The organism is Streptomyces sp. NPDC048507 (assembly GCF_043199995.1).
GTDB lineage: Bacteria > Actinomycetota > Actinomycetes > Streptomycetales > Streptomycetaceae > Streptomyces.
The window spans coordinates 52699-110369 of record NZ_JBICWZ010000009.1 but is presented as its reverse complement, the minus strand read 5'-3'; the positions used below and the strand labels follow the sequence as shown (position 1 = coordinate 110369).

General features: G+C 70.2%; 45 protein-coding genes and 1 pseudogene (2 of these 46 only partly in view). 23 read left to right on the top strand and 23 right to left on the bottom strand.

The annotated features are described in order from the left end of the window. The 3 genes in view from ACGFXC_RS24540 to ACGFXC_RS24530 are tightly spaced (at most 41 nt apart) and all read left to right on the top strand, a layout consistent with a single transcriptional unit that may run on beyond the window. Nucleotides 1-49 carry the 3' portion of an LLM class flavin-dependent oxidoreductase gene (locus ACGFXC_RS24540; RefSeq protein ID WP_393716115.1) on the top strand. Its footprint begins 1109 nt before the window's first position, so the window shows 49 of its 1158 coding nt (coding positions 1110-1158); its start codon lies off the left edge, out of view; its stop codon occupies nucleotides 47-49. Continuing rightward, complete coding sequence (locus ACGFXC_RS24535) at nucleotides 46-1002, top strand: ABC transporter substrate-binding protein (RefSeq protein ID WP_393716113.1); 957 nt, start codon at nucleotides 46-48, stop codon at nucleotides 1000-1002. Before ACGFXC_RS24540 ends, ACGFXC_RS24535 begins: the two co-directional genes overlap by 4 nt. A gap of 41 nt (nucleotides 1003-1043) precedes the next feature. Then, nucleotides 1044-1796, top strand: coding sequence for an amino acid ABC transporter ATP-binding protein (locus ACGFXC_RS24530; protein WP_393716378.1), 753 nt, complete (start codon nucleotides 1044-1046; stop codon nucleotides 1794-1796). Nucleotides 1797-1818: 22 nt separating this feature from the next. On the opposite strand, the gene ACGFXC_RS24525 is transcribed toward ACGFXC_RS24530, so the two are convergent. From ACGFXC_RS24525 to ACGFXC_RS24505, 5 genes are all read right to left on the bottom strand, one after another. Then, nucleotides 1819-2112: a DUF1330 domain-containing protein gene (locus ACGFXC_RS24525; protein WP_393716111.1), complete on the bottom strand. Its 294-nt coding sequence runs from the start codon at nucleotides 2110-2112 to the stop codon at nucleotides 1819-1821. Between the two features lie 66 nt (nucleotides 2113-2178). Beyond that, on the bottom strand, nucleotides 2179-3609 hold the full coding sequence (locus ACGFXC_RS24520; protein WP_393716109.1) for an MFS transporter: 1431 nt from the start codon (nucleotides 3607-3609) through the stop codon (nucleotides 2179-2181). Next, complete coding sequence (locus ACGFXC_RS24515; RefSeq protein ID WP_393716107.1) at nucleotides 3606-4064, bottom strand: MarR family winged helix-turn-helix transcriptional regulator; 459 nt, start codon at nucleotides 4062-4064, stop codon at nucleotides 3606-3608. Before ACGFXC_RS24515 ends, ACGFXC_RS24520 begins: the two co-directional genes overlap by 4 nt. 158 nt (nucleotides 4065-4222) lie before the next feature. Then, the gene (locus ACGFXC_RS24510) at nucleotides 4223-5731 is read right to left on the bottom strand and encodes a DUF4246 domain-containing protein (RefSeq protein WP_393716105.1); all 1509 of its coding nucleotides are present in this window, start codon (nucleotides 5729-5731) and stop codon (nucleotides 4223-4225) included. 201 nt (nucleotides 5732-5932) lie between these two features. After that, the gene (locus tag ACGFXC_RS24505) at nucleotides 5933-6880 is read right to left on the bottom strand and encodes a methionyl-tRNA formyltransferase (RefSeq protein WP_393716103.1); all 948 of its coding nucleotides are present in this window, start codon (nucleotides 6878-6880) and stop codon (nucleotides 5933-5935) included. 259 nt (nucleotides 6881-7139) lie between these two features. Here ACGFXC_RS24505 and ACGFXC_RS24500 point away from each other — a divergent pair, with 259 nt between their 5' ends. The 8 genes from ACGFXC_RS24500 (at nucleotide 7140) to ACGFXC_RS24465 (ending at nucleotide 27200) form a co-directional block, all read left to right on the top strand. After that, nucleotides 7140-8489: a lysine N(6)-hydroxylase/L-ornithine N(5)-oxygenase family protein gene (locus ACGFXC_RS24500; RefSeq protein ID WP_393716101.1), complete on the top strand. Its 1350-nt coding sequence runs from the start codon at nucleotides 7140-7142 to the stop codon at nucleotides 8487-8489. Nucleotides 8490-8574: 85 nt separating this feature from the next. Then, the gene (locus ACGFXC_RS24495; RefSeq protein WP_393716099.1) at nucleotides 8575-9633 is read left to right on the top strand and encodes a FecCD family ABC transporter permease; all 1059 of its coding nucleotides are present in this window, start codon (nucleotides 8575-8577) and stop codon (nucleotides 9631-9633) included. Further along, entirely contained in the window at nucleotides 9630-10691 is a 1062-nt protein-coding gene (locus tag ACGFXC_RS24490) for a FecCD family ABC transporter permease (protein ID WP_393716097.1), read from the top strand. The genes ACGFXC_RS24495 and ACGFXC_RS24490 overlap by 4 nt, the downstream gene beginning before the upstream one ends. 40 nt (nucleotides 10692-10731) lie before the next feature. Beyond that, the gene (locus ACGFXC_RS24485; RefSeq protein WP_393716096.1) at nucleotides 10732-11589 is read left to right on the top strand and encodes an ABC transporter ATP-binding protein; all 858 of its coding nucleotides are present in this window, start codon (nucleotides 10732-10734) and stop codon (nucleotides 11587-11589) included. A 101-nt stretch (nucleotides 11590-11690) separates the two neighbouring features. Next, nucleotides 11691-12746 carry an iron-siderophore ABC transporter substrate-binding protein gene (locus ACGFXC_RS24480; protein WP_393716094.1) on the top strand — a complete coding sequence of 352 codons (1056 nt, stop codon included), beginning with the start codon at nucleotides 11691-11693 and terminating at the stop codon, nucleotides 12744-12746. A 2-nt stretch (nucleotides 12747-12748) separates the two neighbouring features. Continuing rightward, on the top strand, nucleotides 12749-14536 hold the full coding sequence (locus ACGFXC_RS24475) for an ABC transporter ATP-binding protein (RefSeq protein WP_393716092.1): 1788 nt from the start codon (nucleotides 12749-12751) through the stop codon (nucleotides 14534-14536). Nucleotides 14537-14593: 57 nt separating this feature from the next. Beyond that, nucleotides 14594-25510: an amino acid adenylation domain-containing protein gene (locus ACGFXC_RS24470; RefSeq protein ID WP_393716090.1), complete on the top strand. Its 10917-nt coding sequence runs from the start codon at nucleotides 14594-14596 to the stop codon at nucleotides 25508-25510. After that, a complete protein-coding gene (locus ACGFXC_RS24465) occupies nucleotides 25497-27200 on the top strand; it encodes an ABC transporter ATP-binding protein (protein WP_393716088.1) in 1704 nt (567 codons plus the stop codon). The genes ACGFXC_RS24470 and ACGFXC_RS24465 overlap by 14 nt, the downstream gene beginning before the upstream one ends. Before the next feature lie 81 nt (nucleotides 27201-27281). Here the strand turns inward: ACGFXC_RS24465 and ACGFXC_RS24460 are convergent, their stop codons facing one another. Then, on the bottom strand, nucleotides 27282-28382 hold the full coding sequence (locus tag ACGFXC_RS24460) for an alpha/beta fold hydrolase (RefSeq protein ID WP_393716086.1): 1101 nt from the start codon (nucleotides 28380-28382) through the stop codon (nucleotides 27282-27284). Nucleotides 28383-28488: 106 nt separating this feature from the next. Here ACGFXC_RS24460 and ACGFXC_RS24455 point away from each other — a divergent pair, with 106 nt between their 5' ends. From ACGFXC_RS24455 to ACGFXC_RS24435, 5 genes are all read left to right on the top strand, one after another. Next, complete coding sequence (locus ACGFXC_RS24455) at nucleotides 28489-28701, top strand: MbtH family protein (RefSeq protein ID WP_393716084.1); 213 nt, start codon at nucleotides 28489-28491, stop codon at nucleotides 28699-28701. 11 nt (nucleotides 28702-28712) lie between these two features. Beyond that, nucleotides 28713-30293, top strand: a complete 1581-nt coding sequence (locus ACGFXC_RS24450) for an amidohydrolase (RefSeq protein WP_393716083.1) — start codon at nucleotides 28713-28715, stop codon at nucleotides 30291-30293. Continuing rightward, nucleotides 30290-30520, top strand: a complete 231-nt coding sequence (locus tag ACGFXC_RS24445) for a hypothetical protein (RefSeq protein WP_393716081.1) — start codon at nucleotides 30290-30292, stop codon at nucleotides 30518-30520. The genes ACGFXC_RS24450 and ACGFXC_RS24445 overlap by 4 nt, the downstream gene beginning before the upstream one ends. A 225-nt stretch (nucleotides 30521-30745) precedes the next feature. Next, complete coding sequence (locus ACGFXC_RS24440; RefSeq protein WP_393716079.1) at nucleotides 30746-31012, top strand: hypothetical protein; 267 nt, start codon at nucleotides 30746-30748, stop codon at nucleotides 31010-31012. 111 nt (nucleotides 31013-31123) lie between these two features. Next, nucleotides 31124-31648 (top strand): GNAT family N-acetyltransferase, encoded by a 525-nt coding sequence (locus ACGFXC_RS24435; RefSeq protein ID WP_393716077.1) that lies wholly within the window; start codon nucleotides 31124-31126, stop codon nucleotides 31646-31648. Nucleotides 31649-31721: 73 nt separating this feature from the next. Here ACGFXC_RS24435 and ACGFXC_RS24430 read toward each other — a convergent pair whose 3' ends face one another. The 6 genes from ACGFXC_RS24430 to ACGFXC_RS24405 form a co-directional block, all read right to left on the bottom strand. Further along, on the bottom strand, nucleotides 31722-32873 hold the full coding sequence (locus tag ACGFXC_RS24430) for an acetylornithine transaminase (protein ID WP_393716376.1): 1152 nt from the start codon (nucleotides 32871-32873) through the stop codon (nucleotides 31722-31724). A 44-nt stretch (nucleotides 32874-32917) separates the two neighbouring features. Then, entirely contained in the window at nucleotides 32918-33931 is a 1014-nt protein-coding gene (argB, locus tag ACGFXC_RS24425) for an acetylglutamate kinase (RefSeq protein ID WP_393716075.1), read from the bottom strand. A 29-nt stretch (nucleotides 33932-33960) separates the two neighbouring features. Continuing rightward, a complete protein-coding gene (argJ, locus tag ACGFXC_RS24420) occupies nucleotides 33961-35112 on the bottom strand; it encodes a bifunctional glutamate N-acetyltransferase/amino-acid acetyltransferase ArgJ (RefSeq protein WP_393716073.1) in 1152 nt (383 codons plus the stop codon). Beyond that, entirely contained in the window at nucleotides 35109-36152 is a 1044-nt protein-coding gene (gene argC, locus ACGFXC_RS24415) for an N-acetyl-gamma-glutamyl-phosphate reductase (protein WP_393716071.1), read from the bottom strand. Before argC ends, argJ begins: the two co-directional genes overlap by 4 nt. Nucleotides 36153-36243: 91 nt before the next feature. Further along, nucleotides 36244-36912, bottom strand: coding sequence for an isochorismatase family protein (locus ACGFXC_RS24410; protein WP_393716069.1), 669 nt, complete (start codon nucleotides 36910-36912; stop codon nucleotides 36244-36246). 665 nt (nucleotides 36913-37577) lie between these two features. Then, the gene (locus ACGFXC_RS24405) at nucleotides 37578-40418 is read right to left on the bottom strand and encodes a tetratricopeptide repeat protein (RefSeq protein WP_393716067.1); all 2841 of its coding nucleotides are present in this window, start codon (nucleotides 40416-40418) and stop codon (nucleotides 37578-37580) included. A gap of 124 nt (nucleotides 40419-40542) precedes the next feature. Between ACGFXC_RS24405 and ACGFXC_RS24400 the strand changes: the two genes are divergently transcribed. Then, nucleotides 40543-40734 carry a hypothetical protein gene (locus ACGFXC_RS24400; protein ID WP_393716065.1) on the top strand — a complete coding sequence of 64 codons (192 nt, stop codon included), beginning with the start codon at nucleotides 40543-40545 and terminating at the stop codon, nucleotides 40732-40734. A gap of 37 nt (nucleotides 40735-40771) precedes the next feature. On the opposite strand, the pseudogene ACGFXC_RS24395 reads toward ACGFXC_RS24400, so the two are convergent. Continuing rightward, nucleotides 40772-40915, bottom strand: a pseudogene (locus tag ACGFXC_RS24395) (aldehyde dehydrogenase family protein); the annotation flags it as partial. Nucleotides 40916-41135: 220 nt separating this feature from the next. Here ACGFXC_RS24395 and ACGFXC_RS24390 point away from each other — a divergent pair. From ACGFXC_RS24390 to ACGFXC_RS24365, 6 genes are read left to right on the top strand one after another with little or no spacing between them, the layout of a single operon-like run. Then, nucleotides 41136-42902, top strand: coding sequence for a DUF3987 domain-containing protein (locus ACGFXC_RS24390; RefSeq protein WP_393716063.1), 1767 nt, complete (start codon nucleotides 41136-41138; stop codon nucleotides 42900-42902). Further along, entirely contained in the window at nucleotides 42899-43141 is a 243-nt protein-coding gene (locus ACGFXC_RS24385; protein ID WP_393716061.1) for a hypothetical protein, read from the top strand. The genes ACGFXC_RS24390 and ACGFXC_RS24385 overlap by 4 nt, the downstream gene beginning before the upstream one ends. Then, nucleotides 43138-43374, top strand: a complete 237-nt coding sequence (locus ACGFXC_RS24380; RefSeq protein WP_393716059.1) for a hypothetical protein — start codon at nucleotides 43138-43140, stop codon at nucleotides 43372-43374. The genes ACGFXC_RS24385 and ACGFXC_RS24380 overlap by 4 nt, the downstream gene beginning before the upstream one ends. Next, nucleotides 43371-43688, top strand: a complete 318-nt coding sequence (locus tag ACGFXC_RS24375) for a hypothetical protein (protein ID WP_393716057.1) — start codon at nucleotides 43371-43373, stop codon at nucleotides 43686-43688. The genes ACGFXC_RS24380 and ACGFXC_RS24375 overlap by 4 nt, the downstream gene beginning before the upstream one ends. Next, entirely contained in the window at nucleotides 43681-44235 is a 555-nt protein-coding gene (locus tag ACGFXC_RS24370) for a hypothetical protein (RefSeq protein WP_393716055.1), read from the top strand. Before ACGFXC_RS24375 ends, ACGFXC_RS24370 begins: the two co-directional genes overlap by 8 nt. A gap of 10 nt (nucleotides 44236-44245) precedes the next feature. Further along, on the top strand, nucleotides 44246-44899 hold the full coding sequence (locus ACGFXC_RS24365) for a hypothetical protein (protein ID WP_393716053.1): 654 nt from the start codon (nucleotides 44246-44248) through the stop codon (nucleotides 44897-44899). A 76-nt stretch (nucleotides 44900-44975) separates the two neighbouring features. Here ACGFXC_RS24365 and ACGFXC_RS24360 read toward each other — a convergent pair whose 3' ends face one another. The 10 genes from ACGFXC_RS24360 to ACGFXC_RS24315 form a co-directional block, all read right to left on the bottom strand. Further along, on the bottom strand, nucleotides 44976-45320 hold the full coding sequence (locus ACGFXC_RS24360; protein ID WP_393716052.1) for a hypothetical protein: 345 nt from the start codon (nucleotides 45318-45320) through the stop codon (nucleotides 44976-44978). Between the two features lie 54 nt (nucleotides 45321-45374). Beyond that, nucleotides 45375-47453, bottom strand: a complete 2079-nt coding sequence (locus ACGFXC_RS24355) for a peptidoglycan DD-metalloendopeptidase family protein (RefSeq protein ID WP_393716050.1) — start codon at nucleotides 47451-47453, stop codon at nucleotides 45375-45377. Nucleotides 47454-47582: 129 nt separating this feature from the next. Further along, nucleotides 47583-47861: a hypothetical protein gene (locus ACGFXC_RS24350; RefSeq protein ID WP_393716048.1), complete on the bottom strand. Its 279-nt coding sequence runs from the start codon at nucleotides 47859-47861 to the stop codon at nucleotides 47583-47585. Between the two features lie 22 nt (nucleotides 47862-47883). Beyond that, a complete protein-coding gene (locus ACGFXC_RS24345) occupies nucleotides 47884-48225 on the bottom strand; it encodes a hypothetical protein (protein WP_393716046.1) in 342 nt (113 codons plus the stop codon). Between the two features lie 83 nt (nucleotides 48226-48308). Next, entirely contained in the window at nucleotides 48309-49586 is a 1278-nt protein-coding gene (locus tag ACGFXC_RS24340; protein ID WP_393716044.1) for a collagen-like protein, read from the bottom strand. A gap of 8 nt (nucleotides 49587-49594) precedes the next feature. After that, entirely contained in the window at nucleotides 49595-50527 is a 933-nt protein-coding gene (locus ACGFXC_RS24335; protein ID WP_393716042.1) for a hypothetical protein, read from the bottom strand. Then, entirely contained in the window at nucleotides 50527-51753 is a 1227-nt protein-coding gene (locus ACGFXC_RS24330) for a hypothetical protein (protein ID WP_393716040.1), read from the bottom strand. The genes ACGFXC_RS24335 and ACGFXC_RS24330 overlap by 1 nt, the downstream gene beginning before the upstream one ends. A gap of 110 nt (nucleotides 51754-51863) precedes the next feature. Then, nucleotides 51864-53591, bottom strand: a complete 1728-nt coding sequence (locus ACGFXC_RS24325) for a hypothetical protein (protein ID WP_393716038.1) — start codon at nucleotides 53589-53591, stop codon at nucleotides 51864-51866. Nucleotides 53592-53600: 9 nt separating this feature from the next. Then, entirely contained in the window at nucleotides 53601-54638 is a 1038-nt protein-coding gene (locus tag ACGFXC_RS24320) for a hypothetical protein (protein WP_393716036.1), read from the bottom strand. Nucleotides 54639-54768: 130 nt separating this feature from the next. After that, on the bottom strand, nucleotides 54769-57671 hold the 3' portion of the coding sequence (locus ACGFXC_RS24315; RefSeq protein ID WP_393716035.1) for a hypothetical protein. The gene runs 649 nt beyond the window's last position; the window shows 2903 of its 3552 coding nt (coding positions 650-3552); its start codon lies off the right edge, out of view — the gene reads right to left on this strand; its stop codon occupies nucleotides 54769-54771.

Below are 57671 nucleotides of genomic sequence, written 5' to 3'. Positions count from 1 at the left end.
ACGCGGCGGCGCGCGCGGCGGCGCACCCCTCTCGGCGGTGCGCGGATGACCGGCACGCGCACCACCCGCCCGCGCCTGCGTTCCCTCGCGGCCCTCGCCCTCCTGCCCCTGCTGGCCCTCACCGCCTGCGGCTCCGGCGGCGCGCCCGTGGAGCCGGCGGGCGCCGGGGTTTCCCCCGTACCGGCCGACGACCCGGTCGCCGGGGTACGCACCGTGGAGGCGGTCGCCGCGCTCCTGCCCGCCGAGGTGCGCCGGGCGGGCAGCCTGCGCGTCGGCAGCTCGGTCGGCGCGCCGCCCTCCGCGTACTACCCGAACGGCCAGGACAAGCCCCCCGCCGGCCAGGACATCGAGCTCGCCGACGCGGTGGCCAAGGTCCTCGGCCTGCGCCTGGAGCGGCAGGACGCCTCCTTCGAGACGATCCTCCCGGCCCTCGGCAGCGGCAAGTACGACATCGGCACCGGCAACTTCGGGGTCACCACCGAACGCCTGAAGACCATCGACTTCGTCACGTACGTCAACGACGGCCAGGGATTCGCGGTCAAGACGGGCAACACCCGGCTGACCGGGCAGGTGTCCGACCTCACCCAGCTGTGCGGACTGACCATCGGCACCGGCGCGGGCACCACCTTCGAGAAGACCCTCACCGCACAGCGGGGCGTGTGCGCGGCGGCCGGCAGGAAGCCGTACGAGGTCAAGGTCTTCGCCGAGACCGGAGCCGTCACCACCGCCCTCCAGCAGGGCCGGATCGACGTCGTCATGTCGACGATCAACGGCCTGCGCCACCAGGCCGCGCAACCCGCCGCAGGAACCACCTTCCTCGGCGAATACCACCGCCTCGACGTCGGCTTCGCCCTGAAGAAGGGCTCCCCGCTGGCCCCGGCCCTGCAGGGCGCCGTCAACGAGCTGATCGAGAACGGCACCTACGCGCGGATCCTGAAGAAGTGGGGCACCACCGCCTCCGCCATCGACAGCTCACGGATCAACCCGCCGGAGCACGCGTGAGCGCCGCACCCGCCGCCGCATCCGCGGCCGTCCGCGACGTCATGGTCGACGTCCACGGCGTCCACAAGAGCTTCGGTCCCCTGGAGGTGCTGCGCGGCGTCGACCTGTCGGTGCGCACGGGCGAGGTCACCGTGATCCTCGGCCCCTCCGGCTCGGGGAAGTCCACCCTCCTGCGCACCATCAACCACCTGGAGAAGGTCGACCGGGGGTGGGTCAGCGTCGACGGCGAGCTGATCGGCTACCGGGCCGCCCGCGGCAAGCTGTACGAGCTGAAGGAGAAGGAGGTGCTCAAGCAGCGCACGCGCATCGGGTTCGTCTTCCAGAACTTCAACCTCTTCCCGCACCTCACCGTCCTCGACAATCTCGTCGAGGCCCCGGTGTCCGCGCTGGGCCGCCCCCGGGCGCGGGCCGAGGAGGCGGCCCGGCGGCTCCTGGAACGGGTGGGTCTCGCCGACAAGGCGGAGGCCTACCCGCGCCGCCTGTCCGGCGGGCAGCAGCAGCGCGTCGCCATCGCCCGCGCGCTCGCCCTCGAACCGAAGGTGCTGCTCTTCGACGAGCCCACCTCGGCGCTCGACCCCGAACTGGTCGGCGAGGTCCTCGACGTGATCAAGGACCTCGCCCGCGCCGGGACCACCATGATCGTGGTGACCCACGAGATCGGCTTCGCCCGCGAAGTGGCCGACACGGTCGTGTTCATGGACGCCGGGGTCGTCGTCGAACAGGGGCCGCCCGCGGCCGTCCTGGACGATCCGGGGCACGCCCGTACCCGTGCCTTCCTCGCCAAGGTCCTCTGACGCGGGGGACCGGGGACCGCCGTCAGTCGAGGCCTTCGACGATGCGGAAGTCGCGCTCGACGGCGTCGCCGAGGGTGGCCAGCGCCTCCTGGTAGGCGGCGCTCGCACGTGCGGCGACCGCCTGCTCGAAGCTGTCGAACTCGATCAGGATGGTGCGCTCGGCGATTCCGGCGTCGTGCGCGACGACCCGGCCGTCGCGGGAGAGCAGCCGTCCGCCCGCGGCCCGGACGGCCGGACCGGCCAACTCGTCGTAGGCGGCCAGCTTCTCGGCGTCCTCGATGGCGCGGTAGACGCTGACCCAATAGCCCTTGGCCACGGTACCTCCAGTGTTCGGAATCGATCTTCAGAAGTATGCGCAGATCCGTGCCCGGCGCGCCGGGGTTCAGCGCGCCGGCGCAGACGGCGTCGACGTCGGGCCGAGTGGGCGCCGTCGGGCGAGGGCGAGGCAGGCCAGCGTCGTGACCGCCATCGCGGCGACGCCGGTCAGCGCCGCGGTGGTGTAGGCGCCGTCGTCCGGGAAGCGGCGGCCGGTGGCGGTGCCGGAGGCCAGGACCAGACCGCCGATGGCGCTGCCCAGGGCGTATCCGACGCTGCGGACGACGTAGTTGAAGCTCATGGCGCTGGACGTCTCGCTCTCGGGGGTGACGGCCAGGATGACGCCGGGCACCGCCGCCGAGAAGCTGCCGACGCCGAAGCCCAGGACGCCCATGGCCGCGAGCAGTTCGGCCAGGCCCGACCGGGCGGTGGCGAACAGGACGAACCCGCCGCCGACGACGGCGGCGCTGCCGGCCAGCAACAGGGGGCCGTCGATCCGGGCGCGGATCCGCGGCGTGAGCCTGCCGGCGACGAACCCCAGCACGGAGAAGGGGACGAGGACCAGACCCGCCACGGAGGTGGTCAGTCCGAAGCCGTAGCCGGCGCCGTGCGGGGTCTGTGCGTAGCGGGTGATGAGCGTGAGCAGGAGGTACATGCCGCTCCCGCCGACGAACATGGCGATGTTCGCCCCGGCGACCGCCGGGTGCCGTACCGCCCGGACGTCGACCAGGGGTGTCGTGCTCCGCAGTTCGGAGACGGTCCAGACGCAGAGCAGGAGCAGGGCGACGGCGGTCAGGGTCACCGCACCGGCGAGGTGCCGGGTCCACAGGCCGCGCTCGCCGGCCAGGAACAGCACGAGGAGCAGTCCGCCCGCCAGGAGGAGCGCACCGGTCACGTTCACGTGAGCGGAGCGGCCTTCGGGGGCCGCGGGCAGGGAGCGCCACGCCGTCACGAAGGCGAGGGCGGTGACGAGCAGGCCGAGGCCGTAGGCGGCCCGCAGTCCGCCGAACTCGGCGAGCAGCGCGGCCAGCGGGTAGCCGACGCCGGCTCCGATGACGGAGACCACCGAGATCAGGGCGATCGTGGCCGCTGCGCGCTCCTCGGGAAGGTGGTCACGGGCCACGCCCATCATCAGCGCCGTGAGACCGAGGCCGATGCCCTGGGCCGCTCTGCCCACGAGCAGCGCGGCGAACGGCAGCGGCAGCACGGTCAGCGCGCTGCCGGCGACGACGATCGCCAGCGTGGCGAGCACCGTGGCCCGCCGGTGCGGACCGGCACCGAGCCGGCCGAGGACGGGTGTGGCGACGGCGCCGCTGAGCAGGGCGATGGTCAGCGTCCACTGCGCGCTGTCGAGGGAGACGCGGAACGTGGCCGCCACGCTGGTGATGAGCGGAGTCCCGAGGCTGGCGACCGCCGCCACGACCAGGGCGACGAACACCAGGGCGGGGACCAGCGGACGCGCCCCGGAACGTACCGGGGGAGCCGGGTCCGGGGTCACCGGTCCGGCGCCTCTCGGGCACGGCTCTCCAGCTCCGCCAGGCGCAGCAGGGCCGGAAGGGCTGCCGCCAGGGCCCCGGCCTCGTCGCCGCTGAGCTCGTCGACCAACCGCGCGTACGCGTCGACGCCCGCCTGCCGTCGCGCCCGGACGTACGAGGCGCCGGCCTCGGTCAGGCACACCAGCGTGACCCGCTTGTCGGAGGGATCGCCCTTCCGCTCGACCAGCCCGGATTCCGCCAGCACCCGGACCAGGACGGTCATCGCGGGCTGGGTGACGCCCTCGGCCACCGCCAGATCGGTGATCCGCCGCGGGCCGGTCTTGTCCAGGGTGGCCAAGGTGGCGGCGGACGTCAGGCTCATGTCCCGCGGAAGCCGCCGCACGGCCCCGGTGGCCAGCCCGTAGAGGGCTGACCCGATGGCATCGGCGGCGCCGTGCGCGGCGTCTCGGCGACTCATGCCAGAACCATAGCGTCTTTATATGAACCCTGTATGTACTTTGCGCCCGGGTCGGCCTTATCCGCTCGTCCCGGCCGGTCCGCGGGGCGGCCGGCCCCGCGGAGGACGTCTGAGCCGGGCCCCGCCGTACACCCGGGCGGCGGGGCGGTGGCGGGGGGTCAGTGTTCGCAGAGGGAGAATTCTCGTTCGTAGAGCTGCTCGTTGTGTTCGTCGACGAAGAACTTGCGTTCCCGCATGAGCTGTTCGCGGTGGTCCTCGGCCTGTTCGCGCGTCATGGTCGAGGTGTCGGACCACGGTTGCTGCGGGGGGACGTCGGAGGTCGAGGTGATCCTCGCCGAGGGGTCGACCAGGAAGAACGCGAGGATCTTGCGGTGTCCCGGGCGGGTGCCGTCCAGGAGGCGGAACGGGCTGACGCGGTGTTGCAGGACGTTGGGGAACGCCAGGCAGCGGCCCGCAGGGGTCGATGCCGAGCCCAGCGTCTGGTTCAGCGCGTCCTCGTCCTCGAGGCCGTAGACCTCGCGCAGGCCGGCGTCGTCGTTCTGCTCGTAGTCCGGGTCGTCGAGGGCCGCCCGGAAGCCCAGCCGGCTCTCGGTGATGTTCTCGCTGTCCCAGTAGTAGATGCCGGTCGAGACGATCCGCTCGTTCAGCATCCCCTCGACGTGCCAGGAACCGCCGGGGTACTCGGGCCGGTCCGGGGTGAGCTGGACGTTGGCGAGCTTGACGATGACCTGGAGGCGGCGGCCGCGCAGGCCGACCCGGGCCGCGGCGCCGGGCACCTCGGGCGGGGTGAAGGCCGGGGCGTCCGGGACGACCGGGCTGCGGTCCTCCCACCAGCTGTCCTGGGCCTCGTCCCACGCCAGGCGGGCCTGCGCGTAGGCCGCGTCGTCGGCGTAGGCGGACCTGTTCGGGTACTCCGGCCGCGCGTCGTACCACCCGTAGGGGTCCGCCTCGATCCGCAGGGGCCTCGGATGGCGCAGATCGGTCAGCACGTTCTCCAGGAGGGGGAGCATGCGCGCGAACAACTCGGGGAGCACGGCGTTCAGTTCGCGGTGCTCCTCGGGGTGGACGTTGTTGACGTACGAACGGAAGACGGTCTCGCCGTCCTCGGTGACGTCGACGTCAGTGGGCAGCCACTGGAACTTCTCCGAGAACTCGTACTTCGCATGGCGGCCGGCCGGGTTCTGCCACGCCTGCTCGGGCCCGCCGCTGACCCCCCGTACCAGGCAGAAGAGCGAGGGGTGCACCAGGTCCCACACCTGGCCGCCGGATCCGGGATGCCAGTCGCGCTCCGCCTCGGGAACCTGCTCCAGGACCCGTACCGCCCGGCGCAGCCGGGAGCCGAGCTCGTCGTCGATCAGGGTGTCCGACTGCCACACCCCGTCGACGGCGGACACCTCGATGCCGGTCCGCTCGTCCCGCAGGGCCGCGTAGTGCGCCAGTTCGTCCAGGACGTAGCGGACCCCGGCCTCGGTGAGCCCCTGGGCGAGTGCCTCCCGCGTCCACCGGGCCACGATCCCGGCGTCGCTCCTCTTGTCGGACCATCCCGGCTTCGCCCGAATGTGCGCGCTGCACTGGATCATCCGGAGTTCCCGCAGCGTGCGGGGCTTGGCGAACGCGGGGGAACGGGACGTGTGGAAGGGCGAGGGGAAAGCGGACAGGCCGGTCAACTCTTCTGGTCCTTGCGATCGGTGTGCGGTGGCGGGGGAAGAGTACTTCAGCGCACCGACACCGCCGCCGGCTCCCCGTGACCGGCGCACGCATCGGCACCGCCGTGCGGATCGTCGATGCGCACGGCGGTGCTCGCCGACCCGCCGGGGACCGTCCGGAGCGGGTGCGGGATCAGGTGGCGCCACGGGCGCCCGCGGGGGTCAGGGGCGGCCGGTCAGGTAGCCGCCCATGGAGGTGAAGTACTCGGCCGCGGGCAGTTCGCGGCCGTCCTCGGTGCGGACGCGGGTGATCGCGAGGCCGTGGTTGCGGCCGGTGCGGGCGTCCGCTCCGGCGACGACCACCACGCCGTCGCCCTCGCGGTAGAAGATCCGGCCGGGAGTGCCGCCGTACACGCCGGTGGACACGACGGCGGACAGGACCTCCAGGCGCTTGCCCTTGTGGAAGGTGAAGGCGGCCGGGTACGGGGCGGACTGGGCGCGGACCAGCCGCTCCAGGACGTCGGCGGGCCACTCCCAGTTGATCCGGATGTCGTCCTCGGCCCGCTTGTGGAAGAAGCTGGCCCGGGAGCGGTCCTGCTTCGTGAACTCGGTCTCGCCGGCGGCGATCCGGGCGAGCGCGCCGACGGTGACCGGGGCGATGAGGTCGACGGTCTTGTGGAAGAGGTCGGTCGCCGTGTCGCGGGGGCCCACGGGCACGGCGCGCTGGTCCACGATGTCGCCCGCGTCGAGCACCTCGTCCATCATGTGGGCGGTGACGCCCACTTCGGACTCGCCGTTGATGAGCGCCCAGATCAGCGGCGAGAAGCCGGCGTACTTGGGCAGCAGCGAGTCGTGGATGTTGAGGGTGCCGTGCCGGGGCAGGGTGTAGATGCGCGGCGGGATCCAGGTGCGCCAGTTGTTGGCGACGATGATGTCGGCGTCGGCCTCCTTGAGCCGCTGGAACAGCTCCTCGTCGTCGGGGCGGTTGCGGATGACGACGGGAACGCCGTGCTCCTCGGCCAGTTCGGCGACCGAGTCGCTCCAGATCTTCTCGTAGGCGTGCTCGCTCTTGGGGTGCGTCACGACCATCACGACCTCGTGCTCGGACTCCAGGAGAGCCTTGAGGGTGCGGTGACCCCAGGTCTGATAACCGAACATGACGACCCGCATCGGGGTTCCTCCTCAGATGAGCGAATAAGCAACCCCAAGTAAAGCAAGGCTTACCTAACGATGCAACGACCCCGTTTCTGGTGCGAATTGACCCAAACAGACAAGATAGTCCCTTTTGTCTGGTCGACAGTCCGCCTGGATCAGGTTAGCTTTACCTAAGTTCCACTTGGCTACCGGTCACCGGTGTGCCTGGACTCCCCCTATCCCCACCCCGACAGGACGCCCCGGCTGGCGCCTGTCCCGCACACATGGGAGTGACATGTCACAGGCTCTTCCTGGCGACGCACCACTGATCCACGATCTGATCGGTATCGGCTTCGGGCCGTCCAACGTCGCCATGGCGATCGCGCTCACCGAGCACAATGAGCGCGTCGGCAGGCAGGAGGCCGTCACCGCGCACTTCTTCGAGCAGCAGCCCAGCTTCGGTTGGCACCGGGGCATGCTCTTCGACGACGCGACGATGCAGGTGTCCTTCCTGAAGGACCTGGTGACGCTGCGGAACCCGTCCAGCGAGTACAGCTTCCTGCGGTACCTGCAAAGCAAGGGCCGCCTGATCGACTTCGTCAACCACAAGAACCTCTTCCCGCTCCGCGTCGAGTTCCACGACTACTTCGAGTGGGCCGCGGCGAAGGTCGACGACATGGTCTCCTACGGCCACCGGGTCATCGCGGTCGAACCCGTCGTGCGCGACGGGGTGGTGGAGTACCTCGACGTGACCGCCCGGTCGGGCGACGAGATCGTCGTGCACCGCGCCCGCAACCTCGTCATCGGTACGGGACTGCGCCCCGTCATGCCGGAGGGCATCGAGCGGTCCGACCGCGTCTGGCACAACTCCGAGTTCCTCGCCAAGGTCGAGGGCCTGGAGGGCTCCGAGCCCAAGCGGTTCGTCGTCGTCGGCGCGGGCCAGAGCGCCGCCGAGAACGTCGCCTACCTGCACCGGCGTTTCCCGCAGGCCGAGGTCTGCGCGGTCTTCTCCCGCTACGGCTACAGCCCCGCGGACGACAGCAGCTTCGCGAACCGCATCTTCGACCCCCAGGCGGTCGACGAGTACTTCACGGCGCCGGAGGACGTCAAGCAGCGGCTGATGGGCTACCACGGCAACACGAACTACTCCGTGGTGGACATCGACCTCATCGACGACCTGTACCGCCAGTCGTACCAGGAGAAGGTGCTCGGCACCGAGCGGCTGCGCTTCCTGAACATCTCGCGCCTGACGGGGGTCGAGGAGACCGCCGACGGGGTGCGCGCCACCGTCAAGTCCCTCGTCACCGGCGAGGAGAGCGTGGTGGAGGCCGATGTCGTCGTGTGCGCCACCGGGTACCTCCAGGCCGACGGGCTGGGCCTGCTCGGCGACGTCGGGGGCAAGTGCCACCGCGACGACCAGGGCCGGGTCCGCGTCGAGCGCGACTACCGCGTCTCCACCGATCCGGAGCTGCGCTGCGGCATCTACCTCCAGGGCGGTACCGAGCACACGCACGGCATCACCTCCTCCCTGCTGTCCAACACGGCGATACGGGTCGGCGAGATCCTCGACTCGGTCCTCGACCGCGTCGTCAAGGCCGTGCCCGACGAAGCCCGGCCGGTCGCCGGCCACGTCAGCCAGGCCTAGCGCCACCACGGGTCCCCCGGCGGATCCGCGAGAGAGGCAAGGTGCCCGCACGGTGCCGCGTCAGCGAGGGATAGCGTAGGGCGACATGGGCACGTCTATAGTTGAACGTCCGTCGCCACCCCGGGTCGCAGAGGCCCGGCGGCGGCGGACCGTGGGTCTGGCCGCGGTCGCCGCGGTCCTCGTGATCGCCGCGGTGGCCTCCCTCGCCGTCGGCGCACGCGCACTCAGCCCCGCCGAGGTCTGGCACGGGCTGTTCGCGGCCCCCGACCCCGACCAGAAGATCACGGATGTCCGGCTCATCGTCCAGACGGTGCGGGTGCCGCGGACGGTGCTGGCGATCGTGGCGGGCATCGCCCTGGGCGTCGGCGGGGCACTGATCCAGGGGTACACGCGCAATCCCATCGCGGACACCGGCCTGCTGGGCGTGAACACCGGTGCCTCCTTCGCCGTGGTGTCGGCGATCTCCCTGTTCGGGTTCACCGATCCGTTCCAGTACGTCTGGTTCGCCTTCCTGGGGGCGGGGATCGCCGGTGTCGTCGTGTTCGGGCTGTCGAGCATCGGCCGGGGCGCCGGCAACCCGTTGACGCTCGCCCTGGCGGGTCAGGGCGTCACGGTGTTCCTCGCGGCGATGACGACGGCGGTCGCGCTGTCGGACAAGGCCGCGCTGAACGCCCTGCGGTTCTGGAACTCCGGCTCGGTGGCCGGCGTCGGCTTCGACGTCATCTGGCCGGTGACCGCCTTCGTCGTGATCGGGCTGGTCCTGGCACTGGCCACCCTGCCCTCCGTCAACCTGCTCAACCTCGGGGACGACGTGGCACGGGGACTGGGCGTGAACATCGCGCTGGTGCGCACGGCCGGCATCGTCGCCATCACCCTGCTGGCGGGCGCCGCCACGGCGGCCTGCGGGCCCATCGCCTTCCTCGGACTCATGGTGGCGCACGTGGCGCGGTACCTGGCCGGTCCCGACTACCGCTGGCTGGTGCCGTACGCGGGTCTGCTCGGCGCGGTCGTCCTCCTGTTCTGCGACATCGTGGGACGCGTCGTGGTGCGGCCGGGCGAGCTGGACGCGGGTGTCCTCGTCGCTCTCCTGGGCGCCCCGTTCTTCGCGGTCATGGTGTGGCGGGGAAAGTTCAAGAGCGCATGAACGAGACAGCGGTGAAGCAGCCGGCGGTGCCGGGCGTCAGGCTCGGCGGCCTGTCGTTCGTGTGGCGGCCCAGGATCGTGCTCGTGACGGCGCTGCTGGCCGCCGCGACGTTCCTGGTGTTCTGCCTGTCCATCGGGGTGGGGGACTTCCCCATCGGTCTGCCTCAGGTGGTCGCCACGCTCTTCGGGGCGGGCGAGCGGGTGGACGAGTTCGTGATCATGGACTTGCGCATGCCGAGGGCCCTGGCCGGGCTCGTCGTGGGCGTCGCGCTCGGCGTGTCCGGGGCCATCACGCAGTCCATCGCCCGCAATCCGCTGGCCAGTCCGGACATTCTGGGCATCACCGGGGGCGCCAGTGCGGTCGCGGTGGTCCTGGTGACGGTCTCGGGCGGGGCCACCGCGGCGGTCGTCGGCTCCGTGGGCCTGCCCGCGGCGGCGCTCGCGGGCGGACTGGCCACCGGTCTGCTGGTCTACTTCCTGGCGTGGCGGCGCGGCGTCGACGGCTTCCGGCTGATCCTCATCGGCATCTCGGTGAGTGCCGTGATGGAGGCGGTCACGACCTGGCTGCTGGTCACCGCCGACATCCGGGACGTGGCGCGGGCCCAGGCGTGGCTCGTCGGCTCCCTGGACAACAGGTCGTGGGGCGAGGTCCGGCCGGCGCTGTGGGGCACGGTGGCCCTGATGGCCGTCGTGGCCTGCGTCGCCTTCCAGTTCAAACCGCTGCACTTCGGTGACGACGTGGCCGCGGGGCTGGGCGTGCGCTACACCCGGGTACGGGCGGTCATGCTGCTGTGCGCGGTCCTGCTGGCCGCGATGGCCGTGAGCGCCGCGGGGCCGGTTCCGTTCGTCGCGATGGTGGCCCCGCAGGTGGCGATGCGGCTGACGAAGTCCCCGACGCCGCCGATGCCCGCTTCCGCCGCCGTGGGCGCGCTGTTGCTGATCGGCGCCGACCTCATCGCGCGCACGGCCCTGCCGGTGACGCTGCCGGTCGGTGTGGTGACCGCGGCCATCGGCGGTCCCTTCCTCATCTACCTCCTGGTGAGGGCGAACCGCCGCTAGGTGATAGAAAGGTTAGGCAAGCCTAATTCAAGGGGGAGCCTTGGCCGCTCAGCACACCACCGAGATCCGTACTGAGACCGTCGCCGGTGACGTCCCGCGGCTGGCGGCCAGGGGCATCACCGTCGGGTACGCGGACCGGACCGTCATCGACGCGCTGGACGTGACGATCCCCCAGGGCGTCGTCACCACGATCATCGGCCCCAACGGCTGCGGCAAATCCACCCTGTTGCGGACCCTTTCCCGGCTGCTCAAGCCGACGAAGGGGTCCGTCGTGCTGGACGGCGAGGACATCGCCGGGCTCAAGACCCGGGACGTGGCCAAGAAGCTGGGCCTGTTGCCGCAGTCGCCGGTCGCCCCGGAGGGCCTCACCGTCGCCGACCTGGTGGCCAGGGGCCGGCACCCCCACCAGAGCTGGCTCAGGCAGTGGTCCTCCGACGACGCCTCCGTCGTGGAGCGGGCCCTGGCCATGACCGGGGTGTCCGACCTGGCCGACCGCGCCGTCGACACCCTCTCCGGGGGGCAGCGTCAACGCGTGTGGATCTCGATGACCCTGGCTCAGGGAACCGACCTGCTGCTGCTCGACGAGCCGACCACCTACCTGGACCTGGCGCACGCCATCGACGTCCTCGACCTGGTCGACGACCTGCACGAGTCGGGGTGCACCGTGGTCATGGTGCTCCACGACCTGAACCTGGCCGCGCGCTACAGCGACAACCTGATCGTGATGAAGGCGGGTTCGGTGCTGGCGCAGGGTCATCCGCGCGACGTGGTGACCGCCGAACTGCTGGACGAGGCCTTCGGTCTGCGCGCCCAGGTGATCGACGATCCGGTGGGGGAGCGGCCCCTGGTCGTCCCGATCGGGCGGACGCACGTCCAGGGTTCGGGCGGACGGAACTGAAGACCCCCAACTTAGGCTAGGCTTACCTCATCACCTCACGCTAAGGTTTGCCTGCCCTTATACGGGGCTGCATCAGATAGCACGAAAGCAAGGGAATCCGGATGTTCCTCGATCGAACGACACGCATGAAGTCCTGGTGGCGGCTGACGGTGACCGTGTCCGCAGCGGCCCTCGGTGTGGGCCTTCTCGCGGGTTGCGGTTCCGGCTCCGAGGACAAGGGCAAGGACGACGCCGCCAACTCCCCGGCCGCCGCCGGTGCGTTCCCGGTCACGGTTGAGCACGCGTTCGGATCCACCACGGTCAAGTCGGCCCCCAAGCGGGTCGTGTCCGTGGGCTACACCGACGACCAGTCCATCCTGGCCTTCGGCATCAAGCCGGTCGGCATGGTCGACCAGTACCCCAACCCGGCCGGTACGAGCCCCGACATCAACACCCAGTGGCCCTGGGTGAAGGACAAGTGGGGTACCACCAAGCCCGAGGTCATCATGAACAACGGTGACGCGGGCCCCAACTTCGAGAAGATCGCGGCGCTCCGCCCGGACCTGATCATCGCGGTGTACTCCGAGATCGACCAGGCCGCCTACGACAAGCTCTCGAAGATCGCGCCGACGGTGGGCCGCACCAAGGCCGAGAAGGAACCCTTCAGCGCTCCGTGGCAGGACAACGCCCTCCACATCGCCAAGGCCCTCGGCAAGGCCGATGAGGGCAAGCAGATGATCCAGGGGATCAACGACAAGCTCGCTGAGGTCAAGAAGGCGCACCCGGAGTTCGCCAACCAGAAGGCCGTCGCGCTGTCCTGGTACAAGGATTCGGTCTCGCCGTTCACCACCACCGACGTCCGCGGCCAGCTCCTGTCGGGCATGGGCTTCAAGGGTCAGACCGAGATCGACAAGATCGCGGGTGACAAGTTCTTCACCCAGCTCTCCCCGGAGCGCATGGACCTCGTCGACGTCGACCGCGTGTTCGTCATCAACGACAAGGCGGACATGGACGCGCTGAAGAAGTTCGACCTCTTCACCAACCTGAAGGTCTCCAAGGACAACAAGGTGTCGTACCTCCTCGACAGCGAGGGCCCGGCGGCCGGCGCGGCCATCTCGCAGGCCACCCTGCTGTCCATGCCGTACGCCATCGACGAGCTCGTCAAGTCGGTCGGCTAGGTGTGAGCACCACGCACCCGAGCGTCGCCCCGGCCACCCTGCACACGACGACCGGACGCGAGGCAGCCGGATGGGTCGCGGCGAACTGCCGCGAGATGCCCTGGCTGACCGCGGCCACCGTCTTCAGCACGGTGGCCGGGGCCGCGCTCCAGATGCTCCCGGTCCTCCTCCTCGGCCGCGTGGTCGACGGGGTGACCGGGGGCGGACCGCTCTCGGACCTGGTCCCGATCGGGGCCGTGATGGTGGCCGCCGCGCTCCTCGGCGCGGCGGCCACCGCGATGTCGACGTACCTGATCGGACGGCTCGGCGCCGACCTGCTCGCGCAACTGCGCGAAGGCGCCGTCCGGGCCGTGCTGGGGATGCCCAGCGCCCGGGTCGAGCAGGTCGGCCGCGGAGACGTCCTCTCCCGTGTCGGTGACGACGTCGCCGTCCTGTCCAAGGGCATCCGCGCGGCCGTTCCCACGGTGTTCTCCGCGGGCGTGCTGGTGGCCGTCGCCACGATCGGCATGTTCGGGCTCGACTGGCGGCTCGGCCTGGCCGGGGCCTGTGCCCTGCCCGCGTACGCGCTGGCCCTGCGCTGGTACCTCCCCCGGTCCGCCCCGCTCTACCGCCGGCGCGCGGTCGCCCAGGCCGAGCGCGCCCAGTCGCTGATCAGCGGTCTGAACGGCATCGACACCGTACGGGCGTACCGCCTGGAGGAGTCGGTGCGGGAGAAGGTCACCGCCGACTCCACCCGGGTGCGGGACATCGGGATCGACGTGTTCCGCTTCTTCGGCCGGTTCGTCGGCCGGGAGAACCGCGCGGAGTTCATCGGACTCGTCCTGATCCTCGTGGTGGGCTACGTCCTGCTGGAGACCGGCTCGGCGAGCCTCGGCGACGTGTCCGCCGCCCCGTTGGTCTTCCACCGGCTGTTCACGCCGCTGGGCGCCATCATGTTCACCTTCGACGAGGCGCAGAAGTCCGGCGCCAGCCTGACCCGGCTGGTCGGGGTGCTGTCGGAGTCCGCACAGGAGCGCCTGGTGGGCGACTCCACCGCCGCCCGGACGGACGACGGGCCGTGCGCGGTGGTGGTCGAGGGGCTCACCTTCACCTACCCCGGCGCGGAGGATCCCGTCCTGCGGGACGTCAGTCTGACCATCCCGGCGGGCGGTTCGCTGGCCCTGGTCGGGGCGACGGGGGCGGGCAAGACGACCCTCGCCGCGCTGATCGCCGGCGTGGGCGAGCCGCAGAGCGGCTCGGTGCGCGTCGGTTCCACCGACCTCGCCGATCTGGACGAGGCCGGGGCCAGGTCGCTGGTGAGCATCCTGACCCAGGAGACGCACGTCTTCTCCGGTCCGCTCGCCGAGGACCTGAGGCTGGCCGCGCCCGGGGCGAGCGACGCCCAATTGCTGGACGCCCTGGGCGTCGTGGGCGCCCGGGAGTGGGTGGAGTCCTTGCCCGACGGGCTCTACACCGCGGTCGGTGAGGGGGGTGCGCGGCTGGACGGCACCCAGGTGGCCTCCGTCGCCCTGGCCCGGCTGGTGCTCGGCAGGGCACCCGTGGTCGTGCTCGACGAGTCGACCGCGGAGGCGGGCAGCGAGGGCGCCGCCGAACTGGAACGGGCGGTCATGGCCGCCTGCGCCGGACGGACCGCGCTGTTCGTGGCCCACCGGCTGACCCAGGCCGTCGCGGCCGACCGGATCGCCGTGCTCGACGCGGGCCGCGTCGTGGAGCAGGGCACGCACGAGGAACTCGTCGCTCTCGGCGGCCGTTACGCGAGGCTCTGGCAGGCCTGGCGGGACGGTAGTTAGGTAGCCCTAACTTAGGTTAGGCTGACCTTCGCAACTTGGAAGGGTGTTGAGTCTTCAATGATGGAACCGAGCGCTCGTCTCGTGCTGATCTCTCCTACGCGTCTGGCCGACGTGCGCCGGCGTACCGGTGACCACTCCGACCGGACCATCGCCGGGGCCTGTGCCATCGGTCTGTCGTACTGGGCGACGGGCCTCGGCCCGGACGGTCTGGACCTCACCCCGAACACGCTGTTCGCGGACGTGCTGGCGTGGGTCGGCAACGGCGGCGGGACGCCCGGGGGCTGGGAGATCGACGAGAGCGGCCGGGACGGTGTGGGCATCACCGTCCCCGACGGCGTCCTGCCGTCCGAGGCGCAGCTCGCGCTGGACGACCTGGCGGACTTCCCCGACCGTCCCCTCGGCACCATCAGCCCGTCCGGTGTGACGGAGCGGCTCAAGGCCCTGGCCGAATGGAACGACAACGAGGCCGACCGGGTCCGGCCGTCCCTCATGGAGATGTTCCGTGAGCAGGCACGGCTGCGGCCGGACGCGGTCGCCATCGTCGACGAACACCGCTCGCTGACCTACCGCGAAGCGGCGGACCTGTCGGCCCAGCTGGCCCACCACCTCATCGGACGCGGACTCACCGCCGAGCAGGTCGTCGGCATTTCGCTGGGCCGCTCCGCCGACATGGTGATCGGTCTGCTCGGCGCCCTCCAGGCCGGCTGCGCGTTCGTCCCCCTCGACCCGCAGTGGCCGGCCGCACGCCGTGCCGTCGTCATCGACGACGCGCGCGTCGTGGTCCAGCTCAACGCGACCGGCGAGCACGACCCCGCCGAACCCGCCGCGGTCGCCGTCGACCTCGACGACTGGCAGTACACCGGCCACGACACCCGGGACACCGGCGTCACCGTCCACGGCAACGCCCTGGCCTACGTGATCTTCACCTCCGGTTCCACCGGCCGGCCCAAGGGCGCGATGATCCGTCACGAGGCCATCAGCGAGCGCCTGCTGTGGCAGGTCAACGAGATCCTGGGCTTCGGACACGACGACGCCTCGCTGTTCAAGGCACCCCTCTCCTTCGACATATCCATCAACGAGATCTTCCTGCCCCTGGTGTGCGGCGGCCGGCTCGTGGTCCTGCGGCCCGGCGGCGAACGGGACCCCCACCACCTGCTGAGCGTGATCGCCGAACAGCGCGTCACCTTCACCTACCTGGTCTCGTCCATGCTGGACGTACTGCTGGAGATGGCCGGCGACTCCGGCCGCCTCGACAGCCTGCGGCACGTGTGGTGCGGCGGCGAGGTGCTCACCCCGGAGCTCTACGAGCGCTTCCGCACCCGCCTGGACAACGTCCCCATGTACCACGGCTACGGACCGGCCGAGACCACGATCGGCGTCTCCCACGTCATCTATCGCGGTGAAGCGGAGCGCCTGTCCACCTCGATCGGCAAGGCCAACCCCAACACCCAGCTGTACGTCCTCGACGACGAGCTGCGCCCGGTCCCGGCCGGCGTCGGCGGCGAACTCTACGTGGGCGGCTTCCTCCTGGGGCGCGGCTACGTCAACGCCCCCGGCCTGACCGCCTCCCGGTTCGTGGCCAACCCCTTCGCGACGGACGGCTCCCGGCTGTACCGCACCGGTGACCTCGCCCGGTACGCCCCCGACGGATCCCTGGACTTCCTCGGCCGCGCCGACAACCAGGTCAAGATCCGCGGCATGAGGCTCGAACTCGAAGACGTCGAGGCCGGTCTCGCCGAACACCCCGCCGTGCGCCACACCTGCGTCGTCGCCAAGAAGAACAGCGCGGGCGGCACCTACCTCGTCGGCTACGTGATCCCCGCGGCCGACAGCGAGGCCCTGCGGGCGGACGAGGTCAAGGCGTGGGCCGCCGGCCACATGGTGGAGTACATGGTGCCCGCCCACGTCGTCGTCATGCGGGAGTTCCCGCTCACCGCGAACGGCAAGCTGGACCGGCGCGCGCTGCCCGAGCCCGAGATCGTGACCGGCCCGTCCGTCGCGCCCACCACCGACGACGAGCGCGCGGTGTGCGCGGCCGTCGCCTCGGTGCTGCGACTGGAGGAAGTCGGCGTCGACCAGGACTTCTTCCAGCTCGGCGGCGACAGCATCCTCGCGATCTCCCTGCTGAGCGCACTGCGCGACGCGGGCCTCTACGTCACCGCGGGCCAGATCTTCACCAACAGCGTGCTGGGCGCGCTGGCCGCCGTCGCGAGCCGCGAGGACCTCGCCCGCACCGACCACGCCGACGTCGCGACCGGGTCCGTCACCGGATCGCCCATCGTCCAGTGGCTCGGCGAGACCACCGACGCCATCGACGGCTTCGTCCAGTCGGTCGTGCTGAACACCCCCGCGGACCTCACCGCCGACACCCTCCAGGCCGTCCTCGACGCCGTCGTGGCACGCCACCCCATGCTGCGGGCCCGCCTCGTGCGCGACGGCCGCTGGAGCTTCGACATCCCGGAGGCTTCCGGCACCGCCGCCTGGCAGGAGAGCGCCGGGACGCTGGACGAATGCGCCGCCCTGGCCACCGCGGGACTGGACCCCGACAACGGCGTGATGCTGCGGGCCGTCTGGCGCCGCGACGCGCGCCAGCTGGTCGTCGTCGTCCACCACGTGGTCATCGACGGCGTGTCCTGGCGGATCCTGATGGACGACCTCGCCACGGCATGGCGCCAGACCTCGGCGGGCGAGACGATCGAACTGCCCCCGGTCGGCACCTCGTTCAGGCGCTGGACCCAGCTGCTGGCACAGACCCCCTTCGCGGCGGACCGCGCCTGCTACGAGCGCCCGCTGCCCGGACCCGACGCACCCCTGGGCAGGCGCGCCCTGTCCGCGGCCGACACGGTCGAGCGGGAAGCGCACCGGATCCTCACCGTCGGCCCCGAGGTCACGGCCGCCCTGCTGGGCGAGGTCCCCGCCGCGTTCCACGCGCGCGTCAACGACGTGCTCCTGACGGCGCTGGCCGTCACCCTGGCCCGGTGGCGCCGCGACCGCGGCCAGGAGCAGACCTTCGCGCACATCGAGCTCGAAGGCCACGGACGCGAAGCCCGCCACGTCACGGGCGCCGCCGGCGTCGAGCCGGACCTGTCGCGGACCGTCGGCTGGTTCACGACGCTGTTCCCGGTGACCGTCGACCCCGGCACGGCCGCCGACTTCACCGCCCCCGCCTACCTCGGCGCCGCCCTCAAGGCGGTCAAGGAGGACCTCGCCCGGGTGCCGGGCAACGGCGTCTCCTACGGCGCCCTGCGCTACCTGTCCGAGGCCGGCGCCCCCTTCACGTCCCCCGCACCGCAGGTCCTCTTCAACTACCTGGGCCGCTTCGAAGCGGGCGCCGCGGGGGAGTGGCAGCTCTCGGGCACCACCGGACAGCTGGGCGAGAAGCGCGACCCGAGGATGCGCCTGCCGCGCGCCCTGGAGTTCAACGCGATCGCCGAACCCGACACCACCGGCCAGTACGAACTGGTCACCACCCTCTCCTGGCCGGAGGGGATGTTCACCGACGCGGACATCGAGACGATCGGCGGCTACTTCCGGGCGGCCCTCGCCGGACTCGCCGCCCTCGACCAGGGCGGCCACTCGCCCAGCGACTTCCCGCTGGCCCGGCTGACCCAGGCCGACGTCGACGCGCTCGACGGCCCCGCGCTGCGCGACGTCCTGCCCCTGACCCCGCTCCAGGAAGGCCTGTACTTCCACTCGGTCTTCGACGAGGACTCCGCGGGCAGCTACGTCGAACAGCAGCTGCTGACCCTGGAGGGCGACCTCGACCCCGCGCGCCTCGAAGCCGCGGCCACCCGGCTGCTCGCCCTGTACCCGAACCTGGCCGCCCGCTTCACGGCCCTCGCGGACGGCCGCGTGGTCTCCGTACTGGAGAGCGGCGTCCGGGCGCCCTTCACCGTCGTCGACCGGCCCGGCATCACCGACGCGGAGATCCGCGACCACGCCGAGCGGGACCGCCGCGCCGGATTCGACCTGGCCACCGGCCCCCTGATGCGGTTCACCCTGTTCCGGGACCAGGAAGCGGGCCGCAACGTCCTCGCGCAGACCGTGCACCACATCATCGCCGACGGCTGGTCGGTGCCGCCGATGCTGCGCGCGCTGCTCGCCGAGTACCACGCGCCGGGCACCGTGTACCCCGTGGGCGGTTTCGCCGACTACGTCGGCTGGCTCGCCGGGCGCGACGCCCACGAGAGCGACCGGGTCTGGGGCGCCGAACTCGCAGGACTGCCGGGCCCCTCGCTCGTCGCGCAGGAGCACACCCCGTCCGACCGGTTCGCCGACACCGCGCTGGAGCCGTCGTTCGACCTCGACGCGGCCGTCCGGTCGGCCGGGGCGACCCTGAGCGTGGCCGTGCACAGCGCCTGGGCCCTGACCCTGGGCGGCATCCTGCGGTCCGCGGACGTGGTCTTCGGTTCCACCGTCTCCGGCCGCGACGCCGACGTCCCCGCCATCGCGGACATGGTCGGCCTGTTCATCAACACCATTCCGCTGCGGGCCCGGTGGGACGCCGCCACCACGGCGGGCGAGCTGCTCTCCGCGGTGCGCGAACACCAGGGCGCGGTCCTGCCCCACCAGCACGTCTCGCTGGCCCGGATCGGCCGCCAGGCCGGTGTCGGCCCGCTGTTCGACACCCTCGTGGTGTTCGACGTGGCGACCGACGTGGCCGCCCTGCGCTCACCCGGCGACACCCTGACCGTCAGCGAACTCGTGGGCGAAGGGGCGCCGCACTACCCGCTCACCCTGGTCGTGGAACGCTCCCTCGACGGGGCGCCGCGCTTCAACCTCATCTACGACGGCGAACTGCTGCGCGAGAGCAGTGCGCGGGACATCCTGCACGGATTCGCCCGCACCCTGGACGCCCTCCTCACCCGGCCGGACGCCCCGGCGGCCGGCCTGGTGCCGCAGGGCACCCGGACCCCCGCGCCGATCACGGCGACCACCCTCGGCGGGCTGTTCGACGCCGCGGCGGACCGGGATCCGGCGGCCACCGCCGTCACCCAGTGCGCCCTCGACGGCACCAGCAGCTCCCTGACCTACGGCGAACTGGCCGACGCGAAGAACGAGCTGGCCTCCGCCCTGCGCGCGGCCGGGGTCCGGCCGGGACAGCGGGTCGCCGTCGCGATCCCGCGCTCCCTGGAGCAGGTCGTCGCCCTCGTCGCGATCGTCAGCGCCGGCGGCGCCTACGTGCCGCTGGACATGGCCTACCCGGACGAGCGGCTGGAGTACATCCTCGCCGACGCCGCACCGCAGGCCGTCCTCGTCGACCCCGCCCAGCGGGACCGCTTCACCGCGCTGCTGGCGCGGGCCGGAGTGCCCGCCCGGGTCCTCGTCCAGGGCGACGAACTGCCGCAGGACGCCGCGCAGGCCCCCGCGGACGAGGTCACCTGGCACGACCCCGCGTACGTGATCTACACCTCCGGCTCCACCGGCCGGCCCAAGGGCGTCGTCGTCCCGCACTCCAGCGTGGTGACCCTGCTCGCCAACACCCAGCCGGACATGGACTTCGGCCCGGACGACGTCTGGGTCCAGTTCCACTCCTACTCCTTCGACTTCGCGGTCTGGGAGCTGTGGGGCGCCCTCGCCCACGGCGGCGAACTGCTCGTCCCCGACTACGGACTCACCCGGTCCCCGGTCGACTTCCACCGGCTGGTCCGCGAGCGCGCGGTCACCGTCCTGAACCAGACTCCGTCGGCCTTCTACCAGTTCGTCGAGGCCGACCGGCACGCCGGGGAACCCCTCCCCGCCCTGCGCCGCGTCATCTTCGGCGGCGAGGCGCTGGACCTCGGCCGACTGCACGGCTGGGTCGAGCGGCACGGCACCGCCGCGCCCGAACTGGTCAACATGTACGGCATCACCGAAACCACCGTCCACGTCACCCACCGGGTCCTGACCGGCGAGGACTTCGCCTTCGGGGACGACGTCAGCCCCATCGGCGGCCCCATCCCCGGCCTGGTCACCCACCTGCTCGACGACCGGCTCCGGCCGGTGCCGCCGGGCCGGGTGGGCGCCATCTACGTGGCCGGCGACCAGGTGTCCCTCGGCTACCTGGGACGGCCGGGCCTCACCGCGGGCCGGTTCGTCGCGAACCCGTTCGCGAACGACGGCTCCCGCATGTACCACACGGGCGACCTCGCCCGCCGCACCCTCGACGGCGAGCTGGAGTTCACCGGCCGCGCCGACGACCAGGTGCAGCTCAAGGGCTTCCGGATCGAGCTCGGTGAAGTCGAGTCCGCGATCCGCGACCTCGACGCGGTCGTCGACGTGGCCGTCACCGTCGCGGACAGCGGCGACCACCTCGTCGCGCACGTCGTGGGCAGTCTGCCCGGCGACCTGTCCGTGCTGCTGGCGGCGAAGCTGCCGGTGCACATGGTGCCGGGCCGGGTCCTGCCGGTGGACTCCCTGCCGCTGACCGTCAACGGGAAGCTGGACCGCAAGGCCCTGATCGCACGGGCCGCGCAGGACGACGCACCGGCGGCCGTCACCGGCTCCGCGCTCGACTCGCTGGTCGGCATCTACGCCGAGACGCTGAACCACACCGGCGCGGACGCCGACACCGACTTCTTCGCCGCCGGCGGCGACAGCATCGTCGCCATCACCGTGGTCAACCGGGCCCGGGCGCTCGGACTGCCGATCGCACCCCGTGACATCTTCCTGCACAAGACGCCGCGGGCGCTGGCCCAACTGCTCGGCACCCGCGAGCCGCAGGTCCCGCGGTCCGCGCCCGCAGCCGCGGCGCACCGCGAGGACGGTCCGGTGGCACCCACGCCGATCATCCTGCGCCAGCGGGAACTGGGTGGCTCCCTCGCCCGGTTCGCCCAGGCCAGGACGCTGGAGCTGGCCGAGGGCGTCGCGCACGCCGACGTCGAGCGCGCCGCGAACGCCGTACTCGCCGCCCACCCCGCCCTGCGGATGCGGCTGAACACCGAGCACGGCGTGTGGACCCTGCGGACCGAACCCGCCCGCCGGGCCACCGTCGTCCGCGCCGCCACCGACGACGCCACGGCCGCCGCCGACGAAGCCGCCGGACGCCTCGACCCCGAGACCGGGGAAGTGATCGCGTTCACCTGGCTCGCCGCCGCCGGCACCCTGGTCATCACCGTGCACCACATCGCGGTCGACTCGGTGTCGTGGCTGATCCTGCTCGACGACCTCGCGGCGGCCCTGCGCGGAGAGACCCTCGCCCCGGCCACCACCTCCTACGCCGAGTACGCCGAGGCACTCACCCTGAGCGCCGCGGCCGACGCCGGCGGCCTCGGACACTGGGTCGACACCCTCCAGGCGCCCCCGCTGCTGCCCGCCGTCGGCGGGCTGCGCGAGACCACCGTGGTGCTGGCCCCCGAGACCAGCGACCTGGTCACCCGGACGGCACCCGCCGCCCTCGGCATCGCCCTGACCGAACTGCTCTGCGGCGCCCTGCGCGCCGCCCTGACCCGCGTCCAGCCCACGCCCGCCGACCTCGCCATCGAGCTGGAGCGGCACGGCCGGGTCCCCGCCCTGGAGCACCACGACTACACCCGTACCGTCGGCTGGTTCACGGCCATCGCACCCGTCCGGCTCACCGCGCACACCGACCCCGTCGAGGCCGCCCGCGAACTCGCCGAGCGGCAGCCCGACGAGGCGGGCCACCTCGCCTACGGCCGGCTGCGCCACCTCAACCCGCAGACGGCCCCCCTGCTGACGGCCCGTCCGCAGGTGCTCTTCAACTACCTCGGCCGGGGCAGCGAGTCACAGGCCCTCCACATCACCGGCGGCGACCAGCCGAGCCCGTACGCCGTCGAGGTCAACGCCTGGACCGACGCGGCCACCGGCAGCCTGCACGCGGCATTCACCCTCGCCAGGGAGATCCCCGACGAGATCACCGCGCACTGGCTGCGCGCCCTGGAGACCATCGCCGACGCCTCCGCGACCGCCGAACGCACCGCACCGGTCACCCCCCTCCAGCGGGGCCTGTTCTTCCAGGCCCAGATGGCGGGCGCGGCCGGGCACTACGTCGCCCAGAGCTGGTTCTCCTTCGACCGGCGCCTGGACACCGGCGCCCTCGAAGAGGCCATGGCCACGGTGATCGCACGCCACCCCGTCGTCGGAGCGGGCTTCGGCACCGACGAGCACGGCAACCCGGTCCAGGTCCTCAAGGCGGGCCGGCGGGCCGGCGTCCACACGGTCGAGCTCTCGGGCGACGCGGAGGTGGAAGAGCTGCGCCTGCGGGACCGCAACACCGGCTTCGACCCGGCCGCGCCGCCCCTGATCCGGCTGACCGTCGTCCGGCTCCCCGGGGGCCGCGACGGCCTGCTGCTCAGCTACCACCTGCTGCTGTGGGACGGCTGGTCCCGCGAGATCGTGCTGCGCGACCTCTTCGACGCGTACGAGGCCGTCCTGGCGGGCGAGCGGCCCGACGCGACCGCCGCGACCCCGGCCTTCGAGGACTACGCCCGGACCCTCGCCGCGAAGGACCCGGCCGTCTCGGAGCGCTTCTGGGCCCGGCAGCTGTCCGGGCTCACCGGCCCGACGCTGCTCGCCGGACCGGCGCCCACCCTCACGGAAGACCTGCCCCCGGCGCTCGTCCACACGCTCACCGCCGAGCAGTCGCACCGGCTGCGGGACACCGCCAGGACCCACGGGGTCACCCTGAACTCCGTCCTCACCGGCGCGTTCGGCCTGCTGCTGGGCGCCCGTACGGGCCGCGCCGACGCCGTGTTCGGCGTGACGGTCTCCGGCCGTGAGGGCGAGGGCCTCTCCGACGTGGTCGGCGTGCTGCTGAACACGGTCCCCATGTGGACGCGGGCCAGGCCCGACGACACGGTCCGGGACTACCTGGCTGCCGTCCAGAGCGCCCGGGTCGAGGCCATGGAGCACGAGCACCTCGGGCTCGGCGAGATCCAGCGGGCCAGCGGCCAGGAGACCCTCTTCGACAACCTGTTCGTGCTCCAGAACTTCCTGGACATGGACGCCTTCGCCGAGATGAACGCCCGCCACGGCATCACCTCGGTGAAGTCGGACGACTCCACCCACTACCCCTTCACCTGGGTCGTCACCCCCGGCGAGCGCCTCACGGTCAAGCTGGAACACCGGCACGGCTCCGGCGACGACGCCCGCCGCCTCCTGGACGACTACGTACGGGTCCTCGACGACCTCGCCGGCCTCACCGGGCCGGTGGGCGCCCTGCGCGGCCTCGGGCCGGTACCCGCGCCCGCCGACCGCACGGACATCGGCACGGACACGGTCGTCGACCGGTTCGACACGGCGGCGGACCGCGCCCCGGAGCGCACCGCGCTCGTCGCGCACGGCCGGAGCATGACCTTCGCCGAACTCCAGAGCCGCAGCCGCGCCCTGGCCGGCGTGCTCGCCGGGCGGGGCATCGGCCCCGAGCGGACGGTCGGCCTCGCGATCCCGCGTTCGCTGGACTCGATCGTGGCACTGTTCGCCGTGCTGCGCACCGGAGCCGCCTACGTACCGCTGGAGCTGGACCACCCGGACGAGCGCATCGCCTCGATCGTGGCGGACGCCCGCCCCGACGTGGTCCTCACCGTCAGCGCGGTGGCGCACCGGCTGACCGGCGAGCTCATCGAACTGGACCGCCCCCTGCCGCCGGCCGAACCGCTCGTCACGTTCGACCCGCACGACCCGCAGCGCCTGCGGCACCCCGCGTACACGATCTACACCTCCGGCTCGACCGGAAAGCCCAAGGGCGTCGTGACCGAGTACGCGGGTCTGACCAACATGCTCATCAACCATCAGCGCCGCATCTTCGAGCCGGTACTGGCCGAGCACGGCAACCGGGTCTTCAAGATCGCCCACACCGTGTCCTTCGCCTTCGACATGTCGTGGGAGGAGCTGCTCTGGCTCGCCGACGGCCACGAGGTGCACATCTGCGACGAGGAGCTGCGCCGTGACGCGCCCGCCCTGGTCGAGTACTGCGCCCGGCACGCGGTCGACGTCGTCAACGTGACCCCCACCTACGCCCAGCAGCTGGTGGCCGAGGGACTCCTCGACGACCCGGCCCGGCGCCCCGCGCTGGTCCTGCTGGGCGGCGAGGCGGTCACCCCGACCCTGTGGCGGCGGCTCGCCGAGACCCGGGGAACGGTCGGCTACAACCTCTACGGACCCACCGAGTACACCATCAACACCCTCGGCGTCGGTACGTTCGAGTGCCAGGACCCGGTGGTGGGAGTGGCGATCGACAACACCGAGGTGTTCGTCCTGGACCCGTGGCTGCGGCCGCTGCCGGACGGCGTCCCCGGAGAGCTCTACGTCAGCGGCATCGGCATCGCCCGGGGCTACCTCGGCCAGCCGGGGCAGAGCGCGCACCGGTTCGTCGCGTCGCCGTTCGGCGAGCCCGGCGAGCGCATGTACCGCACGGGCGACCTGGTCGTCCGGCGGTCCGACGGGAACCTGATGTACCTGGGCCGCACCGACCAGCAGGTCAAGATCCGCGGCCACCGAGTCGAACTCGGCGAGGTCGAGGCCGCGTTCGCCGCGCACCCGGCGGTCCGGTTCACCGCCGCGGTCGCCCAGCCCGACCCGCAGGTCGACGGCGCCTACCGGCTGGCCGCGTACCTGGTGCTGGACGGCTCCGACCTGGCGGCCGTCGCCGCCGAGGTGGGCGCCGGACTGCCGGACTTCCTGCGCCCGACGCACTACGCCCAGGTCGACGGCATCCCGCTCACGGTGAACGGGAAGGCCGACACCAAGGCCCTCCCCGAGCCCAAGCCGCTGGGCGCGCTGACCACCTCGGACGAGCGCGGCCCGGAAACCGAGACCGAGACCCTGGTCTGCGAGTACTTCGCGGAGACCCTGGACCTGGACGACGACGAAGTGAGCGCCGTGGGAGACTTCATGTCCCTCGGGGGACACTCCATGCTGGCCGTACGGCTCGTCGGACTCCTGCGCCGGGAATTCGGCCCCGTGATCACGATCCGTGATCTGTTCACCCTTCGGACTCCGGAAGCGATTGCCCGCCACCTCGATGACAACTCCTGACGAACAGCGATCCCGCCGCCCGGGATCCGACATCCTGCGGACCGCCATACGCCGCAACGCCGGCGCGATGGCCTGGGGCACCGTCCTCATGGGCCTGTACCAGGCGGGCGAGACCGCCTTCCCGATCGCCCTCGGCCTCATCGTCGAGCACACCATGCGCGAGCGCAGTCCGGGCTCGCTGGCGGTGGCGGTCGCGGCCCTGGCCGTGATCATCACGACCGTCTCCCTGTCGTGGCGGTTCGGGATGCGCATCCTGCAGAAGGCCAACACCACCGAGGCCCACCGCTGGAGGGTGCAGGTCGCGGCCTGCGGCCTCCAGCCGGTGGCCCGCGACACCAACCTGAAGTCCGGCGAGGTGCTCACCATCGCCACCGAGGACGCGGACCAGACCGCCGACATCGTCGAGGTCGTGCCGATGCTGGTCAGCTCCATGGTCGCGGTGCTGATCGCGGCGGTCGCGCTCGGCATCGCGGACCTGCGCCTCGGTCTGCTGGTGATGGTGGGAACCGTCGCGATCCTGTCGGTCCTCAGCGTGCTGTCCAAGCGGATCGGGTCCAGCACCAAGGAACAGCAGGCCCGGGTGGCACGGGCGGGTGCGAAGGTCGCCGACCTGATCACCGGCCTGCGCCCGCTGCACGGTTTCGGCGGGAACCACGCCGCGTTCGGTTCCTACCGGAAGGTCAGCACGGAGGCGCGGCAGCAGGCCGTCACCGTCGCCCGCGTGAACGGCGCCTACGCGGGCACCGCGCTGGCACTGAACGCGACCCTCGCGGCCGCGGTCACCCTGACGGCCGGCTGGCTGGCCTTCGAGGGGCAGATCGGCATCGGTGAGCTCGTCATGGCCGTGGGCCTCGCGCAGTTCATCATGGAGCCGCTCAGGCTGTTCTCGGACATGCCGAAGTACGTGATGATGGCGCGCGCGTCGGCGGAGCGGATGGCCCTGGTGCTGTCCGCCCCGCCGACGGCGGCCCCGGGCACGCAGCGCCCGGACCCGGGCACCGGCCTGGAGGTCGACTGCGTCCGGTACGGATCGCTGCAGGGGGTGAAGTTCCAGGTGCCGGCGGGTGAGTTCACCGCCATCACGGCCTACCAGCCGCGGGCCGCCGCGGAACTCGCCTCGATCCTCGCCGTGAACGTCGCGCCGGAGTCCTACGGGGGCCAGGTGCGGATCGGCGGGAAGCAGCTCGCGGACCTGTCGGTCGAGTCGGTGCGCGAGCACGTCCTGGTGAACCCCTACGACGGGGAGATCTTCGCCGGTACGCTCCGCTCGAACATCGACCCGTCGGGCACGAGCCCGTCGGTGGCGGAGGCCGTCGAGGCGTCCATGCTGACCGATGTCGTCGCCCTGCACCGCCAGGGGCTGGACTACGAGGTCCGCGACCGCGGTGCGAACCTCTCCGGGGGGCAGCGCCAGCGGCTGTCCCTGGCCCGGGCCCTGGCGGCCGACACCGACGTGCTCGTCCTGCACGACCCGACGACGGCCGTGGACGCCGTCACCGAGCAGCTCGTCGCACGCAACGTGACGAAGCTGCGCCGGGGCCGGACCACCGTCGTGTTCACCAGCAGTCCGGCCCTGCTCGACGCCGCCGACCGGGTGCTGGTCCTGGACGACGGAGTCGTCACCGCCGAAGGCACCCACCGGGAACTGCTGGCCGCCGATCAGGCGTACCGCGCGGCGGTGACCCGGTGACCCGGTGACCCGGTGAACCACCGAGGGAATGACGAGGGGCCCGGGTGCCCGGCGAACCGCCGGCGCCCGGGCCCCTCGTCGTCAGGCCAGCGCCCAGGCGACGTCCCTGAGCAGGGCCTGCCGCCAGCCCGCCCGGTCGTGGCCCGACGCCGACCTCGACGTCCGTACGGCCGCACCGGACCGGGCGGTGAGCTCCTCGACCAGTTCGCAGTGGGCCCGCATGCGCGTCTCGTGCTCGCCCAGGTCGAAGGCGATCCGCAGCCCGGGCGGAGCGGGCCGTTCCCGCAGGCGCGCGGCGATCGCGCCGCCGACCGGTCCGCCCAGCGGATCGGGCAGGTCCACGGCCTGCGGCGTCCACCAGAACGACCCGGACTGGCAGGCGACGCGGGAGACCAGCTCCGGGAACTCCAGCGCCGCGTACAGGGCGCTCAGCCCGCCGAGGCTCTGCCCGACGACGACCAGCCGCGACAGGTCCGCCGTCACCCCGCACTCCGCGACCAGGGGGAGCAGTTCGTCCCGTACCGCCTCCCACAGCTCGGGCCGGCAGCCGAACTCGGCCTCCCGGTCCTTGGACGGTACGAAGACCAGGGTGACCGGGGGCACGTCACCGGCGGCGACGGCGGCGTCGAACGCCGTGACGGCCGGATGCAGGTGCAGCCAGTCGTCGCCGTCGAGGAGCAGGACCACCGGTCCGCCGCCCCCCGCCGGGTGGACCCGTACAGTCCGCCGTCCGCCGAGCCGTTCGCTCGCCCAGCGGACGCGGGTGCGCGGCAGGGGCAGTACGTCGTCGGCGCCGACGACGGGCCAGTGCGGCTGGGCGGGAGCGTCCGGGGTGGCGGCGATGGACCGCTCGCCGCCGGCCCCGACCGGGTTGAACGGATCGGCGTACGATCCGTCGCCCGCGCGGAACCGGTAGGTCACCCGGAGCCGGGCGGGCATGGGCACTTCGGCGTACCAGCAGTCCGTGTCGCGCCACCGGACCAGCGTCACCGGCTCCGCCCAGCTCTCGAACTCGACGGACGCCGGGCCGCCGCGCCACAGGAACAGCGTGGTCCACCCGCCGTCGCCGGACGGTACGCAGGCGGGAGCCGGGGCGGCCGCCGCCCAGAACGCTTCGGTGCCGGGCGTGCCGGGCAGCCCGAACGGGGCGAACGGGCCCTGGGGGCCGTCCGGTACGAGCATCGGTGCCTCCTTGTGAGGGGAATGGGGAAAGGTTAGGGTCTACAATTAGGCGAGCCTAACCTAAGTGTCAGGCCCCGTTCTCGGCAGCCCCAGGAGGAACCCACACATGAGCACCAACCCGTTCGACGACGCCGACGGCCGTTTCCTGGTCCTGGTGAACGACGAGGGGCAGCACTCCCTCTGGCCGTCCTTCGCCGACGTGCCCGGCGGGTGGACGGTGGCCCTCGCGGAGACCACCCGCGAGGCCTGCCTGGAGTTCGTCGAAGCCAACTGGACCGATTTGCGTCCGCGCTCCCTCGCGGCCGCCGTCGACGCCTGAGCGGTCCGCACATGCTGTGCACGAGGCTGACGAACGCGAACATCCTCACCATGGACCCGGACCGCCCGGTCGCCCGCGAACTGGGCATCTGGCGCGGCCGGATCGTCGGCCTGGACGAGGCCGTCGCCGCCCTGCCCGCCCGTGAGGTCATCGACCTGGGGGGCGCCACCGTCCTGCCCGGCTTCATCGACAGCCACGTCCACCTGGCGTGGACCGGGCTGAAGCAGAGCACGCCGAGCGTCGCCCCGTGCGAACGGGCCGAGGACGTGCTCGCGGTCGTCGCGGACGCGGTCTCCCGGACCGGCGCGCCCGGCGACTGGGTGGACGTCATGGGCTACGACCAGCGGGCGCTGGGCCGCCATCTGACCGCCGCCGAACTGGACTCCGTGTGCCGCGGGCGCAAGGTGTTCCTGATGCACGACTCGGGCCACGGGTGCGTCGTCAGCACCGCGGTGCTGGACCTGCTCCCCGACGGCGTACCGCACCGGGACGGCTTCCTGGCCGAGGGTGCCATGGCCGCGGCCCGCGGGCTCCGGCTGCCGTACGCGCAGAGCGACATCGCCGACGCCGTCGAGCGGGCGGCCCGCACCTGCCTGGCCGAAGGCGTGACCGCCGTCGCCGAGGCGGGCATCGGGGGCGGCCTGCTCGGCCACAGCCCGGTCGAGCTGGGCGCCTACCAGCTGCTGCGGGACCAGGGCCGACTGCCCCTGCGGGTCCAGCTCATGCCGGCCGCCGACACCCTGCGCCCGCGTGGCGCCCACCGGGACGACGGCCTCCCGCGCGCCCTGGACCTGGGCATCCGCACCGGGTTCGGGGACGACTGGCTCTCCCTCGGGGCGCTCAAGGTCTACACCGACGGCGGCATGATGGCCCGGACCGCCGCACTCACCGCCCCCTACGAGGGCACGGACCACACCGGTCAGCTACAGGACGACCCCGAGGTCCTCACCCGGCTCATCGTGGACGGCCACCTCGCCGGCTGGCAGCTCGCCGTCCACGCCATCGGCGACCGCGCGGCCGACCTCGCGCTCGACGCGCTGGAGCGGGCCCAGGGCCTGCGGCACCGGCCGGACGCCCGGCACAGGATCGAGCACGCCGGGCTGATCCGCCCCGACCAGCTCCCCCGCTTCGCGCGGCTGGGCGTCAGCGCGGTCGTCCAGCCGACGTTCCTCCACTCCTTCGGTGACGACTACGCCCGGGTGATGGGCGAGGAGCGGGCGGCCTGGATGTACCGGGGCCGGGCCTTCCTCGACCACGGGGTGACGCTGGTGGGCAGTTCGGACCGGCCCGTCACGGACGGAGCGCCCCTGCGCGCCGTCCAGTTCATGGTGGAGCGGGCCTCCGCCTCCGGCCGGAGGGTCGGACCGGGCGAGGCCATCACCGTCGAAGAGGCCCTGCGGGCCTACACGGTGGCGGGGGCGTACGCCTGCCGGTGGGAGGACACCGCCGGCAGCCTCGCTCCGGGAAAACGCGCCGACCTGGTCGTCCTGGGCGACGACCCGCGGCAGGTCGATCCCTCCCGGATCGGCCGGATCGAAGTCCTGGCGACCTTCGTCGACGGACACGACATGACAGGGGCAGGAAAGCTGTGAGCACCCGGACCACCGTCCTCGAACGGTTCGCCCCGCTGTGGGAGGCCTCGGACAGCATGCCGCGCTGGGTCATCTGGCACACGGGGGACGGTGAACCGCTCGTCTTCGACCGGGAGTTCAACATGCCGTTCGACGTGGACGACGCGGCCCTCGCGGAGGTGCTGCGCCGGATGCGCGAGGCCGGGATCCCCGAGAGCGCCGACTACCCCGGCCGTCCGTGCGGGTAGCCGCCGGACCCGGGCGGCCGGGCGGGGCGGCGTCGGACGCGTACCGGCCCGCCCGGCCCGAGCCCGGACCGTGGACCGTGCGGGTGGGTCCGTACGCGGCCCGGGCCCGGGAGCGCGAGGGGATGCCCGACCGCGCCGAGCGCGCCCGGCCCGCCGTGAACCCGGCGCGCCGTTCCATTTCTCGCTCTCCCGCGCGGGGGACGCCGTCCTCGCGGCGCGGCACGGATGCTGCATCCGGCCGAGCGCGCCGAACTGGCGGAGCCGGCGGCATCCGAGCGCCCCGCGGCGGTCGCGCGTTGCCGGACGCGCAAGGAGGCGTACCTCAAGGGGGTCGGGATCGGCCTGGGAGAGGACCCCACCGGACCCACGTGGGTACGGGGGCGGTTCCCGGATCGCCTTCCGGAGGGACCGTCACCGACGTCTCGACACCGGCCTGTTACTCCGCGGCCTGAGCGTTCCGCACGCGCCGACTTGGCCCCATCAGTTAAGTAAGGCTACCCTTATCTCGATCGTTCGCGCGGGCGCCGCGGCACCCCGCACCCCGGGACCCGTCCGGCGGATCCCCCCGCGCCCGGGAACGGTGCGACCCGAGGAAGGAACGCCTTGACCACGGCCACGCTGCCCCCTGCCGCCCGCGCCACGCCGTCGGCCCGGAACCACCCCACCCGGTGGCGCCGCGTCCCCGAGTTCTCGGTGCGACCGGCGCGCGAGGACGAGGGACCCGCGCTCGCCGCGCTGTCCCGGCCGTTCGTCCGCACGGGCGCGCTCAGGGAGCGTCCGCTCTCCCACTACCTGTCCGGCGCCCGGGACTTCCTCGTCGCCGAGGCCCGCGACGGGACCATCGAGGGCTGTGCGGGGCTCCGCGAGCACGCCGACGCGGGGGTGCTGTACAACTTCTGCGTCGCGGGCCACCGTCAGGGATCGGGCATGGGGGGCCGGCTGCTGCACGCGGCGTTCGCCGCCGCCCGCGCCCGTTCGCTCACCACCCTGTTCACCGCGACCACCGGAAGCGGCCGGCTGTTCCTGCGCCACGGCTTCGCCCCGGTCGCCCCGGCCCTGGCCCCGGCCGCCTGGGCACGCTCCCTGGACCCGGCCCGCAACGCGCGCGTCCTGGCCCGCACCCTGTAGACGCAGGCCGGCCCACACCCCGCGGACGCCGATGGGGCGGGCCCGTATGGACCCGCCCCACCAGCGTTCCGGTTCACGGGGCCCCGGCACCGTCCGCGGCGTCGAGGACCGCAGGCAGGGCCGTGACCAGGGCATCGATCTGCTCCTGCGGCACGGTGAGGGCGGGAGCCAGCCGGACGACGGCCGGGCCCGCGGCGTTCACCAGGAACCCGGCGTCCTGCGCGGCGCGCCGGACCCGCGCGGCGACCGGCTCGCGCAGCACGACGCCCACGAGCAGCCCCGCGCCCCGCACTTCGCGGACCAGCGGGTGCCGCAGCGCCCCGATGCCCTCGCGCAGCCGCTCGCCCATGGCCGTGACACGGGCGAGCAGCCCGTCCTTCTCGACTGTTTCCAGGACGGCGAGCGCGGCCGCGCACGCGATCGGGTTGCCGCCGAAGGTGGAACCGTGCTGACCGGGCGTCAGCAGCCCGGCGGCGGCCCCGAAGGCGACCGTCGCACCGATCGGCAGACCGCCGCCCAGCCCCTTGGCCAGCGTGATCACGTCGGGGTCCGCCCCCGGTTCCGCCTGGTGCGCGAACCAGTGGCCGGTGCGGCCGATGCCGGTCTGCACCTCGTCCAGGACCAGCAGGCTGCCCCGGGCCCGGGTGATCTCGCGGGCCGCGCGCAGATATCCCGCGGGCGCGGGGACGACCCCCGCCTCGCCCTGGACGGGTTCGAGGAAGACCGCCGCGGTCCGCTCGGTGACGGCCGCGCGCAGCGCCTCCGCGTCGCCGTACGGGACGTGGGTGACGTCCCCGGGCAGAGGCAGGAAAGGCGCGCGCTTGGCCGGCTGACCGGTGAGGGCCAGCGCCCCCGTGGTGCGCCCGTGGAACCCGCCGTCGGTCGCCACCAGGTGGGGGCGTCCGGTCCGGCGGGCGATCTTGAAGGCGGCCTCGACGGCCTCGGTGCCCGAGTTGGAGAAGAACACCCGACCCGGCCTGCCCAGCAGCTCCAGCAACCGTTCCGCGAGCGCCACGGGCGGCTCCGCGACGAACAGGTTCGAGACGTGGCCGAGCCGGGCGGCCTGCTCCCGTACGGCCGCGGTCAGCGCCGGGTGGGCGTGGCCGAGGGTGTTGACGGCGATGCCACCGGTGAAGTCCGCGTAGGCGCGGCCGTCCTCGTCCCACACCGTGCTGCCCTCGCCCCTGACCAGGGCCAGCGGGGGAGTGCCGTAGGTGTCCATCATCACCGCGCGCCAGCGGTCGGCCAGCGGGGTCGTTCCGTCGGCGGTCACGCGCCCTCCTCCTTGCCGCCGGGGCCCTCGCGCCCGGCGGCTTCGTCCGGTACCACCGTGGTGCCGGGACCGTCCTCGGCGAACACCCCGCGCAGCAGGGCGTGCGGCACCCGGCCGTCGACGACCTGCGCCCGCGCGACGCCACCGCGCACGGCCCGCAGGCAGCCCTCCATCTTGGGCAGCATGCCGCTCGCGAGGTCCGGCAGCAGCTCGTCCAGGTCGCCGGCCGTCAGCCGGCCGATGACCTCGGTGCTGTGCGGCCAGTCCGCGTACAGGCCCTCGACGTCGGTCATGACCACCAGCCGGTCCGCCCCGAGGGCGACGGCCAGGGCCGACGCCGCGAGATCGGCGTTGACGTTGTAGACCTGGCCGTCCTCGCCGCGCGCGACGGGCGAGACGACGGGGATGCGGCCCTGCTCCAGCAGCGCGCCGAGGGTGGCGGTCTCCACGCCGACCACTTCGCCGACCAGGCCGATGTCCACCGGGCGTCCGTCCACCCAGGCCGGGCGGCGGACCGCGGTCATCGTGTGCGCGTCCTCGCCCGACAGCCCCACGGCGAAGGGTCCGTGGGCGTTGATGGCCCCGACGAGGTCGCGCTGGACCCGCCCGGTGAGCACCATGCGCACGACGTCCATCGTCTCCGGCGTGGTCACCCGCAGTCCGGCCTCGAAGCGCACCTCCAGGCCGAGCCGGTCGAGCAGCGAGCTGATCTGGGGCCCGCCGCCGTGTACGACGACGGGGCGCAGGCCCGCCTGCCAGAGCTCCACCACGTCCTGGGCGAACGTCCGGTACAGGGCGGGGTCCACCATGGCGTTGCCGCCGAACTTGACGACGACCGTGCGGCCCTGGAGCTCTTCCCGCCACGGCAGGTCGTGCGCGTCGGGCACCGCCGCCGGCACCGCTGCCGGCGTCGTCGCCGGTGCGGCCGTGTGCGCCGGCCCGGCCGTGCCCGTCGGCCCGGTCGTGTCCGTCGTGCCCGTCGGGCCCGTCGGGCCCGTCGTGCCTGTCATTTCCGTCATTCCCGTCGTTCCCGCCCCGCTCACGAGCTGTACGCGCTGTTCTCGTGGACGTACTCGGCCGTCAGGTCGTTGGTCCACACGACCGCGGAGGAGCTGCCGGAGCGCAGGTCCACGGCGACGGTGATCCTGCGGTCCGACAGGTCGACCTTGTCCCGGGACTCGCCCTCGGCGCCGTCCCGGCACACCCAGACCCCGTTGATCGCCACGTCCAGGCGGTCCGGGTCGAAGGCGGCGGACGTCGTGCCGATCGCCGAGAGCACCCGTCCCCAGTTCGGGTCCTCGCCGTGCAGTGCGCACTTGAGGAGGTTGTTGCGGGCGATGGAGCGGCCCACCTCGACGGCGTCCGTCTCCGAGGCCGCCCCGAGGACGGCCACCTCGATCTCCTTGGAGGCGCCTTCGGCATCGCCGATGAGCTGCCGGGCCAGGTCCTCGCACACGCTCCGGACCGCGTCGGCGAGATCGGCGGCGGCGGGCGTGACGCCCGAGGCCCCCGAGGCCATGAGCAGCACGGTGTCGTTGGTGGACATGCAGCCGTCCGAGTCCACCCGGTCGAAGGTCGTGCGCACCGCGTCGCGCAGGACCGCGTCGAGGAGCTCGGCGGGGGCATCGGCGTCGGTGGTCAGGACGACGAGCATGGTGGCCAGGCCGGGGGCGAGCATGCCCGCGCCCTTCGCCATGCCGCCGACCGTCCAGCCGTCGCCGGTGGCCACCGCCGTCTTGTGGACCGAGTCCGTCGTCTTGATCGCGACGGCCGCGGCCTCACCGCCCTCGGCGGAGAGCTCCTCCGCCGCGGCGGATATGCCGGCCGTCACCCGCTCCATGGGGAGCCGGATGCCGATCAGACCGGTGGAGCACACCGCGACCTCTTCGGCCGTCGCGTCCACGGCCCGCGCCGTGCACTCGGCCATGACCCGTGCGTCGTCGGCGCCGCCGGGTCCCGTGCAGGCGTTGGCGCCGCCGGAGTTGAGGACGACGGCCGAGACGCGGCCGTCGGCGAGGACGGCGCGGGACCAGCGTACGGGCGCGGCCTGGACACGGTTGGAGGTGAAGACGCCGGCGCCGGCGCGCGAGGGCCCCCGGTTCACGACGAGGGCCAGGTCCGGGTCACCGGATTCCTTGAGGCCGGCGGTGATTCCACTGGCGAGGAATCCCAGGGCGGCGGTCACACTCACGGGGCCACTCCATTCGTGGGCAGGCCCAGCCGTTCCGGCAGGCCGAGGGCGATGTTCATGCTCTGCACCGCGCCACCCGCGGTGCCCTTCGTCAGGTTGTCGATGGCGCTCACGCAGATCAGCCTGCGGGCGTCCGGGTCCACGGCGATCTGCACCTGGACGCTGTTCGAGCCGAGGACCGCGGCGGTGGCGGGCCACTGGCCGGGGGGCAGCAGCCGTACGAACGGCTCGTCGGCGTACGCGTCCCGGTACACGGCCCGGACCTCGGCCTCCCCGGCCTCCCCGGCCGGGATGCCGGGGCGCAGGCGGGCGGAGCACGTCGCGAGGATGCCCCGGGGCATGGGGGCGAGGGTCGGCGTGAAGGACACCGTGACCCGCTCGCCGGCGGCCAGGGAAAGGTTCTGGACGAGCTCCGGGGTGTGCCGGTGACCGCCTCCGACCCCGTACGGGCTCATGGAGCCCATCACCTCGGCCCCGAGGAACCGGGTCTGGGGCGAGCGCCCGGCGCCGGACGTTCCGCTGGCGGCGACGATCACCGCTTCGGGTTCGAGGAGTCCCGCGGCGAACGCCGGGAACAGCGCCAGGGTGACCGCGGTGGGGTAGCAGCCGGGGACCGCGATCCGGGTGGCGCCCGTCAGTTCCTCCCGGGCTCCGGGCAGTTCGGGCAGGCCGTACGGCCAGGTCCCGGCATGGGCGGAGCCGTAGAAGCGCTCCCAGGCGGCCGGGTCGCGCAGCCGGAAGTCGGCGCCGCAGTCGAGCACCAGCGTCCCGGGCTCCAGTTCCGCCGCCAGGGCGGCGGACTGGCCGTGCGGCAGGGCCAGGAAGACGACGTCGTGGCCGCGCAGGGAGTCGGCGCCGGTGTCCAGGAGGATCCGGTCGGCGAGCTCCGGCAGCTGTGGCTGTACGGACCCCAGGGAGCGGCCGGCGCTGCTGTGCGCGGTCACCGCGCCGATCTCCACCCCGGGATGCGAAGCCAGCAGGCGGAGCAGTTCTCCGCCCGCGTAGCCGCTGGCACCGGCCACCGCGACCCGTACGGTCATGTCGTTCCGTTCTCTTTGTGTTCGTCGGAGGGGGTGGTCCGCGGCGCGCGGGGGCGCCGCGGGAAGGGGGGAGACGGGCTGCGGGACGCGCTCACGCGTCCTTGTGCACGTCTCGCGACACCCGGCCGAGCAGCAGGTTCCGCAGGAGGGACTCCGTCGTGCACACCACTGCGCTGCGAGCAGCCCATTGCAGGGCCATGGCGTGTTCCTCGGCGGAGAAGTCGGCGACGGCGTCGGCGACCACGAAGGGCTGGATGTCGTTCATGAAGGCGTCCGCGGCCGTCAGCAGGACGCCGAGATGGGCGTGGACCCCGCAGACGATCAGCTGGTCGCGCCCCTCCGAGCGCAGCAGCCTGCCCAAGTGGCTGCGCAGGAAGGCGTTGTGCCGCAGGTTGGCCAGCACGTGCTCGCCCGGCCGGGGAGTCAGGGCGGTGATGATGGCGGCGTCGCCGCGGCCCTCCTGGATGCCCGGCCCCCAGATGTCGGCGGCCAGACCGCGCCGGCTCGCCGGCTGGGCGGCCGGTTCGGCGGTGAAGACGACCGGCATGTCGAGGGCCGAGGCCAGGGTGCGGAGCGCGGCGATGTTGTCGACGAGTTCCACGACCGGCGACCTGTCCGCCGGGAGCCTCCCCACGAAGTGGTTCTGCATGTCGTGGACCAGCAGCGCGGCCCGGCGGGGGTCGATCGCCCAGGTGGCGCACGAAGGGGGCAGGTCGGAGCGGTCGGGCATGGGGTAGGAGCCGATGGCCGGCAGGCCCATGGTGTTTCCCTCCCTGACGGCGCGGGTGCGCGCCCCTCCAGAACCAATCGGTGTTTAGCTTAGCCTAACCTAAGCTGGAATTGGCCCGCGTCGGCCGCCCGCCCCGACGGCCCCCGCATACGCACAACGCCGCCCACACGCACCCGAGTTGCCCGCGCCCACCCACCCCACCCGCCCGCCGCCCGGCCCGGGGCTCAGCCGCCGGGCCGGGCGCCGTCTCCCGTCCGGAATCGGTCCGGATTCTGGTCCGATGGGAAGTGCTGGGAGCGATCCAAGAGTCGTGCCATTCGGTGTCGCCGATCACTCGCAGGGAGTGGTGCGACCGTCGAGGAAGGTGAAGAGCCGAGGCACGGCCGTCTGGCGGTGTCGGCTTGGCGGCCGCCGCCTGGACATTGGGCCCGGCGCAGGTACTTGCCGTCCACGGCAGATCGATCCCCTCGCGTCCGTCGTAGGCCACGACCCACCGGCTCGGCCATGGAAGCAGCGATGCCGGTCACCAGCCCGCGCCACCACCGGTCGAAGCAGGACCGGTAGTCGTAGCGTGCCGTGCCAGAGAAGGCATCCTGCCAGGGGAGCCGGAACTTACCGGGCCGACGGCGTCGGAAGTCGAAGTCGAGGAGCGCGGCCGCGCCGATCAGGAGCAGCTCCTCCTGAGCCTCAGGAGATCATCTTGATCCGCTATTCGGATGCTCGTCCGGTTCAAACCGAAGAGCGTCATCGAGTCGGGCCAGTTCGCGGTACATGGCGGCGCGGTTGGTGCGGGCGATGAGAGCGTAGGGGTGGTCGTGGCCGCAGATGCGTTCGGTTTCGGCGAGGACTTGCTCTTCGAGTGTGAGGGCCTCGTGGTGTCGGCCGAGGTCCCAGTAGCTGGTGGCGAGGTCGGCGCGGGCGCTGAGGGTGTGGAGGTGGTCGTGGCCGAGGAGGCGTTCGCGGTCGGCGAGGACTTGTTCTTGGAGTGTGAGGGCCTCGTGGTGTCGGCCGAGGTCGCAGTAGGTGGCCGCCAGGTTGGCGCGGGCGCTGAGGGTCTCGGGGTGGTCCTCGTGGAGTAGACGTTCGCAGTCCGTAAGCACCGCTTCTTGGAGCCTGAACGCGTCGTGGTGTCGGCCGAGGCCTGAGTAGGTGGCGGCGAGGTTGGTACGGGCGACGAGAGTGTCGGGGTGGTCGTGGCCGAGGAGGCGTTCGCGGTCGGCGAGGACTTGCTCTTCGAGCGTGACGGATTCGTTGCGCCGGCCGAGGTCCCAGTAGGTGGCCGCGAGGTTGGCGCGCGCCATGAGGGTGTGGGGGTGGTCGTGGCCGAGGAGGCGTTCGCGGTCGGCGAGGACTTGCTCTTCGAGTCTGAACGCGTCGTGGTGTCGGCCGAGGTGCGAGTAGGTGGTGGCGAGGTTGGCGCGGGCGATGAGGGTGTCGGGGTGGTCGTGGCCGCGGATGTGTTCGGTTTCGGCGAGGACTCGTTCCTGGAGTGCGAGGGCGTCGTGGTGTCGACCGAGGCCTCCGTAGGTGGTGGCGAGGTTGGCGCGGGCCAGGAGGGTCTCGCGGTGGTCCTCGCCGAGTAGACGTTTGCAGTCCGTGAGCACTTCTTCTTGAAGTGCGAGGGCATCGCCGTAGTTGCCGAGAGCGCTGTAGGTGGCGGCGAGGTTGGTGCGGGCGACGAGGGTGGCGGGGTGGTCGTGGCCGAGGAGACGTTCGGAGTCGGTGCGGACTTGTTCTCGTAGCGTGAGTGCGTCCTGGTGCCGGCCGAGATCGTTGAAGGTGGTGGCGAGGTTGATGCGGGTCGTCAGCGTGTTGGGGTGTTCTTTGCCGAGGGCCTTGGCGGCCTGCTGGGAAAGGAGGGCCCAGTAGGCATGTGCTTCGTGTTGTAGCCCACTGGCGCGGAGACTCTCGCCGTTCAGGAAGAGCACGATGTGCCCGTTGCGCTGCCAGAGACACTCCTCGGCGTGGAGCCTTAGCGCGCTGGTGTTGGCCCTGAGGACTTGGCCTAGGTCACGGGGGATGGCGAGGGGTTCCTGCCATAGCTCCGACAGCGCATCGGCGCAGAGCAGAGCCAGAGCCGGCCGCTCGGTTCGTGGCGTGGTTTCGCGGATGGCGCGGGCGGTGAGGGCGTGTATGCGCACTTGGCGGTACGGGCTGTGAGGGTCGAACCCGATCAGCGCGTACCGGCGAAGGACCTGCAGCGCCCGCTGAACGTCCTGCGCGGCCGTGTCCGTACCGGGGATGCGCTCCTTGGCGTCGCCAAGGAGCTCCAGGACGGGCTTGGTGGTCCACAGGTCCTGAGGATGCCCCTCGGGGGCGAGGAGAGCGATCAGTCTCAGGAGGGGCTCCACGAGTCCGGGCGGGCCGGCGTGTACGGCGGCGGTCACGGACAGGAGGAGGGCTGCGGTGACCTGGCGGCCGTAGAGCTCGGTGTCCGCCCAGTCCGGCAGGACCTCGTCCAGCTCCGTCGCCTGGTCGTTGAGCCGGGCGAGGTAGGCATCGCAGGAGAAGTTCTCGGCCAGCAGGTAGGCGGCGGCATGCCCGAGCGCCAGGGGCAGGTGCCCGAGAGCGATCGCGAGCTGCCCCTGGCGGTCGTCGAGGAGATGGGCGCAGCCGTCGCCGGTCAGGCGCTCCTCCAGATAGGCGACGGCCTCGGCGTGGCTGTAGACGTCGACGTCGATGCGGGTGCGTCCGCCGCCCGTCAGCCGCGGATCGTGCAGTCGGCTCGTCGCCAGCGTCCACCCGATCCCAGGGCGGGATGGCGGCCACCACGGGCCGACGACGACCGGGTCGCTGACATCGTCCAGGACCACCAGCCACGAGCTCCCAGTCGTAGCCATCCACTCCACCAACGCCCGGGCATCCTGTTCCGGATCCTCCCCGGTAGCACCCGCCACCCCGATGCGCAGGGCCGCCTGGCCGTAGAGAGTGATGATCTGCTGCACGTCACCGGCCGGAACCCACAGCACCAACCCGGTACCGTCCACGACCGCTTGGTGCGCGTAGTGGGCCGCGAGTTGGGACTTTCCGACCCCACCCATCCCCGCCAGCACCTGCGCCGACGGCGGCCGGGCCTGCGTCAGCACCGCCCCACCACCAGTGCGCGCCGCGTCGATACGCTCCCGCAGGCTGTCGCGCGGCTGGAATGCCGACGCCGTCAACGGCAACGCCCCCACCAACAAACCCGACCCCGGCCCCGGCCGCTCCGCCACCGCAACGGCCGGCACCGGGGGAAGGGGCTCTGCGGATGATGCCGGCGGTATCCGAGGAAGGCCCTGCGCGCTGCGGCGTAGCTCCAGCATCCCGGTGACGTCGAGTTTCAGAGCCTTGGCCAGGGCCGCAACGGTCCGCTCCGAAGGTGCTTTCCGCTGGTGCAGAGCCTGACTCACCGTCGTACGTCCCAACCCCGCCCGACGGGCCAGGAAGTCCACGCTCAGCCCCGAAGACGCCAGCCCGTCCGCGAGCCGCGCCTGCAATTCCTCCAGCGCCTCCCGGCCCACATCCGGCGAGCTCTGGACATCCCCGACCCCGCGCATACCGCCCCCTGGCCCCGTGCACACACCTGTTCAACAGTGTTCATCTTCGCCCAACCGAACCCCGCCGAACAGCCGGACCGAGACGGTCAACCCACCACCCCACCCCACCTCTCGGGAGCCCAACATGACTACCCTGCTGCTCACCGCCGGCCTGATTCTCTTCACCGCGCTCCTCGTCGCCGTGGCCACGGGAAAGCTGGCCCGGCTCGACGGAGCGACCTACCCCGCAGCCTGCCTCCGGGCAGGGGCCGCGTTCGCCGCCGTCCTCACCCTCGCCTCCGCCATCACGGCAGCCGTGGCCGCGGTGGTCGACTGACCGGTCGTTTGCGCAGGTCAGGCGCCGTGCTCAAGGTCTAGAAGAAGCCGAGCTTCTTGGGGGAGTAACTGACCAAAAGGTTCTTCGTCTGCTGGTAGTGCTCCAGCATCATCTTGTGCGTCTCACGCCCTAGGCCCGACTGCTTGTAGCCGCCGAAGGCCGCGTGTGCCGGGTAGGCGTGGTCCTAGTTACGAGTGACCATACACCCTGTTGAGGGCGTAAGCCCAGGTCAGAGGGCTGATCGCTCGCACGAGGGGTTAGTTAGTTTGTTTGATACTTTGCGACCGCCCTCCGCTGGTACGGTCGGCTCGTCGGTGCCGTGACAGGTGCCGGCGGGGCGAGCACCACGCTAGGGGAGGGCTCGACTGGAGCGCCACGAAAGTGGCGGGGAAGGCTGGAAAGTGCCCGACAAGCGCTCAACCGAGACGGTCCGCAGGAACCTCGACAAGGAGGTGCCTGGGATCGGTCAGCCTGGCGCCATCGCCAACCTGGACGACGTGGAGACCTTCGCCAGTGATGTGCAGGGCTGGCTCCAGGTGAACACGGAGATCTCGGAGAAAACGATCAAGAACGCCGACTATGAGGCGCTTCTTCAGGAATGGCGAGAGAAGCGGTCTTGGTCGGCGCCGACCGAAGTCGCCGGCCAGACCGAGCTCGAAATTCAGACGGAGCTCGAAGGCCAGACTGCGCTCGAAGAGGTGGCGGAGGTCGAAGGGGGGAAGAAGCCTGGCGCCGAGAACGAGATCGACAAGGCCGTACATCGAGAAATGGAAGATGAGGTTCACGAGGGATTGGATCAGCTTCAGGCTGAACTCGATGGCCTTCCGTACGCGGTTCCGGTCCCCGGCCCGAAGGGTCGGCCCTGGCTCGGAAAGGACGCCTGGCACGGCATCGCCGGGGAGATTCTTGAGTACGTGAGCCCGGACACCGAAGGTGACCCGGCGGGAATTCTCGCCACCATGCTCAGCTCGTTCTCTTGCCTCGTCGGACACGACCGCATCGTTCGCGGCTCCGTGAAGCAGCGGGTGAACGTCTGGCACATCTTGATCGGTGAGACCGGTGACGGCCGAAAGGGCACCGCGGCTGACCGTGCCCTGGAAGTGATGGAGCGGATCAATCCCCGGTTCTTCGAGAAGAACACCACGTCGACCCTGAACTCCGGCGAAGGTCTCATCTCGTCCGTCCGTGACGGTATGGACGAAGAAGAGATCGCTCGGCGTGAGGAGAACGGCCAGCGGGTGGACTACGGCGTCGATGACAAGCGGCTGCTCGTCATGAGCACCGAGTTCGCGACGATCATGCAGAAGACTCACGGCAGCACCCTGGGTCCGGTTCTGCGCGACGCGTGGGACGGCAAGACCCTGAACAACCACTCGACTGACGCCCTGGTCGCAACCAAGCCCCACATCACGGTCATGGGTCACGTCACGGGGCAGGAGTTCTCCGACCGTCAGAAGCCGAGCGAGATGGCCGGCGGCACGTGGAACCGATTCGCGCCGATCTTCGTGCACAAGCCGCACGACATTTCCTGGCCCGTGGAGCCGGAAGACTGGGACGCGAAGCTGGACCACTTCGCTGACCGGCTGAGCGAAGCCGCGTTCAAGGCCGGCAGCGGGGACAGTCTGGTGACCTTCAGCAAGGAAGCAGAGCTGCACTACCGCAGGAGCGTCTACCCCGAGTTCAAGGACTCCGACGACGACAGCCCCGTCATGAAGCAGTTCACCCAACGACGCCTTGCCCACCTGGTACGGGTGGCCGGTGTGTACGCCCTCATGAACGAGCGTGAAGAGGTATCACTCGGGGATCTGAAGGCCGCCAAGGCGTTCGTGGACTACATGATCGAGTCTGCTCGCTTTGTGCTGGAGACCTACCCGCCCAGCGGGTCCGGCTCGACGGCCGGCGGTGTCCGGGACCGGAGCAAGAACATCTCGCTCCCCGAGGACATCGAGATGCTGAGGCACGCACTCAAGGACGCGGGCGAAGACGGTTTGAACCGGACCCACATCACGACCAAGGTCATGAAGTTCCGGCGCTCCGCGGCGGAGATCGACGGCATGATCGAGAAGATCGGCGCCGTGCAGAAGAAGCGCCACAATCCCAGGGGCGGCCGTCCCCTGGACGTGGTCTACCACCCCGAATTCGCCCCGAAGGAGATCGAGGAAGCGTGAAGTTCATCGTTCGGGAAGAGGGAGACGCGCACTTCCTCTTCCCTGACGGGACCATGGACATGATCGGCTTCACCAAGCGTCAGGGGCCCCTCCTCATGGCTTACTACGAGCCCGAAGGGGACGAGCCCCCACGACTGGTGAATTCCGAGGCGCTGAGCTTGAACGACGCCGTCGGCTCCATCGCGCAGGCAGCCGGATACGACGACTACACGTACGAAATAGAAGAGGGGGAAGAGTGACCTCCTGGGAAGAAGTGGCGCCCCTGATCAAGGCCGAGCTGTTGAAGGCCGGCCACGAAGGCGCCTCCGTGGCGCAGCTCATCGTGGCCGCCGGCCACGCCCTACCCGCGATGGACGTTCGAGCAATCGCCGTCGCGATGGGAGCTCACGAACAGAAGGTCTGGACGGGACTGGGCCTCACGAAGGGGCGACACACCATCAAGTACGCACTGATACAGGAAGACACCGAGTGACACAGCACGACCAGACCGAGTTCGACCGGGTGAGCAGCATCTACGAGACTCAGAGCGACGAGGTCAACTGGCACGAACTTCTGGACCAGATCGAGAGGGTGGTCCGCAAGGACTACCGGACCACCCAAGACGACCACCAGCGGGCAATGGAACTCCTCTGGAACCACCTGGAGAACCGGAAGACCGCAGGCGGAGTCGGCTGGCTCGCAGCCCACTACGAGGAGCTGAAGCACACACGGGATGACTCCCAGATCGGCATCTTCGTGATGGTCTACGAGAACGTGGCCGGCCTAGCTGGGGGCGCCGGTGCCTGAAGTTCCGGGAGGACAGTTCGACTTCCGGATGTGCGAGGTGTGCGGGGTTGTCCTCAACCCCGCCACCCTCCGCGACCCGGACACGTACGAGCGGATCGGGGAGCCCTGGTACGAGCACCCCGACTGGTACGAAATTCACTGGCCCGAGGAACACGAGCCGGTACCCGTACACGGCACGCCTCTGGTGGCGTACACCCCGTGCGATATCTGCCACCGTGACGATCCGCGGTGGGGCTTCCTGCCCCGCAAGGACATCCTCGCCGTCCTCCCGGGCGGCGTGGTCCTGGACCACGGCGGAATCTGGTACGTGTGCGACGTCTGCAAGCAGGCAGCCTCCAGACGCTCCCTTAGCAGGATGCTCCAGTGCTGGTGGGACAGCCCGATCACCAACGCCGAGATGACCGTCGAGGAGAAGAAGGCGCACCGCCGCACGGTCGTCAAGGATCTCTACAAGGCGTTCATCAACTCACACCCCGCAGGCCCGTACGAGCTGCGACTCCGAAACCACAACCCCCAAGGGAAGCCGCGATCCCGTCGCGGCATGTAAGGACCCACTTTTGAGCAATGAGCGCGACCCCGGCAGCCTGATCGTTTCCACGCTGGAGAGGGCGTGGCGAGACATCCAAGCCAGACACCCTGAGGTACCGAACGTCATCTTCATCACCGGCACCGGGAAGATGAAGGACGGCGTCAGGTGGGGCCACTTCCACGCCGACCAGTGGATCACCGCGAGCGGCCGAATACACGAGCTGTTCGTATCCGGTGAGGCACTGAACCGCGAACCCGTCGAGACCATGACCACTCTGCTCCACGAGGCCGGACACGGAGTCTGCTTCGAGAGGGGCACCAAGGAAACCTCCCGCCGGGGGAAGTATCACAACCAGCGCTTCGTGAAGGAGTGCGAGGGTCTGGGCCTGACGTGGCCCGCAGGGCAGAAGCCGGACACCACACGGGGCTTCTCCGCAGTCGTCATGAAGCCGGAAACCATCGAGGCGTACGCCACCACGATCGAGGCCCTGAAGGAGGGGCGGGCCGCCTGGAGGGAACTGGGGATCGCCCCCGCCGACGAGGCGAAGCCCAAGTCCACCAACACCAAGCCGAAGGCCGAGTGTGCCTGCCCCGGCCGCTACATCTGGACGGCCGCCAGGACCCTGGAAGAGAACCCCGTGATCTGCGGGGGCTGCGACACCGAGTTCATGATGGTCAGCTGACCTCCTTTGCTGCCTATCCAATGAGAAAAAGGCCCCCGGCCTGGACAGGAACTCCTGCCAGCCGGGGGCCGCTTGGTTATGTGGTCAGGGTGTACGTGCCCTGGTCGAGGTCGACATCCGACACCTTGCGCATCGGGGCGGTGTCGGTCGTCTTGGTGAGGGTGCCGGCGCGCAGTGCTTCATTCTCCGCCAGGAGGAGCGCGACCTGCCGTTCATGCCCTTCCAGTTCCGGCGTCTCCGCAAGGGCCTCCTCGGTCTTCTGGTCCTCGATCCGCTGGACCTGATGGCCACCGAACAGGACGGCTGCCACCACGGCGAGGATCGCCTCCTGGGGCAGACCCGGGATGTACACCGCCGCGAGGGCGAGTACGGCCGACACCACGCCCATAACCTTCGCCGGGTTCTTCTTCAGTTCGTTCATGATCGATCTCCAATCGCTATGTGAGTCACCCAGGGGTCCTCACGAACGTGCTACTCAGCCGATGAAGCGCGCCGGATCGACCTGCACGCCGTTGGAGAGGACTTCCAGGTGCAGGTGGGGACCGGTCGAGTTGCCGGTCGTGCCGACGGCTCCGATCGGACTCCCGCCGGCGACTTCCTGGCCCACTCCCACGTTGATCGCGGACAGATGGGCGTAGCGGGTCTTGATGCCGCCGCCGTGGTCGATCACGACCGATCGACCGTAGGCACCGGCCCAACCTGCGGACTCCACGCGGCCGGCCTTCGCGGCCACCACGGTGGTGCCCTGGGGTGCGGGGAAGTCGAGACCCGTGTGGGCCCCAGAGGACCACATCGATCCGCGCTGGCCGAACGGCGTACCACTCGGGGCCGACACCGGACGCACCCAGCCCGCGGAACCCGCGTTCGCGGTGGGCTTCTCGGCTACGGGTTCCCGCACGTCCTTGGCGGACACGTCCGCCGAGCTCGGCTTGCTCTGGCCGCCGCTGAGCTGGGCGACGAGTCGAGCCGCAGACAGCTCGAAGTGTCCAGGGAGCGACGGGCTGCCCGACAGCTGCACCCGGTGTGACAGCTCAACCAGAGACACCGAGGTCAGGTAGGTGAAGTCCGTGCTGCCGAACTTCTCCTTGAGGGTGGAGAAGAACTTTGCCGCCGCGTAGTGCGGGTCGGTCACCTGCGCGTGCGTGCCCCATCCCATCGAGGGGCGCTGCTGGAACAGGCCGGCGCTGTCGGAGTCACCGCCCTGGAGGTTCTGGAGTCGGCTCTCCTGGTACGCCGTGGCGATACCGACGACGGCCGCCCGCTCACCTCGGCGGGAGCCGGGCCCGAACGCGCGGATGGCTTCCTCGCGGATGATCCGCGCGTTCTCAAGTTCGGCGGCATTCAGGGGGCGGTCCCAGTTCTTCTGGACGCCCTGAGTGCGGACCGGAAGCAGGCTGTCGACGGAGGCGCCGGTGTCCGTGATCGGGGGCTTGGGGTTCGGTGCCACCGGCTTGGAAGGCTTCTCCTGCTCGGTGTGGCCGCAGGTGCAAGAGCATCCCGGCTTGTGCACGGTGTCTTTGTCGTTGGTCGACCCGGGCGCGGGCACGAACACGGTCTGACCCGAGAAGATCAGGTCCGGGTTGTCGAAGCGGCCGGCGTTGGCCGCCAGAAGGGCCGACAGAGTCACCCGGTGCTTGAGCGCGATGGCCGAGAGGGTGTCGCCCCTCTGTACGGTGTACTTCGTCGGCCCGGTGGGCTCCGGCTTCACCGGCGGCTTCGAGGGTTCCTTGTCCGGCTTCGGAGGAGCCACAGGCGTGCTCGTGCCGCCAGTAGCCGGGTCAGGCTTCTTGCTGGCCTCGGGCTTCGAGTCATCCTGCTTCTCCTGGACGGGTGTCTTCGAAGGCGTGGGCTTGACCGGGTCCGGCTTCGTGGTTTCCCGCTTCGCCGGAACGTTGATCTCCTGGCCTTCGCTGATCTTGTCCGGGTCCTTGATGTCGGGGTTGGCAGTCAGCAGTTCGGCCAGGGACACCCCGAGCAGCGCGCAGATGCCCAGGAGCGTCATTCCCCGCTTGACGGTGAACTTTCCCTTGACCGGCGGCTTCTTGTTTCCGCCCGTGTCCGGCAGGCTCGTGGTGTCGTCCGTCGCGCCGGGCTTGTAGGCGGGGCGGGCGAAGCCGTGGATGCGCGGGTTCGATATCTCGGTCCACTTCTCGTAGACCCCGTCCCCGTTGAAGTACTGCCCGTTGTAGGAGCCCCCGGTGTTGCCACCGATGACCCGGATGCGGCTGCCGGCGACCTCGGTCACCATGTCGACGTGCGTGCCGCCCGAGGCGCCGTACATCACCAGGTCGCCCGGCTTCGGGTTGCTTCGGTGGAAGCGTCCCCGCTGCTTGTAGTAGTCGGTGCAGGTCAGGCACGAGGCCGTGAGCGGGACGACGTCGGTGTTGCCGGTCTGAACAGCCAGCCACGAGATCCATGTCTGGCACCAGGGCTGATTCTGGGCCCAGGCCAGACCAGGCACCTGGGGCGGGTACTTCGTGTAGTTGTCCTGCCCTTCGCGGTACCCGAGCTGGGTCCGACCCTTGTCGATCATCGACTTGGCGGTGTTGGCCATGCCGCCTCCTTCCGCGGCCCGTTTGGGCACGCCAAAAAGGCCGCCGAGTCCGGCGACCTGTGGGGTTGGTTAGTTAGGTTGGTAGTTTGGCCAGGCCCCGCTCGGGGGCTCGGACTTGAGCAGCGCTGATCAGTGCGCGGTCGAATCCGGCTTCGTGGCAGTGGTGTTGGGCGTCAGGCCGTTGGAACGAAGCTGGTGCTCGAAGTCCGCGGCGACGCGACGCCAGTAGTCGGCAACCTCCTGCATCTCGCGGAGGGCTTTGTTCGCTTCCGTGCGCCACTTCTCAAGATCGTCGATGTGCTGCGCGCGAGCCTGGTTGAACCCGTCTCGCTTCTCTTGCATGGCCTTGAAGACCAGGCCCAAAGAGGCGAGCCCCCCGGCGCTGAAGAGGGCTGCCGCTATCTCCACTGCTTGCATCGTGCATCCCCCTCTACTGACCGTGGAACGTCGCTTTGAAGTACCCGCCAGTCGTGAACTTTGGATCGGCTCCATTGATCGCGACCTTGGCGTAGGTGTAAATGCGCTCACCCGCCTGGTAGTACTTCTTCGGAATTGTGTAGACCTTGGTTTTAGTCTTCGAACCCGCGTTGGCTGTGTAGTCCTCCTTGATGAGGTCCAGCCATTCGCCGGGCTTGATTCGGTGCGAGATAGACGTGCGGATGCCCGCGTCGTAAAGGCCGTCGCATTCAAGCTGAATCGTGAAGGTGTAGAACCCCTTCACCTTGACCTCCACGGCATGACCGTTTCCGTCCTGCTCGGAAACCATCGCCATACGGTTGATGGTTCCGCCCCAGGGAACGAGGTACTGAGCTTTGGAGGTAAAGGAACCGGCCTTGGAACGCAGGTCCGCGTTGACTATTTTGGGATGCCGTCCACCACCTTCTTGAGGGCGTTGATGGCATCCAGGAGATCGCTGTCCTTCTTGTCGAGCGCTACATGCCTCGCGTCGGCGGAGTTCCTGAACTCCTCCAGCGCGGAGACTTTCGCCGTGAGGTCGGCCGGAACGGCGGGAGTCAGCTCCAGCTTCTTGATCCGGTCGTCATGGTCGGTGAAGGCGGCTCCCACGTTCCACCGGCTGGCAGTGGAAGTGGCGCCGGACTTCTTCGTGACCCAGGTGTTTCCGGCACTGCTGACGATGAACACGGCGCTGCCTGTCTTGCTGAGTACCTGGAGGGAGTCCTCGCTCTGCGCAGTGGGGGACAGGCGGACGCTGGCCCGCTTCGCGTCGGTCCCGTCCGGCAGGTCGCCGACCTCCAAGAGCTGCGTCCCACCGGATCGGGGCTGCACGCCCTGAAGGCGCTCCTCCAGCCCGCTCATGCGCCGGTCCTGAACTGCGTCGGCCTGCTCGCCCTGCATCACCCGGCTGACGATGCTGGAGAGCGAGGTATCGCCTACCGCATCGAGGACGTGAAGGGACCCCGCCTTGGAGTAGAGGACAGTCGTCCCGGCTACGGGGACGCTCGGGGCGCCTGGGGAGTCGCGAAGTGCGAGGACGCCCGGCTCGATCGCGAGGTTGCCCTCCTGGTCGACGGCCACGACCTTGCGGCCGTCCTTGTCATGCAGGGCGAGGATGTCCTTCTGGCCGGCAGGCTGATGGATCACAGCGCCGCCGTTCACGACCAGGTCCCCGTTCAGTGTTGCGCCGGAGTTCGACTCCAGGGTTCCCGGCGAGCCCTTGGGGCCGGGGTCACCTTGAGGCCCTGCGGGACCGGTGGCGCCGGTGTCGCCCTTGGGGCCGGCGGGGCCCACTTCGCCGGGAATCCCCGGCTCGCCATCGAGGCCGGGATCGCCCGCGGGCCCAACTGGACCGGTGTAGAACACCGTCGGTGTCGCGATGTTGCTGTAGTCCTGGAGATCCTTGATATTCCACTCCTCCTGCTCGGTCGGCAGGAAGATGTAGAAGCGCCTGGTGGGCAGGCCCGCAAGCTCCTCAATCACCTCGTAATGAAGCCCGCCCAGAACCTCCGTGTGGAACGTTCCGGTCACGTCAAGGTCGGTGACTCGTGAAGAGCCGCCGATGGCGGATTCCCCGAGGCGATAGAACTGCTTCTCCGGGATCAGGAAGCGGACGCGCCCCCTGTGGGGCTCTCCCATCGGGTTGAGGTAGGTGCCCGTCACCTTGACTATCTCCATATTCCTCCTTAGCCGGGGCCCGGCTCGCGGTTGAGGCTGTACACGCGAGCGCCCCAGTCGTCCTGGCGGTGGATGCCGGCCGCCGGGTTGTGAGTCAGGTCGAGCAACTTCCCGTTGTTCGCCGTCTTGTAAGTGCTGAAAGAAACGTCTGGTGGACGGATCTGAGCCTTGTCGCGGGTCCGCGAACCACTGCCGCTGCCGTCCTCGCCGAGCACGTCGTTGTTCATGCTCCGGGCCCACACCACGAACCACCTTCGCGAGTCGATCTGCTGCGAAGGGCTCAAGCCGTCGGACATGTCCATGTGCTTCCACTCCATTTCGAACCTGTGCAGCTTGTTCGCGGCACCGGCCTTGAAGAAGAAGTTCGGCCCCCAACCGGCCACATCGGAGCGCCACTCAGGCGGGGAAGTGCCGTGCTCACGTGTCACACCGATGCCCATCTGGAAGCGCGGGGAGCCGGCGAACTCGAACTCCAGCCGCAGCAGGTCAGTGCGACTGCCGTGGGCCTGGATGATGTACCAGGGCCTCCAACCGTCTGAGTTCACTAGGGCGCGCCACTGCGGCACGGTGATGTCGTATGAGACGCCTCGTGAGGTCCACCCGCCGAGGCTGGCTCCCACGCTCAGACTCGGCCGGGAGACGGACGTGACAAAGGCCCTGCTGGTCGTCGCCGAGGTGAGTGCGCCCGCCGTACTCACGCCGGGGGTGCCTATCGATCCATGCGCCGACACGCTGGTGGGGTAGTTCACCGACATACCGCCGGAGAACTGCTGATGCCGCAGTGGCTGCCAGGCGCTGAGGTACTGCGACGCGGCCACCTGCGTGACGGGGTACCGGTCGATCACTGCGTCCGGGGCGGGGAACTCCAAGCTCTTGATCCGACGGTCGATGTCGGCCAGCGAGTTGTCCAGGCCGCCGGCGAATGCGCGTTGGTTCGCCACTACTCCCACTGTCCCTTCTGGAAAAGGGACTCCTGGACGAGCGTCAGCTCGCACCGGTCCGTCCCGTCGCCTTCGACGTGCACGCGGTTCTCCGTGACGACGAAGGGCTCTTTGATGGTCATGAAGCCGGTGTTGGCCTCCACGTTGATCTTGATGCCCAGGTTCGGATTCAGCGTCTGCGGGTCCTGGTAGGTGCTCGGGTAGGTGATGACCCGAGGAACCCGGATGCCCTTGTTCCCGAAGGCGAGCTGTGTCTCGGCGCGGGAGTCGAGGGTCTTGGCGTCAGCGATCCGGTCGAACCGGCCAACGACGTCGCGCACGGGCACCTCGCGGCGCAGCAGGACGTTGTCCTTGCGCCGCCTGATCGGCAGGTTCCCCGAGCGGCCTATGGCGTACGAGACGTTGGCTACCTGCGTACCGTCGAGGTAGACCTCTGGGATCTCGCAGTTCACGCGGTCCTTCAGCGTGGGGAGCGGGTTACCGTCCCGGCCGGTCGCCCAGCGGGGGGTACGGTCTCGCGTGTTCCTGAACCAGCAGCGCAGGTACTCGTCCGGATCGTCCATGTTCACCCTGGCCGAGTCCATCGCCAGGAAGAACCCGGAAAGGTCGTCCGCCATGTCGTAGATGTCGCGGGCGACCTCGCGCCATTCACCTGGCTGGGCGTTCCAGTCGTAGGAGCGACCGGTGTCGACCATCGCTGTGGTCTCCGTGTTGATGCCCCAGTTGATGTTCTCGCTGTACACCAGGGCGCGGATCAGGTCGACCTGTTCCTTCGACTTCGCGGTGCCGGTGTGGTTGCGGGTCTCGTAGAAGCTCATGAAGTCGCGTGCGTGGATCTGGAGCAGACGGGTGTTCAGGTCCATCCGCATGTTCCAGATGATGCCGGACCATACGAGGTAGCTCTCCTGGCGTGTGTCCCAGTCTTCGGACTTCCGGACGATGCCGATGCAGTACTTGTACGGCTCGATGCCGGCGAGCTTCTTGAGCTCCTGCTGCCACTCCTCGGCTCCGTCGAGCGGGATGCTCACCGCGGCCTGGCCGATCTCGTCGAGCTTGAAGGAGTACTCGATGGACGCGGCGGGGATGCCCCGGGCCACGATGTACGGCCGGAACCCCTTCCACTTCAGGCTGTGCGTCTTGTGGAGCTGGTGGGCGGGGTCGTCGTACCGGTAGTCGCCCATCGGTCTCCACTTGTAGATCCGCACCTCGTACGGGTTCTGCGGCAAGGTCTCCTCCCTCTCATGCGGAGGGGCGGCCGAGGCCGCCTCGCACACGCACGAAAGCCGCCTCAGCGGGCGGCTCCTTGGTTAGTTAGTTTGGTGGTTTGGGTGAGGGGTCAGAGGGCCTGCACCAGCGAGATGCCCGAACTGGCGTCGTCCGTGACCGTGGCGTCACCGCCAACCGAGCGGGCGTACGCGTAGACGCCGTCACCTGCGCGCAGGTAGACCAGACCGGAGCACGAGATGCGCCACTCGATGTTCTGCTCGTGGGTCGAGAAGGACTGACCGGTGATGATGTGGTTGTCGCTCTTGCGCTTCAGCTCCACGAAGAAGGACCCGCTCTTGGCGTACTTCGTCATCCCGTTCACGGTGCACATCACCTGGTAGTTGCCGCTGGTCCGGGCCTTGGCCACACCGGCGTTGCGGTCGAAGTCGGTCTCTTCGCCGTACCAGCTTCCCTTGATCGGAACGACGGTCCATCCGGAGCCGATGGCGAGGCGCTTGAAGACGCCCCGGGACATGAACGGGGTCTGCTTCTCGATGTCCCCGACGCGGGTGGCCAGCTTTGCGATCTCTCCCTTGCTGCGGCTCACCTCGCCAGTGAGGGCTTCCTGCGTCTTGCGGATGGTGTCCGCTGCCGTCACGGCCTCGGTGGCTTTGCCGATGGACTGCCTGCCCTGGTCGGCGGCGGCAGTGATCTCGTTGATCACATCCCGTTCGCCAACATAGAGACGGCCTTGACCCTGGATGCGGATGTTTCCCGTGTAGCCCTCAAGGCTGGTCAGGTCGCCCTTTTCGCCCTTGGGACCCTGATCGCCCTTGAGTCCCTGCGGTCCCACCGGCCCGATCGGGCCGACAGCCCCTCGGGGGCCCTGCGGCCCCATGAGGCCGGTGACCTCTACCCAGGCCGCAACCGTGTCGCTGCCTTCGGGAAGAGCGGAGCCCTTGACGTACTGCTTCTGCCAAACGGAGCCCGTGCCGGTGTGAAGGTACATATCGCCAGGGGAACCCTCGGAGTCCGAGGGGGCGGACGAGGACGTGTACCACTTGTCGCCGGACAAGACGCCCATGGAGTTCCAGGCCCCGTTCACACGCTCGAACAGCTCGAACTTGTGGGCGTTGCTCGTGTTCGGATTGGGAGTGTGGGTCCGCTGGATGTAGAAGTTGCCGTCGTAGCCGTCTACCGGGGGAGTCTCGGTGCCCTGGCGGAGGGAGGAGCCGTCACGCACCCACTTGTAGTCGCCCCGGAGCATCCACCGGCTACCAGTGAGCAGGTCCATGTACTGCGTGCCTGGGCGGAAGAACGAGCGCTTGGCAGTGTCCGTCGTCGGCGCTGTCGGCGGCATGCCTTCACGCGCCGGCCCCGTCTTCGTCACGAGGTACTGGTCCGTCTCAGGGCGGAGCCGGTAGTCCTCGATGGCCCAGGTGCTCGGAGTCGGCCGGGTGAAGCGGGCAAGGACGAGGGACCCGTCCTTCGCGTCACCGATCGATGCGACGACCTGGGGCACGATGTCCACGGCCTTGCCGAGGCCGCTGAACTCCGGACTCTGCACCTGGAGCACGATGAACCCGGAGTTGGCCGACGTGGTCAGCGTGAACTGCTTCGGCTCCGTCCGCTCGATCCAGATCATGCCCTGCCGGTTGTCCCGGTTGTTGTCCTTCACCCACGCCCGGCCGGGCGAGATCAGGACCGTGTTGGTCGCGTCCACGTTGGGATCGACGAAGAAGGACTCACGGGTCTCGATTCCCTTGGTGAAGTCCACCATCGAACCGAACATCCGGCGAAGATCCTTCGCGGCATACTTGGCTCCGTTGGTGAAGTTGATGTTCGTTATGTCTGCCATCGCGCATCCTTAAATGAACTTGTCGAGTGTCCAAGAAACTTGCCCCCGCAGGTAGGCGGAATCGGCATAGAAGAGGGCTGCCCTCGGTGCAGCCGAGCCTGGCTTGCCGGACATCAGATGGCACATGACCGTGCTGCCCGGGTCGATCCGGAACCACTGGGCGAAGGTGAGTTGCGCACTCACGTCGCTCCGCCGACCCTGCTGAGTGACGAAAGCCTTCCGGCTCTTTGTGTCGAACTCGAACATGTCCGAGGGGCCGAGCTCCAGAGGGAGCCGACCGAAGCGGGTCAGTCCGATCTTGCCGACGAGCTCTCCGGTCGGAGCCTTGCCCGTCAGGTCGCTGGCCGCGTAGCCGGCGGGAGGCTTGCGCGCCTCCACCCACACACCGCCCTGAGCGGGGCCGTACACCCTGGCGGTCAGGTCCGTGGACTGCATGGAGCCGTTCGTGACCACCGCGGGCACCTGGGCCCGCATATGGGCGGTGTCCGGGATCTCCACCAGCTCCGAGGAGGTGAAGTCGAACATGGGCGTCGTGAGGTCCGTGAGGTCGATACCGCCCTTGTCCCAGGTGCCGGCCACCATGTCCCGGTGGTAGGTCCCCGTGGCCCGAATCCATGGGTCGGTGCACTCGAACTGGATGTCCACGATCGGGGACAGGGTGGAGGCATACTTCGCGTCGATCGTGACCGCGCGCTTCCGTACCCGACCACGCACCTTCGCCGGGGCTCCCTGGGCGACACCGGGGATGCAGAAGTGCAACTCCTCCTCGCGCTCCCCGTAGGTGAAGGCGCCGTTGACCTCGCCCATCAGGTCGGCGAGTTTGCTCTCATCCTTCGCGAAGACCCGGAAGGACATGTGGATCGTGCGACCGCGCATCCAGTCTCGACCGGGCCAGCGCCCATGGGTGGCGACCATTTCGATGTCGTAGTCCTTGATCTCGGGCATGTCGCCGATGCCGGTGATCTCAAGCGGAATGAGCGGGGAGTCGCCCCCGAGGAGCACCCCCCGATACCAGAGGGTCCACTCCTTCCCGGGGAACGAGTCCACGTGCGCGGAATCTCTCATCGTGGTCCTCACACGTAAGGGGCCACCCGCGGGCGGGCGACCCCTTACTTAGTTAGTTTGATACTTTGGCCAGGGCCTCGCCCGGCGTGCCGCACGGGTTGTGCGGCGCCGATCAACGCGTGATCCGCTTCAACTGCCACGCCACCTCACGGGAGATGGCGACCGGGTCCGCATTGGTGTTGGCGTTGATGGTGACCGTGTGCTGAGCAACTGGCTCCGAGGGACGGTTCTGCTTCTCCGTCAGCGCGCTGATCGCAGACGACAGGGCGCCACCGGACCGGTAGGAGCTGTACAGCGACTCCTCCGGCAGAGCCTCACTGAACTCCTCGGCATCGAATGCGGACGGCATCGCCGCGAAGGTCATGAACGGCATCGCGTAGCTCTGCGGCATCGCGAGCTGCGGGGCGGCTGAACGCTGCGCGTCGGAGGCTGTCTGATTGATCTCCGTCACGACCTTCGTCGTGTTGACCTTCACGTTGATCGTGTAGGTCTGCGAAGTCACCGCGTTGAGTGCGGACTTCATGGAGTTGGCAGCCGACTGGACCGCGTTGGCGGCCCGGTTCGCCTCCGACTGCACCGTGTTGGCGTATGCCGGCCACTTGCCGCCGGCATCCTTGGGTACCGCCCCCAGAGCCTGGGTGGCCTCCTTGCTGTGAGAGTCGATTCGAGCCTTGGCCGTGCTGAGGGTCGTCTCGATCTTCTGGGCGAGGTCGTTCCACGCCTGGGAGGAGGTGACGTTCATGTTGGTCGTGCCGGTTCTGGCATCGTTCACAATCTTGTCCCAGGTCTCCCGCGATGATGCACTCATACCGTCGTACGCGGACTTCGAGGCGTCCTTCGCGCCGTTCATGCTGGACGTGATGCCGTCCTTGCCCTTCTGGGCGCCCGCTGCTGCCTGCTGGGCCATGCGCTCCGCCTGGAGGGCCACGGCATCGGCCGTGGCCGCGGAACCGGTAGCAAGGGAGTCGAAGACGGTCTTGGACGAGTCGTTCATGGTGTTCATGTGCGTCGTCCAGGAGACCTCCGACTGCGCCGCGGCGGCGTCGACCCGGATCTGGGCATTCTCCGCAGCGGTGCCGATCCCAGAGTTGATCAGATCGGTGTACTGCTGGATGTTGGACCAGTGCGCAAGCACCCCGTCCTTCATCTGCCCGTGCGACTGCGCGACCTGCTGCGTGGCGTTCATGGCCTGCTGCTGGATCGCCAACAACGTGGCGTCAGTACTGGTCTGAAGGTCCTCGAACATCGTGCGCGTGTTCTGCGACGTCTCCTCGTTGTCCGAGACGAACTTGCCCTTCAGCCAGTCCCAGGCGCTCCCCAAGGAGTCCATGGCTCCCGGCAGGTCACCAGTCATCAGCTGGTTAGCGGCAGCCATGCCGGCCGCCAGCGGCGTCAGCAGGTCGACGAAGCGGGCTAGCCCATCGATCAGCTGCGGACCCAGGGCCGCGGCGAGGTTGGCGAAGTTCTGGCCGAGGCCGACCAAGGCAGCGATCATTTCCGGCTTGGTCAGTTCGACAGCGAGCTGTCCGAAGACTTCGACCATGCGCTTGATGCCCTCGACCACGGCACTGTCGGAGAGGTTCGTCAGGATCTCGGCCAGCACATCTGCGATGGCCGACATGATCTCGGGGCTGGCGTTGGCCCAGACGACCATGAAGTTCTCTAGGGCGGGCATGACCTTGGACATCGCGGCACCGATACCGTCGAGAACGGTGGGCAGCACACGGGCGCCGGCCGCCATGAACCGGGCCATGGGTTCCGCGCTGTCGGAGAAGGCTTGCGCGATGGCCTCGAAGGCGCGACCGAAGTCGTCACCGTGCCGCGTTGCTTCCTCGACCCAACGGCCGACCCCCTCACCGAGTAGTCGCAGCCCCTCTTGGACGTGCGTCATGAAGGCGTCGAACTGGGCGGTGTCCAGGGCACGGCCCATGCGAGTGCCCAGCTCATCGAAGAACGAGGCGATGCCGTCCGCGGCCTTGCCGACCGAGGCCGCCCCGTTGGTCAGATTGACCATGAACCGGCCCAGTGCCATGACCACGACATCGATCCCGCGACCCATCTCACGGATCACGACACCGAACTTCGCTCCGTTCTGGGCGAGGAGTTGGACGAAGTCGCCGAAGGTGCGACCGAGCCCGATGAAGGTGCCCTTCAGGGCAGTCGCGAACTCGACCATCCCGGACTCCTGAAGCGCGCTCGTGACGCGCGGGAGTACCTGATCGACGAAGCCGGTCAGAGAATCGACCAGCGGCTGAACGAACTTGGAGCCCGCGTCGAAGAACTTCTGGAGCTGCGGGGAGATCCGATCGAGCCACACCAGGATGCCGTCGAACGCCTTGTCGAAGGCCCGGAACATCGAGTCGGCGGCAGGACGCACCTTCGATTCGAGGACCGATCTCAGCTCCTGGAACTTGGCTTTCGCCTTGTCCGTGTTGAGGAGCACCAGGCCCAGCGCACCGACCATGGGCAGCAGGGGCACGGCGGCCAGGGCCAGCGCCGCGACACCAGCAGCAGCCATCGCGATGGCCACGGCCCCGAGCAGGCCGACGATCCCGACAGCGGAACTGACCAGAGAGGCCAGGGCGGCGCCGGCGGCAGACAGGACCCCGATCAGGGCGCCGCCGACGAACACCACCAGGCCGAAGGTTGCGGCGAGGGTGACGAGCGTGATGACGAGCTGGGGAACGTTGCTCGCCATCGAGACGAACGCGCCACCCATCCTGCTCGCAAAGCCGCTGGCGGAGTCGGCCATGCCCGACAGCGATCCGGTGATCTTGGCAGCCATGGAGGCGAAGGCGCCCGAGCCTTCCGCAGCCGCGGCGGTCGCTGAGGCGCCGACCTTGAGCACGCCCGCCGTCAGTCCGGCCGCGACGGCTGTGACGCCGGCGATCACACCGCCCAGCGCCTTGAAGGCCAGTGTGCCGGTCCGCCAAAGGCCGTTGATGACCCGTGCGGTCATGTAGATCGCGTTGTTGCGGATGTTGGTGGTGATGACGACCTCGCGGCGGTGCGTCA

What these genes read in the sequence shown, in the direction of transcription:
- ACGFXC_RS24535 (WP_393716113.1), top strand. Translation starts at nt 46, where the DNA reads ATGACCGGCACGCGCACCACCCGCCCGCGCCTGCGTTCCCTCGCGGCC.
- ACGFXC_RS24530 (WP_393716378.1), top strand. Translation starts at nt 1,044, where the DNA reads ATGGTCGACGTCCACGGCGTCCACAAGAGCTTCGGTCCCCTGGAGGTG.
- ACGFXC_RS24515 (WP_393716107.1), bottom strand. Translation starts at nt 4,064, where the DNA reads ATGAGTCGCCGAGACGCCGCGCACGGCGCCGCCGATGCCATCGGGTCA.
- ACGFXC_RS24505 (WP_393716103.1), bottom strand. Translation starts at nt 6,880, where the DNA reads ATGCGGGTCGTCATGTTCGGTTATCAGACCTGGGGTCACCGCACCCTC.
- ACGFXC_RS24500 (WP_393716101.1), top strand. Translation starts at nt 7,140, where the DNA reads ATGTCACAGGCTCTTCCTGGCGACGCACCACTGATCCACGATCTGATC.
- ACGFXC_RS24495 (WP_393716099.1), top strand. Translation starts at nt 8,575, where the DNA reads ATGGGCACGTCTATAGTTGAACGTCCGTCGCCACCCCGGGTCGCAGAG.
- ACGFXC_RS24490 (WP_393716097.1), top strand. Translation starts at nt 9,630, where the DNA reads ATGAACGAGACAGCGGTGAAGCAGCCGGCGGTGCCGGGCGTCAGGCTC.
- ACGFXC_RS24480 (WP_393716094.1), top strand. Translation starts at nt 11,691, where the DNA reads ATGTTCCTCGATCGAACGACACGCATGAAGTCCTGGTGGCGGCTGACG.
- ACGFXC_RS24470 (WP_393716090.1), top strand. Translation starts at nt 14,594, where the DNA reads ATGATGGAACCGAGCGCTCGTCTCGTGCTGATCTCTCCTACGCGTCTG.
- ACGFXC_RS24465 (WP_393716088.1), top strand. Translation starts at nt 25,497, where the DNA reads ATGACAACTCCTGACGAACAGCGATCCCGCCGCCCGGGATCCGACATC.
- ACGFXC_RS24460 (WP_393716086.1), bottom strand. Translation starts at nt 28,382, where the DNA reads ATGCTCGTACCGGACGGCCCCCAGGGCCCGTTCGCCCCGTTCGGGCTG.
- ACGFXC_RS24455 (WP_393716084.1), top strand. Translation starts at nt 28,489, where the DNA reads ATGAGCACCAACCCGTTCGACGACGCCGACGGCCGTTTCCTGGTCCTG.
- ACGFXC_RS24450 (WP_393716083.1), top strand. Translation starts at nt 28,713, where the DNA reads ATGCTGTGCACGAGGCTGACGAACGCGAACATCCTCACCATGGACCCG.
- ACGFXC_RS24440 (WP_393716079.1), top strand. Translation starts at nt 30,746, where the DNA reads ATGCTGCATCCGGCCGAGCGCGCCGAACTGGCGGAGCCGGCGGCATCC.
- ACGFXC_RS24430 (WP_393716376.1), bottom strand. Translation starts at nt 32,873, where the DNA reads ATGATGGACACCTACGGCACTCCCCCGCTGGCCCTGGTCAGGGGCGAG.
- argB (WP_393716075.1), bottom strand. Translation starts at nt 33,931, where the DNA reads ATGACAGGCACGACGGGCCCGACGGGCCCGACGGGCACGACGGACACG.
- argC (WP_393716071.1), bottom strand. Translation starts at nt 36,152, where the DNA reads ATGACCGTACGGGTCGCGGTGGCCGGTGCCAGCGGCTACGCGGGCGGA.
- ACGFXC_RS24410 (WP_393716069.1), bottom strand. Translation starts at nt 36,912, where the DNA reads ATGGGCCTGCCGGCCATCGGCTCCTACCCCATGCCCGACCGCTCCGAC.
- ACGFXC_RS24405 (WP_393716067.1), bottom strand. Translation starts at nt 40,418, where the DNA reads ATGCGCGGGGTCGGGGATGTCCAGAGCTCGCCGGATGTGGGCCGGGAG.
- ACGFXC_RS24400 (WP_393716065.1), top strand. Translation starts at nt 40,543, where the DNA reads ATGACTACCCTGCTGCTCACCGCCGGCCTGATTCTCTTCACCGCGCTC.
- ACGFXC_RS24360 (WP_393716052.1), bottom strand. Translation starts at nt 45,320, where the DNA reads ATGAACGAACTGAAGAAGAACCCGGCGAAGGTTATGGGCGTGGTGTCG.
- ACGFXC_RS24355 (WP_393716050.1), bottom strand. Translation starts at nt 47,453, where the DNA reads ATGGCCAACACCGCCAAGTCGATGATCGACAAGGGTCGGACCCAGCTC.
- ACGFXC_RS24345 (WP_393716046.1), bottom strand. Translation starts at nt 48,225, where the DNA reads ATGGCGATGGTTTCCGAGCAGGACGGAAACGGTCATGCCGTGGAGGTC.
- ACGFXC_RS24340 (WP_393716044.1), bottom strand. Translation starts at nt 49,586, where the DNA reads ATGGAGATAGTCAAGGTGACGGGCACCTACCTCAACCCGATGGGAGAG.
- ACGFXC_RS24325 (WP_393716038.1), bottom strand. Translation starts at nt 53,591, where the DNA reads ATGGCAGACATAACGAACATCAACTTCACCAACGGAGCCAAGTATGCC.